Genomic DNA, 44,589 nt, shown 5'->3' on the forward strand with positions numbered 1-44,589 from the left:
GGCAATTTTGCCCCACTAGCCAGAAAAGCCGCAATGCTATCAGTTGTCCCAGCACACACCAAACAATCACGCCGTAAACCGAATTTAGAGGCAATTTCTGGACGTAATTCGCCAATGGGAGTACCCGGTGCTAAAACCTGCGGTAACTGAATCGGAATTTGCAATTTTTCCAGCCATTGTGGATATTGGAACTTTTCCACGTCATAGCCTAGCTTTAAAGCGTTGTGATAATCGCTTATGCCTAATTTTCCATGCAACATAAAAGCCAGCCAATCGGCTTGATGTAGTAAATATCTAGCTTGGCGAAAAGAAGGTAATTGCTGCATCCACAAAAGTTTGGCGAGACTGGAAGTTGCACTCAATACGGTATGGTTGGGTGGTGCAATGCTGGTCAAATTCTTTAACACCATTGATCCTCGTCCATCGTTGTACAACAATGGCGCATCTACAGGCTGACCAGTGGCATCTGTGAGCAAGATTGTCGAAGAAGTACCGTTGATAGCGATCGCCCCAATTTGTCGCCCCAATTCCCCTGGAATTGCTGCTAACAACCTCCATAAAGCTTTTTCCCAACAAGTTACCCAGTCAGCATCAATCGCCATTTCCCAGGGATGACGCATCTGGGACAAAATCCTAGCTTCATCATCAATCACCACGCCCCGTGCGCCAGAAGTACCAAAGTCAATACCCAAGTACAAAACCATAAATTCACCTGTTTACGAGTTCATGAAGTAGAAGCAGGGGGCAGGGTGCAGGGTGCAGTAGATAATTATTTCTCCGCGTCACCGCGTCACCCCAACTCCCCATCTCCCCATCATGGTTTTTGTTGCATCTTGTAACAAGATATTCCCCAATCTTGGCAAAACAGTGAAAAGTAGTAAACGAAGTGTTAATCATCTAGTTTGACTTTAGGAGGGTTTCCACCATGCCTATATCTGATACTCAAGTGTACATCGCTCTAGCTGTGGCTCTAATTCCAGGCATTCTGGCTTGGCGTTTAGCTACTGAACTTTACAAATAAAGCCCAGATGTGACACGTTCACAAGACTAATCACCCTGGCAGTAGAGGGTACATTTTCCAAAAGCTTGGGGCTTTAAGCTGTGAGTTATGTTGGCGAAATGTACCTGTATACGCCAGGTAATTTTTGTTTAATCATGTAACACTGTAGAAATTTTCAAAAAATGGAGTAATATGGCAGCTAAATCAAGCCGCAATTAGCGCCAGTTTGCTTTTGACGGTGCTTCCCTTCAACCAGCGAGGCTCTTTTTAGCATCATGAACGCGTTTCAACCATCCAGACCTCCGCTACACCCAGTAGAACCACGTCGTCGATCTTTACCTCGACCAAAAAAACATCTTCGCCAACGTTCTTACCAGGTGATGGCGCTGGAAACCACAGCCAAGATAACTGTTAACTTGGTCATTGCTACAGCAGCAGTATCTGCCTTGGTACAACTTTTGCCTTATCACTGGTTACAGCAAGACAAGTTGCGAGAAATTCGCACAGAAGTCAAGCTGGTAGAAGGACGTGTCAATACTTTACGAGCGGAATTTAGCCGTAACTTTGATCCCCAGCAAGCTAAGAGTATTAGGCAAGAACAATCATACCGATTTGATCCCAGTCAGCGACAAATAGTGCTGATTAATCCAGATCGAAAAGATGCTGAACAATCAGATTCCACACCTTAAAGTAATTTGAGGTGGTTTGTTCTTTTAGTTCAGCATAAAACACACAAAAAATTATCAATATTAACTGCGAATAGTTAATAATTAATTATTAAAGAGTTCTCAGCAATTAAAGGGTTTAATACCCTGATGGGGGAACTCTAAGGACATACGTTTACAGACAGCTTATGTTTTAGTCGAGGTCTAAATCCTTGACTGAAACTGTCTTTAATTTTGTTGGCATAGCTTGCCGTAGACTTTATTCTGAATGTTGAATTGTTATGATCTATTAGCAAATCAGCCCCACAGGTCTGCTATTGACCAATTCAAAGTTAAAAAATTATTTTTTAGGAATTTTAAACACTGTGTTACAGAGCTACTCATCAGTTGACGTAAGGATTCAGCAACTCGTTTAACCAGTTTTCCAGTTGTAACCGTAGGCGGTAAGCAGAAATATCCTGACTGGTATCGAGGGAGGTTAGATGTGTCAGGGAACGGTAATAATCAGCGATCGCACAATTCCAGTCACCCCAAAGATGATAAGTTCTACCGCGTTCAGCCCAAATATGACCTTGTAGCTGACCAAACAGCAGTACAGTCTCAAAATTATCAATTGCCTCCGCGTACTGCCCCAAATCACGCAAAGTAATGCCACGGTTAATCCAAGCGCGAACATGACGAGGATTCAAATCTAGGGCTTGATCGTAGTCAGCTAGTGCCGCTACTAACTCCCCACCAGCAGCATAGTAATTAGCTCGGTTATTATAAGCACTAGCTAACTTGGGATTCATTTGCATTGCTGTGTTGTAGTCGTGTAGGGCTTTTTGAGAATCACCACTTTGAAAATAAATCAGCCCTCGGTTGTTGTAATTAACTGCATTGTCAGGATGACTATCAATGAGTTGGCTTAACAAAGCGATCGCTTCAATATAATTTCCTTGTTGAGCTAACTTCAAAGCACAAGACCGTAAGTAAGTATCCTCTGTATCTAATTCTTTGTTACTTTTTGCTTCAGTAATTTGAGTATATAAAGTTTTTGTATTAACACGCTGGCAACGTTGATTTTGTTGACTACCAGAAGCTAGAAAGGAGTGATGATCCATATTTTCCTGCTTGAGCTATTTGCTCGGTGAAATAAAATTATAGTTTTTCGCCTATGAGTGGGTTTGCAACTGTGTCACTTTTTCAGTAGTCTTTTTTTTGTTGAAAGGACTGAATTGAACCTAGTCTGAAAAATTTCTGAGTGCTTTAGATAACTGGAAAGCAGTTTCCCAGAGGTTGTGCTGAGTAAAAAATGCCAGTTCCTAGTCTTTAGCCCTTAATTCCTTTTTCATCGGTTCTGGTGTACCCAGTTGATAATGGCTACTTAAAACTAGTTAGCCATAAACCCAATAATATATACTTCACCCCCAAGTCCAATTCCCGAAAGAATTACCATCAATCTCGAAGACTAGTCAAGTAGTCAGAGTAACAACTTGGTAGAATGCCAACAAGACAGAAATTGGGTGATTGGTGTTGGCGGTAGCCTGCCGTATGACTCCTACGTCGTCACGCAAGCTATAGGCATATGGTGACAGCGAATAGGGGGCAGAAGGCAGAAGGCAGAAGGCAGGGTGCAGGGTGCAGGGGGCAGGGAGAAAGAGGGTTTTAATCTACTTAATTGCTGATCAAACAAACTCTCCGCGTCACCGCGTCTCCTACTCCCCTCATCACCCCATCCCCGCGTCCCCAACTCCCCAACTCCCCAGTACCTAAATTTAAATTTTGAGTAAATTTGACGATGACAACAGCAATTTCTTATTCCAATGCGAACGATCTCACAACCGATGATTACATTGTGATCGGCTTGGCAACTTGCTTTTACAAAGATGATGGAGAAGTGCATCAAATTGAGGTTATGGAGCCTATTCCCTCAGCCGCATTAGAAGCGATATTAAAAGGGATTCCTACGTCCTACAAGCTTGCCTATGCAACAACTTTAGGATCTATATTGGACGGTGATACACTGGTTATGCCTCATGGAATGCCAGAGTCAGCACAGTTCGGAGATGAATTTGTGCTAAGGGCATTTTCCGCTGCTCGTACCTACAAGCGTCGTCAATCAGCCCAATTATTCATCCCCGTAGGCGCAACCAAAACCGATTTTAATTATTCTACGGAACGGAAACGAGTACTAAATGCTGCCAGAGTTGTCAGCAAAGAAGACAATGTTAAACAACATTCCCACACTCACAAAGTACTTTGATTTTAGGTAATTATGTTGAAACTTTACGGTGGCGCTTTTAGTCGTGCATCAATCATCAAGTGGTATTTAGAGGAACTAGAAATTCCTTATGAATTTGTGATGCTAGATATGAAAGCTGGTGAACATCTACAGCCTGAATACTTAGCAATTAATCCCGTAGGTAAAGTTCCTGCAATTGTTGATGGCGATTTTAAACTGTGGGAATCTGGGGCAATTTTGTTGTATCTTTCTGAAAAATATGGAAAAACTGCATTTTCACTAGAGGAACGCGCCATATTTTCCCAGTGGGTATTATTTGCCAATTCCACCTTGGCTACAGGTATTTTTATCGAAGCCAATCGAGAAAAGGAAATGCCCCGCTTATTGACTCCCCTGAATGAAATTTTTGGACAGCAACCTTTTGTGCTGGGTAATGAATTCACTGTTGCCGATGTAGCTGTGGGATCTATACTCGGTTATATTCCCATCATGCTGAAGCTAGACTTGAGCGCTTACCCAGCCGTTTTGAACTATATTAAACAAGTTTCTGAACGTCCGGCGTTTCAAAAAAGTATCGGTGCAGGACGCGGTTAGAGGCAGGGGGGCAGGGGGCAGGGTGCAGGGTGCAGGGGGCAGGGGCAGTAGATAATTATTTCTCCCCATCACCGCGTCTCCCCATCACCGCGTCCCCGCGTCCCCGCGTCACCCCAGTCAAGAGTTCCTAACGATAGTTTGTAAATTGCAAAGCCACAGGAAAGTCTTCTTGTTTCAGACGCTGGATCACAGTTTGCAAATCGTCTTTGGCTTTGGCAGTTACTCGCACCGCATCACCTTGAATTGACGCTTGTACCTTTTTGAATTCGTCACGAATCAATTTAGAGATTTGTTTGGCAATTTCTTGGCTGATGCCTTTTTTGAGGGTGATTTCTTGACGGACGCGGTTCCCACTGGCAGATTCAACTTTGCCAAAATCAAATATTTTTTGAGAGAGGTTGCGTTTGGCAGCTTTTTCGCGCAGTATGCCGTGTACAGCCTCTAAAGTCATATCACTGTCGGTACTAATGGTAATTTTGTCTTCACCTAGCTCAACAGTAGTTTGAGTATCTTTGAGATCGTAACGGCTTTTGATGTCGCGCACCACTTGATCAATAGCATTGACTAATTCTTGGCGGTCAAAGTCGCTCACAATGTCAAAAGAAAAAGTAGAAGCCATAAATGTTAAATGTGAGATGTTGAATTTGGTAATGGGTAATGAGTAATGGGTAATGGTTTTTTCGTATCCCCAATTACCTATTCCCGAATCACCTCTGTTGCATGATACTCAAGTAGAAGAGGGTCGCAGAGCTAAAAGAGGCAACACCATACATGAGCGATCGCAAAAGGGGTATATTCACAATATAAAAAGTAGAGTATAGCAACCGAGCGGGGATAAATGCGATCGCTGCCGTTGCTGCCATAGAAGAATTCACCCCTGTGACATAGGCCATTAGTGCTGCGGCGGCAAAAATCATAAACGCCTCAAAGGAGTTTTGGTGCGCCCAGGTGGCTCTTTGGGCATAAGGTGGCAATTTATCAAACATGGCGCGAGGAGCAGAAAGATCATACCCAATTCTCGCCCTTGCATAAGCTACCAACAAATACGGCACATAGATGAGAACAGCGGCAGCCGCAATAGAGTACAAAAAAATAGCAGGGGTGGGCAGTTGCAATAGAGACATCAACTGAATAAATAGTGTTAGTAGTTTCTGTTTGGTAAGCGTGAAGGAATACTGGGTAATTTAGAAAAATCATTACCCAGTAACCTTTGGTAATTTCCCATCTCTATCATTAGCTATGTGGAGACTACGTTGCACTTTAGTCAAAGTAGAACAGTGTCACCACTTTTCTTTGTTCTTCTGCCTCTCCACAAGTTTGCAGTAGGGTACGACTGTCGTGAAAAGCAAAACAAATCAGTTGCTGACAACGGGAGACAATTTCTTTATTGCATAGGTAACTTGCCTCAGCCAAAGACAGATTGTCATTACTGGGATTTTCTACCAAATGCATTACCTGCTCTAGTTGTTGGCGAGATTCATGGGGCTGGCGTTCCAAACTTTGGGGTAGAATTACCGTCAATAAGTTTGGGTCAGCCCTTGTTGCTCCGCGAATGGCAGCTGAATTACTGCCTGTAGCACCAGAGGTGATGATGCGATTGCCCGATAAAACTAGGGCATATGTCATCATTTCAATGAGATTTTGATGAGTAATTGGCACATGACGAGAACCCAACAAGGCAATTCGCTTAGAACCCGTTTGCTGGATTGTCGCCAGTTCTTGCGCTAACGTATCAAGGTTGATGAGGTTTGTTGACTGGCTCAAAGATAGACATAATCAGATTAAACGACCCAGATATTCTACCAAAGAGCGTGTAGGTGCGAAGCCAACTAGAGTTACAGATTGCTACGTTTTCCAGATTATTTTGCTAGTAACTAACTCTTTTTCGATAGCTGCGTGTCAAATCAGGTAAAAATACGCAGTCGCCTAAGAGATCATACCAATTTGAAACCTGATGGCGAGAGAGGGAATACCCAAAACCTTATTTAGTAAGCCTTTGACGATCCCAAATCGCAAATCCAAAATCCCAAATGGTATGAGTTGATTGCTCATGATGAGATGAAAGGTAGGACTTACGCTGTAGATTCACTAGTAATTTTAGTAACTTAATCAGACTATGACAAAGCCGCTGCTGGGTTTAATCCTAGTTGAGACAACAAACGATCAATGTCAAAATGTTCGGACATTAATTGACGAATGCACTCTACTTTCAGAGGTTCATGGACACGAACTTGACCAAACGTGCGGTCAACAATTTCCACTGTGGTGAGAGTGTCGAGGTCAACAGACAAAATCGGGATTTCTAATTCTTCAGCGCGATTGAGAATAAAGGCGGGAGGTGGTAATTTTCCGGTGAGGATGAGGCATTGAGTAGAAGTTTCTAAAGCAGCTTGCTGGATTTCCACGCGATCGCCTCCGGTGACTACGGCCTTATTCCGGCGTTTGCGGAAATATTTGACTGCCGAATTGACATTCATCGCCCCAATTGCCAGAGTTTCCACCAATAAATCTAAGCGATCGCCACGACAGAGAACTTCAGCATTTAACTGTTTTACCAGTTCGCCGACGCTGACGCTGCGAAGCAAGTCGCTTTTCGGCAACATTGCTAGTACAGGAATCCCCTGCTGTTCCAAAAATGGGCGTAAAACATTATTCCCCACTTCTAATTGTTCGGCAGGAACTTCATTGATGACAACACCAATCAAGCGGTCGCCTATCAGCTGCTTGGCAGACAACAGAGTTTCAACCGAAAGCAGAGATTTATAACGATGTACCAACAGCACATCAGCATCCAAGACTGCTGCTACTTGCAGCAAAGATAAGCCAAACAAATAGCCTTCTGACAAATCACCAGCACCCTCTAACAGCACCAAATCACCACGGGGTATTTGTAAATATTGCTGCACTAGGGACTGCTGATAATTAGTTGTGTCTTCGCCACGTAAGCGTTTTTGGACACTGACTTCATTCAAAGCTAATAAAGTCTGAGCAACACGGTTTTCCGGCAGTTGGAGGCTTTGAGTAATAAACTGAACATCCTCTTCGAGTATAGTTTCACCAAAAGCATTCAAACAAGTACCTAGGGGTTTGCCGTAGGCTATATCTAGTCCTTTTTGCTTTAACTGATGAGACAAACCTAGAACTGTTGCGGATTTACCACTGTAAGTCTCTACTGATCCAATCAGCAAATATTTAGCAGATGTTGGCACGCCATGCACTCCTAATTTTAAACGTCTGTTGAACCCAGCTAGGTGTTTTCTAATTTTAGTTGCTTCTGATGGCAGGCCGGCGTTATGACTAAATTAGTTTGAGATATTTGTTGAGATTTTAGGGCAGGGAGGGGGGAGTCTGGGAGCAATGCCAAAAATTTTGCTTTTCTTCTGCTTTTTCTCCTGAGATCCATTCACCCTGCCTCCCCTACCTCTTGTCTCCTACCATTTATTCTTCTACACGCAGCAGCTTGCGGTAAAAAGTTTGGGAAAAATCACTAATGCGGTGGCGCTTATAGTTTTCCATCAGTTCAATTAAAAAATTAATAAACTCAAAACTTGCCATCATGACTTCATAACTTAATTCAGCATTGCCATCAAACTGGATTCGGCAACGGGTTAAGTCTGAGGGCAGGGTAGCAACATTCCAGGTAGCTACAAAGGGAACATTATCACTCCCTTCTATTTTGCGGTGTCCCTCCAAAACACCTTTTTGATAAAGACTGATGGCATAGGGCAAGAAAGTGCGCTTGCTACCCTGAATATAAGGTAAATAAACACTAGCTTGTTGCTGAGTCACAGGCTGGAGTTGGTCAATAGACGACATTTTTAAATATTCCTCAAATTAGCTGATAACTGGAGATGTATTCCTTTTCATCATTAGTATTCCCACAAAAATGAGTATTCACACACACTAAGGGTAAATACAAGTAGGTAGGCGTGAATATTTGTCGTTGGGATCAGGCAGGAGGAAAGAGAGTGCCACAAAGAGACGGGGGGACACGAAGCGGAATGTGTTCCAAACTCCGCGTCATCTTTTCAAAATTTGGGAAATACATCCCTTGATGTATATTAAGGACAAATACTGGTTTTTGAATCAAGTAACTATGCCAGCGAATTCCTGGCCCGAAGAGGACTCTTACAACTTAAGCTCTGATCCCCTTAATCCTCTGTTGTCTGACCTATCGGCAGAAGAGGAGTCAGTGGTACAGACAGATGCTGTGTATTTACCATCATCTCAGTTTCCAGGACGTAGACCCAAAGCCGCTCTAGTGTTGACTATCGTCTGGAGTGGCACGATCGCTCTGCATTTAGTTTCCTGGGGTTCCATATTTATACTAGGACTGACAACGGTCTTAGGTATTCATGCCTTGGGTATTATCTTTGCTAGACCCCGTCACCACGCTAAAGAAATACAAGGAGATTTACCTTCTGTATCTGTGTTGGTAGCAGCAAAAAATGAGGAAGCTGTTATTGCTAGATTAGTAAAAAATCTATGTAGTCTAGAATACTCCAATGGAGAATATGAAGTCTGGATTATTGATGATAATAGTACTGACAGCACACCGCAGTTACTAGCAGAACTAACGCAGGAATACAAACAACTTAAGGTTCTCAGGCGTTCTCCCCAAGCCGGTGGCGGTAAGTCGGGAGCCTTGAATCAGGTGCTACCGATGACAAGAGGAGACATTATTGCCGTATTTGATGCAGATGCTCAAGTTAATCCAGATTTACTGCTACAAGTAGTGCCTTTATTTCAAAAAGAACAGGTGGGGGCGGTGCAGGTGCGAAAAGCGATCGCCAACGCTAAAGAAAATTTTTGGACTAAAGGACAAATGGCTGAAATGGCAGTTGATATCTGGTTCCAACAACAACGGACTGCCATTGGTGGACTAGGTGAACTGCGGGGTAATGGTCAATTTGTCCGTCGTCAAGCTTTGGCAAGCTGCGGTGGCTGGAATGAAGAAACCATCACCGATGATTTGGATTTGACCATTCGCCTGAATCTAGATAACTGGGATATTGAATGCTTGTTCTATCCCCCAGTCCAAGAAGAGGGTGTGACAACTGCGATCGCTCTTTGGCATCAGCGCAACCGTTGGGCAGAAGGCGGCTATCAGCGCTATTTAGATTACTGGAATCTGATCCTCAAAAACCGCATGGGTACGCGGAAAACCTGGGATTTGCTGATTTTTCTGCTGATCATGTATATCTTGCCGACAGCAGCAGTACCAGATTTATTAATGGCGATCGTTCGTCATCGTCCACCCATGTTCAGTTCTGTTACTGGCTTGTCTGTAACAATGTCAGTCATAGGAATGTTTGCCGGCTTAAAGCGGATACGTCAAGATCAGGAATTGAATATCTCTACTTATTTTCTGTTTCTACTGCAAACCCTGCGCGGCAGTATTTATATGCTGCACTGGTTAGTAGTAATGAGTAGTACTACTGCTCGGATGTCAGTCCGTCCAAAACGCCTAAAATGGGTAAAAACTGTGCATACAGGCGTTGGAAAAGAATGATTTGACAATCCAATACACTCCTAATCCCCCTTTTAAAGGGGGATATTTTTTTCTCGTTATATCAAACCCGGATCATCACTTCTTATTAAAAACTCTCCGTGTCCCCCCATCCCCGCATCCCCGCTTCGTCCCCAAGGATAAGTCTTAAACCGGACTTGATATTACCGACTTATAACTGAACCTGGGTTATGGATATCTTTTACTACCCGCACCCACAACGCCAATTTTATGGCGATAGGAGAGTTCTGCACCAAACCAGCCAGTAATGCTAGTTAATGTCCCCACAATCAGGGAGAGGATAAGTCCTCCTGGTAATATACTCCCCTCTACATCGCCCCAGCGGAGGATAAAGTTGATGGTTGTGAACACGAGGATAGAAATGTTAAGAATCAAGTGCGCCCAACCTGCGGTGCGTTTGCGAACTCGTTCAATTTGCAAAAAATCGCTCATCCCAATCACTGAAGCGATTATCCCAGTCACTAATCCCAGTCCAATTAACCATAGCGAAGCCCTAGCCCAGAAAAAATCACGAGTTAACCAATAGCCAAAGTCACTGCCTAGGGCGGTGGCTAAGAAGGCAATGGGAAAGATTATACTTAGGGGGTGTAAGGGATGTCCTGCGATAGCTTCGCTCGCCGCAGGCATCGCTACAGTGCTGGGTACGCCGCTATCTCGATATTCACTATCATCGCTTTCAATAATTGGTGGAACATTAGGGAACGGTGTGGAAGTTGTTTCTGTAGTTTCCATTATTTAGCATCCTCATTATTCAGCAGTAGAAATTTTCTCGACATCGGCTTCAGCCGAAAATCTAAAATCTAAAATCCAAAATGGGATTAATTTCCTGTTTGACTATCTTTGAGTCAATCTAGAAGATTCAGCTAAAAAATTTATCTATCTAGTGATTGAGGCGAGATGATCAATTTATATATCTGGCCAAAGAATGATAATAAAATTAAGCATCATTTTTTATTTTCCACCCCAGGTTTACAAAGCTATCACTCAATAGAAAGATGAAAGCTTCCTAATATCTATGTCAACCTATTAATGGTAATCAATACTGTTTTTTTTGAGGAGAACCCAAAATGGTAGCTACTTTAGATGATACCAAGCGTAATGCTATTGCGGTAAAATTGGCAGATATGAAGTTACTTCAACAGTTGCTCATTCAAAATGAGGAACTATTTTTGAGAGAATCGGCTGATCGTGAAATAGCGGATAATATCCGCAAAATGCTGGATGACGACCGCAAAAATCAAGGAATTCTAGAAACTGTAGTTATTCAGTACGGCATCCAAAAAGAAGCGGATACAACAGCACAAGAAATGGTGAATAAGGTTCGCCAGTTAATGCAAGGTAATCGATTGAGCTTTTTTGAAAAAGTATTTCAGCATGAATTGCTGAAGCATCAACAAGTAATGAACGGCTTGACAATTCACAAAGCGGCACAAAGAGTTGGTGCTGATGTGATGGCAGCAATTGGTTCTTTAAATACTATTAACTTTGAGAACCGCGCTCACCAAGAACAACTTAAAGGAATTCTCGAAATTTTGGGTGTGCGGGAACTGACTGGACAAGATGCAGATCAAGGAATTTGGGCGCGTGTACAGGATGCAATCGCTGCAATTAGCGGTGCTGTAGGTAGTGCTGTTACCCAAAATTCTGACAAGCAGGATATGAACATCCAAGATGTTCTGCGTATGGATCACAATAAAGTAAATATCCTGTTTACACAATTGTTACAAAGCAACGATGCACAAAAAATTCAAGAATACTTTGGGCAACTTTATAAGGATATCAGCGTTCATGCTGCTGCCGAAGAGGAAGTTGTCTATCCCAGAGTCAGGCCTTTTTATGGTGATGCTGATACCCAAGAATTATATGATGAACAAGCAAGCTGGCGGATTATCTTGGATCAACTCAAAGCTATTAGCCCCACCACACCTGAATTCAAGGACAGAATCAGAGGTTTGATGGACGATGTTATGGATCATGTGCGCCAAGAAGAAAGCACAATGTTCGCAGCAATTCGCAATAATTTAAGTTCTCAACAGAGTGAGGAATTAGCTACACAATTCAAAGCTGCTAAAAGCCGAATTCAACAAGAAATAGGCGGGAATAAAGCTGGTGCAAGGGTTTAATATAGTGCTGCTGAGTAAGATAATCACGTTTTAAAAAAAAATAAACATTAGATTGCATTACATCAAAGTAATGCAATTTTTTTATTTATATGGAGCAATTTTTACAGCAAATTTCAGGTTGCAGGAGGTACAAAATTTAAGAACAAAGCCTTATGCTAAGAGACTTTCAAAGAGAGTTAAGAGTTCTCTATTCCCTGTTTCCTTGTGTATATAAAACACAAAAATAAAATTCCAATTATTGTAGAGATTTTTCATAAATAATCTCTACAATGTGTTCTTCTGTTGATTGTTATACCTTTCTTAAGATGAAGCTGCATAGAATTAAGAGAGCAAGGACAACTACCGCATATATAGACACCCGTAGGGTGGCTTCTCAAAGAGTACGCAGATCAACACAGATAAATCAATGGATTTCATGATTCTGTGCAGCCTCACATAAAATTGGTATGACCGAATTATCGAGTCTGACGCAAATTATAATCTTGCCTTGATTGTGACACTTGCGTAAGTCTTATTCGCATCAGATAATTTATCCAATTCCTAACATCCGACTAACTTGTGCTGACTGTAATGGTTTGCGTTCTATATTTTGAAAACATTCAACTTTTTGTAGGTATGTAGCGGCAGTTTTAAAATTACTTAGATTCAGTAAAATCATATCTTCATATACTGATTCTTGGGGAATTTTAATATCTAAAACTAATTCTTCTAGTTTATTTTGGTCAATCATAAATTTCAGATATTTTAAAAAGACTTCCCGCTTTTTAGAACGCACAGTTAACAAGTACCAATTATTACTAATAGGTTGTGGTGATGATGATTCTACAGATTCTATTGGTGGCATGGTATAGCTGAAGTTTATGGTGAAATGAAAAGGTTGAAGTTGTTTTTGAGCTTTCCTTGATAAATAGTAGCTAAGAATGAATCTTTTTACTGACTATTAATCAAAACAGTATAGCAATAATTTTCTCTGGCTTTACCTCAGAGGGCGTTAGAGTAAAGCAATAATACAACCTCTCAAACATCACATATTTCTAAATAATTTGTCAATGTATAAAATTAATTAATTTTTATTTAAAAAATTGATTAAATAATGTTACATATGAATAAATATTAATTACTTACTTAAAAAAATTCATATCAGGTGACAATTCATTGTATGGGATAGTTTATTTTTAGTTAAACTTGCTCAAGACAGTGATTGTCCAGATTTTTAGCCACGATTGTAATACGCTTGGTATTACAATCGTGGCTGATTACTACTCAATATTTGTGAAATTCCGGTTGCATCTCTGACAGGAAAAGGCATTTATTTTAGTTGCCAATACTTGTAAGCAGCATATGCTAAAGTCACAACACCGGTAATAATCGCAGACTCATCTACTTCAAATTGAGGATGATGTAAGGGGTGATTAATGATTCTATCTTTGTAGCCGACACCCAAACGAAACATCGAACCGGGGGCGTGTTCCAAATAAACAGAAAAGTCTTCAGCACCAAGAGAGGGTTCAGGTAAGACTTGGACGAATTCGCTACTCCAAGCTTCTTCTGCTGATGATTGTAATAATTGTGTCAGGGCATAATCATTTTGTACACTTGGTACACCCTGACGATAATTAACTTGGTATTTTGCACCGTAAGAATTGCAAAGATTAGAGACAATGCTTTCAATCCAGTTTGGTAATTGGGCGCGGGTTTCTGGGTGGAGCGATCGCACAGTCCCCAACAATTGTACTTTATCAGCAATTATATTCGGCGCTCTGCCACCATTAATCTGTCCAATACTCAACACTACAGGACGTAAAGGATTTTGAGTGCGGCTAATAGCTTGTTGCAGCGCCGTAATCACTTGGGAAGCAATCCAAATTGCATCAACTGCTTCATGGGGACGCGCACCATGTCCCGATTCACCAATAATTATAATCTCTAAATTATCTGCTGCTGCGGTCAAAGCCCCATAACGAATACCAATAGAACCAGCAGGAATAGAAGGGAAAACATGAACCCCTAAGATAGCTGAAACATTATCCATCACTCCGTCTTTTACCATCCAGTTTGCCCCTTGGGCAATTTCCTCTGCTGGCTGAAATAAAAACCTGACGTTACCCTCCAACTCTGTCGCTACTTGGGATAGTACCATTGCCGTACCTAACCCTACCGTAGTGTGTACATCGTGTCCACACGCGTGCATTACACCTTCTATACGAGAAGCATAGTCCAATCCGCTACGCTCTTGAATCGGTAAAGCATCCATATCAGTACGAATTGCCAACACCCGATCATTTTGCTTAGTGCCTTGTAGTTCACCAATGACACCTGTTTTCCCCACGCCCTCTTCTACGTGTAAGCCACTAGAAGACAACACACCAGCAACAAAAGCAGATGTTTGATATTCTTGTCCGCTGAGTTCTGGGTGTAAGTGGATATGGCGGCGAATTTCCACTAAGCGGGGTGCTAAAGTGGTGGCTAAGTCTTTAATTCGGGTCAGCATTGAATCTATTTTAGAGTAGAATCTTTGTTTTCATAATAAAGAAGTGTTATTGAGCAAAATGCTCTAGTCTGACAAGACAGCAAAAAAACCAAACTAAGTAGAAAAATATAAACCAGGGTAAAACCATCTTTCCCCCTGTACTCTGCCTCTTGTATGCCCAGCGACCAAACGTTCTGAGTTTAAGGTAGCGAATATCACAGCACTATATGGAAATGATAGATTATTTTGATATAGTAAGGTCGCAAAGTTTTTCAGCATAAGCATCCGCTACTAGTTATAATTTCCTATAAGTTGAAAAAAACCTTAAGATTAGCGTAACAATTACATTAAAATAAAAATTACGCTTCTATTAAACTGACTGGCTGATACCCAAATTAGGAGGATTATATATGGCGCTTGTACCAATGCGGTTGCTTTTGGATCACGCTGCTGAAAACGGTTACGGCATCCCCGCTTTTAACGTAAACAACTTAGAGCAGATTCAGGCAATTATGAAGGCGGCGGCTGACACAGATAGCCCCGTAATTTTACAAGCTTCTCGCGGCGCTCGTAATTATGCAGGTGAAAACTTCCTGCGCCACCTGATTTTGGCTGCGGTAGAAACCTATCCAGAGATTCCCATTGTCATGCACCAAGATCATGGTAATGCTCCTTCTACCTGCTATTCAGCTATTAAGAACAACTTCACCAGCGTGATGATGGATGGTTCTTTGGAAGCTGATGCTAAGACTCCAGCAAGTTTCGAGTATAACGTTAAAGTTACCAGCGAAGTTGTCAACGTAGCTCACTCTTTGGGTGTGAGTGTTGAAGGTGAACTCGGTTGTTTGGGTTCTCTAGAAACTGGTGCTGGTGAAGCTGAAGATGGTCACGGTTTTGAAGGTACACTAGACCATTCTCAACTGTTAACTGACCCCGATGAAGCTGTTAACTTCGTAGAAGCAACTCAAGTAGATGCTTTGGCTGTGGCTATTGGCACAAGTCATGGTGCTTACAAGTTTACCCGTAAGCCTACTGGTGAAATTTTAGCTATCAGCCGCATTGAAGAAATTCACCGTCGTCTACCTAACACCCACTTGGTAATGCACGGTTCTTCTTCTGTACCTGAAGATTTGATTGCACTGATTAACCAATATGGTGGTGCTATTCCTGAAACCTACGGTGTACCTGTAGAAGAAATCCAAAAAGGTATTAAGAGTGGTGTTCGTAAGGTAAATATCGACACAGATAACCGTTTGGCTATCACTGCGGCTGTGCGTGAAGCTTTGGCTGCTAATCCCAAGGAATTCGATCCTCGTCACTTCCTCAAGCCTTCTATTAAATATATGCAGAAGGTTTGTGCTGACCGTTATGTACAGTTTGGTACTGCTGGTAACGCAAGCAAGATTAAGCAAGTTTCTTTAGAAGATTTTGCTGCTAAGTATGCTAAGGGTGAACTTGTCATGAAGGCTGCTGCTAAAGTTTAATTCTTATCAGCAATAAATAGGGTAAGGCCTTGCTATACCCCTAGATAAATCAGCCGGGTGACGTTAAAGTTGCCCGGTTTTTTGTATTGCTAGAAGGTAAGAATAAAGGCGTTTACGGTTACACCATGATTGTATTTGATTATGCTTAAAATTGATTATTCTAAGTGCAACTCCCCAAAAATTTTCCGGTCATATTGGCTAGAAATCCGAATAATATAACCTGGTTTCAAGGATATGTCTGGCTTCCATTTATAAATTCCATCACTCGCAGTGTGAGGAGAGATCGTTTTAATCAATTTTGTACCATCGTACAATTGAATTGTCACATCTCCATCAAGATTATCCTGCCACAATAGGAGATACGGCTCATTTTTTTCTATATTTACCTTCGTGACAGGCTGACTAACAAAGATGTGTGGTGAAAGCTGTTTTTTGCTTTTTTTACGAAATCCTAGATAGTGCGGTAACTCAGAGAAAGTAGGATTTTCTAGCGAATTTGACAGTTGGGGAAGGACAATGTTTCCTGTTTGAGAATTAGATAAATATGTTGAAGTACCACCATCAACTGTAATGATATCTCCCTTAACTCCTAATTGACGTAGCAAACTGGCTGCTTCATCCAAAGTTGCTTTGTTTACTGTCATAATTAACATTAGTTCATCGCCCTTGATACTATCTTTGTTCAAAGTACCAATGACTTGATACTTGTTAGCTGGATTTTGGGCTAACACTTTTGCTGGATGATCACTGTACTGGTAGGAGACAATGGCATTCTGTACACGCTTTTGATTTAGAGGCGCACCATTAACAGGGTTGTAGTCAGTGATGTATGCTTGTTCATCGTCCCAAACTAAAGCTTTCAGACGAACTTTGCTATAAAACTTATCTTTTGGTTCTCTGATAGGGCCGTAAGGGCTGGTTCCACCACTAATTACTGTACCATTGAGTTTAATTGGGAATGATAACTGTGTACTAGATTGGTACTGCTCAAAAAAAGAGCAATTAATTAGAGAAAAAACATCATTATTATAAAGTTTTTTATATTCTTGGGATACTTGAGAGAACAACTTGTTCTGAAAAAACGGGCTGTAATATCCTCCTTCTCCTTTATAGTATTTTCCTTGACCTAGACCCATGTTATCAACTTCTCCAGTCAGTTGGTCTATGTGCATTTTTGACAAATCGATAACTTGCAAATAAGCTTTATTACCATTGGCTAAATTCTTCTCATACAACCCCGCACCGTTGATAACTTGAAGAGGCTGATAATCAGACAAAGGTTTAAAAGCCTGGGAAGTTGATAAATTGCTAATAAGCAGTATTGAGGAAAGTAAAATTAAAAATATAATTTTATTGAGCATTACAGTTCTGTTGACTAATTATTCAGCCAAGATAAAGTATGTTGAATTTAGATTAAGGAACGAATTGCACAAATTAATTCTTTAACTGCTTGTGGTTGTTTTTGGGGTCGAATATATTAGGCTAATAGTTGCCAATCTAAATCAGGAAACAACTGACTTCTATCACTTTGCTGATACAGCAGATTGCAGATCAATGAGGTACAGAATCTAAATTGAAACCTAGACACCAAGCCAGTTTTACTCCTGACTCCTGACTCCTGACTCCTGAATTCTGCTGTAAGTCTTTTCACGTATACAGCAGATTGCAGATCAATGAGGTACAGAATCTAAATTGAAACCTAGACACCAAGCCAGTTTTACTCCTGACTCCTGAACGGCAGTTGACGGCAGTTGCTACAAGTCGGGGAACCCGCCCAACGCACTGCCTCCTTTATGCCGACGGCAGTTCCTCTTTGGGGAAACCACCAAGACCGGACTGCCTTGGGAACCCGTCCACCGCACTGCCTCCTCCTGACTCCTGAATTCTGCTGTATTATACAGGTTTTGTGGGATAGGCATCTTGCCTGTCCTTAATTATTAGCGGGCTTTTCGGCCCGCATCATAAAGCCTCTGTCAGATCCAGTCTCTAAAACACCCGATGCTGTAAAGATGGCATTTGCCGACGCACTTGTTCAATTCTACTAGGTTTAATTTCTGCGATCGCTACTCCTGGTTTATCTCCGGCATCTGCTAAAATTACACCCCAAGGATCGATAATCATGGCGTGTCCGTGGGTTTGACGACGGGCGTAGTTAGTGCCAGTTTGGGCAGGTGCAATTACATAACAAGTATTTTCAATCGCTCTGGCTTGTAGTAATACTTGCCAATGGTCTTTACCTGTAAAAGCAGTGAAAGCCGCAGGAATAAAGACAACATCGGCTCCCTTGTCTGACAAATGTCGATATAGTTCCGGGAAGCGGACATCATAGCAAATAGAAAGTCCTAGATTACCCAATTCGTCGGAGAAATAGACTGGAGGCAAGGCTTTTCCAGCCATAACAGTACTAGATTCTTGGTAAGTGTTGCCGTCAGGGACATTGACATCAAATAGATGTGCTTTGTGGTAACGGGCGAGTTCTTCACCGTTAGGATTGATTAGTAAAGCCGTGTTGTAGACTTTGCTTGTGCCGTCTACAGGGACGGGAAAGCCGCCGCCAAGGATGGTAATTTGGTGGCGTTGTGCCATCGTTTTCAGAAATTTTGCTGATTCAAATGCGATCGCTTCCCCTTGTGTGAGTTTGTCTTTTTCTTCTCCCATGAAGGAGAAATTTTCTGGTAAACTTACTAATTCCGCACCCTGACGCACAGCCAGATCAATAAATTCTTCTGCCTGTGTCAAGTTTTTCTGTAGATCAGGCACACTGGTCATTTGAATAGCGGCGGCTAAATAAGACTTCATAGATTCAAAAACAAACAGTGAATTTGTACGGGATAGATTTTTAAATATATCTTTATTGGTAGAGGCTAGTACCGCAAGGGGGAATTAAAAATAAAAATAAAAACTTAAAAAAGCTTGTTTGATCAGCTTTTTACCTCTTTTAGATGGTAGCTGGGTTTCCGCCTGTACTAGTCATAATTGCGTGATTTGCGCTTTTTTGACAATTTTCTCCCCTAATCTTCTTCTGGGTAAAAAAGTTGAGGGGATGAAGAAGAATTTAATAATTTTGCTCGCGGTTAATCCAAATCCCCCTGATTCCAGCAGCTTTAGCACCGTGATAATCATCTGTAATGCTGTCACCAATATGCCATGCTTCCTCTGGGGAACAGCTATGGCTTTGCAGGGCTAGTTTAAAAATTTGCGGATCTGGTTTAGCTGCACGTACTTGGGTAGAAATGGTAATGGATTTAAAATAATCTCTGAGTCCCAAGCTTTGTAAAACTGAGTACAGCCGAGAATCGAAATTAGACAATACACCCAATTCTACTCCCAACCGTCGCCAGTTCACCAAAGCTAGGGGAACATCTGGATAAACAAACCAAGGTTCAGCAGTGCCAAAGTGGATATAGAGTTCACTAAAGAAAGCAGAAAAGTCAGAAAATTCTTTGAGAACACCTGCACCTGCAAAGGTATTTAGGGCGATGATTCGCCACCAATCAAATTCCCGTTGGGCAATATCTTTAATATCTGCATCCAGAAATATAGGTGGTGGTGCAGCTTTAAAGCTTTTAAAAAATTGTTTATTCAGGATTTCGGGGGAAACCACAACGCCAAATTCTTGGGCTATTTGACTATAAACTATCCCTACACTGCCTTTGACTCCAAAGAGTGTACCTACAGCATCTACAAAAATAACTTTCGGTTTTTTCATAATAAATAATAATAATACCTAATGCTAATTACTTATAAATCAATAGGGTTCAATTAGGACTGATATAGGAATTATCAATGATATCTGATAGCTTGCGTGGCGTAGCCATAAAATTTTAAGTCTCCTAGGGTGGGAAATGCCAACCGCAGCAATGATTTAGGTGGGCAATGCCCACCCTACGGTTGAATGTATTTACGAATTTTTTTCTTTCCCTACACCCCACACCCAGCCTCAACAGAAGATCGAAAGTGATTTACCGAGAAAGGGTTTCGATAATCGGACGCACTAGCCAGTTAAAGCCTACTTTGAGTTGATGATCTAAAGTTGGTAGCCTATACAAATAAGCTAGACGACGGGCGAGGTATGCTAAAGAACCATCTAGTTTGATGCCTAAACCGGTGAGAGTGGCGTTGTCTACTCCCAAGGCCATCATTTCGCCTAATTGTTGATAGCGGAAGGGAAGTAGGGGACGATTGGTTAAAGAAGCCCAGATGTTCCATGCTGTATAATCGGCTTGTTGAAAGGCAACTTGGGCTGTGGCGGGTACTTGCTTTCCTTCTGCGTCAAGACAGTCTGCTAAGTCTCCTAATGCAAAAATTTCTGGATGTTCAAGTACTTGCAGTTGAGGTGTTGTGGTGATTTGGCCGCGCTGGTTTTGCTTGAGGGGGAGGGTTTTGATCACTGAGGCGACTCTTGTTCCTACTGTCCAGATTACCAAATCTACGGGAATTTCGTCTATTTGATCTTTATACTCTAGGGAGATGGTATCTTCTGCAATTGATACTACTTTGGTTTCTAAGTCAATAAACACGCCTCTGGTTTCTAAGGCTTTTTTGGCGGCTTGGCGGTTAAACTCTGGGGAAGTTCGTAAAATTTGATCGCTGATTTCAATGAGGCGGAAGCGTCCTTTTTCACCAATTCTATCTGCGAGTTTACAGGCTAATTCTACGCCACTGTAACCAGCGCCAACGATGGCGACGCGAATTTTTTCAGTATTTGATTCTTCTAAAATTCGCAGGCGTTCTTCTAAACGATAAACGTCAGTGATGCTACGGAATGGATAGGCGTATTCTGTCGCGCCTGGTACTAAATCTAAGGGTGTTTCGCCACCTAAAGCCAATACTAGCCGGTCGTAGGAAATTCCTGGACTATCTTGTAACTGTACCCGTTGCTTGTCTATGTCAATTCCTGAGACAACTGCTTGATGAAAACGCACTCCTGTACCTTGTAACAGTTCTTGGTAGGGAGGAGCAATTTCCCAGGTTTGGAGTTCGCCGGTGAGGAGTTCGTAGAGTAGGGGAGAGAAGATAAAGCGATCGCTCTGATCTACTAATATAATTTCAGGTTTTGAACTAGATTCCCAAGGTAATTGGCTTAAACGGAGGGCGGTGTAGAGGCCACCAAAGCCGCCACCTAGTATACAAATTCTTGTAGTTGGTTGAGTCATGGTTTTTATAGAAAGCTAAATCCCAGCCAGGCATTTATTTTAGTGTAATGATTTATTGCGGTCTATTGCCATTAGCCAGCAATCCTGATATTTACCCTCGTGCAGTTCATAGGAGGGTAACAGCTTAATTTTTACAAACCCAGATTTTTCATAGCAGCGGATAGCGCGGGGATTTTTTACACTTGGATCAATTACTATTCTAACAGCTTGTAGTTCTGTAAAAATGAACTCTACGGCTGATGAAAGCACTTGTGTCCCAATTCCTAGATTCCAATATTGAGTTTCGCCGATAAATAAGTCAATTCCATAGACATTATCTGTATTTTCTAAACAATACATTTGTCTAATTTCTTCTGGTAGTTGATTGAGACAATAATATTGTAAATAACCAATATCCTGATTTTTATAGGAGAAGATACAGGGAATTACAGGTTCTTCTCCCTGAATTCTCGGTTGATAGGTGGCGATAACTTTTTCTAAGTAATGAGGATCATCTCGTCCTCCATAAAATTTTAATACTTGCTCATCTGTGCGCCATTTTTCCATTAACTCATAATCATAAAGATTATCTTGCATAGGACGAAGTTTAATTTCGTCTTTAATAATTAGCATATTCAATATTTCTATAGAAAAAACGGTCTACATAAATTATAAACCGTCAGCAATGCCACATTGATTTAAAAGATAATTAATTAATTCCCACCAGACGTTACAGATTTATGATGTATAGCAGGATCTTCTGGTTTTCTACGCCAGTTACCTTCGCTATCTGGTTCATATTCATTGTGAACACTATTCCAAGCTACTTCCTTTGCACCTTCTTCTCTCATTCCATCATGTTGTGCAGCATTGAAAGCAGCCACAAAAATCTGTTGTGCGTGTTCTGGTAGTCGTGCTTGGATATCTTGAGGTAATTCATCTATTTTGCTATAAGGCATAAACCGACTCCGATGTTCTCACTTAGGTTTATGTTACTAATTTAGTAATTATTTTTCCTCTTTCGAGAAGTAGAGATTTGCATGACTATACTTTAGATAGAGTTGAGTCGGTTTAATAATCACAGGGAAGTTTAGCATGATTCAGCTATACAGAAAAGTAGTTGTTAGTAGTTAATAAACCAGTAGCCACTGTACCAGTTATACCTGTTAAATTAATTAAAAGGTCGCTACTAGAATTAAAGGCAGCAAGACTATCGTTAACTGATAGGTAAGTGCCTCCATTCCAACCAAAGAATACAGATTGTTTAGCAGCTAAAGATTGTGTTCCCGCAATATTGGGATTAGCATCTTGATAGGCAGCGATCGCAGCAGCACTTAATGTAGAGTAGTTAGCTGTTGAGAAAACACCAGCATTAAAGAGTGCTGTGGGCAGAGAATTAACGACAATGCGATCGCCCTGACTAGGATTAAAATCAATGATGCGATCGAGTGCAGCTAACAGCGAATTTTTCAAATCAGGGTAGACAAAGCGATCTGCACCTAGTCCTCCAGTTAGGTTATCTCCTCCTGCTCCTCCAGAGAGAGTATCATTAGCAGCACCACCATCTAAGAAATCGTTGCCATCTCCTCCAGAGATTGTATCGTTGCCGTCTTCTCCATAGAGAACGTCATTGCCAACTTCTCCTTTAATGGTGTCGTTACCAGTACCGCCAAAAGCCTTGTCATTGCCATTACCAGCGTTGATAATATCATCTCCTGCTAGGCTAAAGAAGACATCATCACCATCAAGACCGTTGAGCGTGTTGTTAGAAGCATTGCCTGTGATGCTATTGTTAAGACTATTCCCAGTGCCATTAATATTCCCTGTACCAATGAGGGTAAGATTTTCTACATTGGCTCCCAAGGTATAGCTGACAGAAGATTGAACTTGATCAATTTCCGTGGCTAGGGTAGATGTTTCTTTCACTACATCACCTATGCTATCAACAACGTAAATATCATCGCCTAAGCCACCATTCATGGTGTCATTACCAAGTCCACCGTCTAAAAAATCGTTGCCAGCCCCACCATCAAGTGTATCGTTGCCGTCTTCTCCATAGAGAACGTCATTGCCAACTTCTCCTTTAATGGTGTCGTTACCAGTACCGCCAAAAGCCTTGTCATCACCATTACCAGCGTGGATAATATCATCTCCTGCTAGACTGAAAAAGACATCATTACCATCTCCACCATTCAGGGTATTATTGGCAGTATTTCCTCTGAGGCTATTGTTAAGAGCGTTTCCTGTACCGTTGATAGCAACAGTGCCTATGAGGGTGAGATTTTCTACGTTGGCTCCCAAGGTATAGCTGATTGATGAATAAACATCATCAATTTCTGCGGCTAGGGTAGATGTTTCTTTCACTACATCACCTATGCTATCAACAACGTAAATATCGTTGCCTAAGCCACCATTCATGGTGTCATTACCAAGTCCACCGTCTAAGTAATCATTGCCACCATTACCAAATAGCTGGTTATTTTGGCTGTCACCAGTAATAGTGTCATTCGCATTTGTACCTTTAACATCATCAAAGTTCACTACTGTAAATGAACCAACACCAGGTACTCCATTGACGGTTAAACTTTGAGTCCCTAGGTTGACATTGATTGATACACCAGCCCCAGCGCTTGAAGTATCAATAGTGTTATTGCCTACGGATGAATTGGCAATAATTTTCTCGATTTTCACCAGTTGATCTGTGCTACCACCACTCTTTTTCAGAATTCCTGTTGGTAAGAGGGTGATACTTTGATTCAAGTTGCTGTAATCAGCCGTATCTGTACCAAGTCCCCCATCTAAAGTATCGTTACCTAAACTGCTTAGGATAGTATCATTACCTTCAAGACCGAATATTTCATCATTAACATCAGTCCCAACGAGAAAGTTATTCGTAGAATCACCAATAATAGCCATGATGTAACCTCTGTTATTTTCTGCTAAATGGTTTACAGTCTCAATTTTCAGTTGTTGTTTGTATTTGCCCTTGCTTATGACACAAAACAGCAGACGTAATTTCAGCTTCAAGCAAGGAGGCCACCATCCAATTGAATATTGAGAATGTATATACCCAGTTTACAAACACATAAATACATTGCTTCCAACTGTGCAGAAATACTCACAACTGTGTATAATATAGGCTAATCTACAGAATATACACGATAAAATCATTACCCAAGAGACACTGTGGATATTGATCACTTCCATACAGCACTTGAAGGACTTACCCGCCAGCAGCGACGAGTGCTAGACAAATTCTTATGTGGTGAGAAAGACCAACAAATCGCTGATGCTCTTGTTATCACTAAAACAACAGTTCGTAAACATATTGAAGCTATCTGTAAAGCCTTTGGATTCGCAAACCTTCCAGGCGAGCGTCTTTCCAAGCGACTGGAATTGATCAGTTTATTTTATAAGTACAAACCAGAGTTAGTTCAAGAGAATATACCCATTGAAACTCAACCAGCAGAGTCAAACCTACCACCGCTAATCAATGAATTTCTTGCTTATGACAGTGCGTGGACGGGACGAAATGATTTAATTTCCGATCTGAGCAAGCGGTTACAAGGCTGTTGTCGCTTGCTCCTTTTGGTTGGACTTACAGGTATTGGCAAGACAGCACTAGCAGAACGTTTGAGCGTGGAATTAGGCAATTGGTTCAATCATGACCCAGAAAAACTTTGCCGAAAAAACTTTGATCACAAACTCACCCCTTCAGACTTCGTGAGTGTATCGGTAAAATGGTTAGAAGATTCTGGTGAAACCTTGTCTCCAGAGGAACGAAAACAACCACAGTCCTTACTGCGTCGGTTAGTCGAATATTTTTGTCACCATCCACAGCTAGTCTTAATTGACTCTTTGGAATTTTTGCTGTTTGGTGATCAAGACATTGGCTGGAGCGATTTTATTGATGAATGGTGGTGTCAATTTTTTGCCAGCTTGTTGTCAGCAGAAACTTGTCAAAGTCGCTTTATTATTACTTCTCAAGAATTACCAAACCAACTGGTACAAGCCGCGTCACGCTATCCCAATTTTTGGCACTGTCAACGAGTTGATGGACTCACAGAAACGGAACAAGTCTCTTTATTTGATAAAGTTGGTTTAGGTTCTACTTTGCAATCTCTGGAAATGAAACTGCTTTTAAGGATAGGCAAGGCATATAAAGGACATCCTTTGGCATTAAGAACCATTTACGGAGAAATTATCAATGATTTTGCGTCCCATGTTTCAGCCTATTGGCAACAGTATGGCCACGAGATTAAAGAAGTGGAAAAAGCTTTAGCTGAAGCTAGTCTGGGGATTGTAACATCACCAAATGATCAATGGAAATTAGATCGGTATTCTGTAGAGTTACGCAGAAAAGTCCAAAGCAGGCTGGAGCAAACATTCAAAAAACTATCAGATCATGCCTATCATGGCTATATTTTGCTTTGCACAGCTTCAGTATATCGTGAACCAGTGCAAAAAGGTTGGTGGTTGAGGCATTTAGAGTATAGGGGATATACCGATGAACAGCAAAAACTCGCACTAGAAACTTTAAAAGATCGTTATTTGATAGAAATTTCATTTGATCAAAATAATGGAATGATCCTGATAGGAATGCACAATTTAGTTCGCAGTGTTGCTATAAACCATCGACAAAAATTATGTACACAAGAGGCATAAAATGGAAATTTCCTTACTACCAGGATCTATCGTACTTGAAAAGATAGGCATTCAACCATCCACTCTTGTACAACAAGTTCCCCTTGAACAATTAGATAATTATATAGCTGTCATCAACTGGCTAACAGATTACCAAACTCAAATCAATGCTACCCACCGCCAAAAGTTGGAGGGATATTTGCAAGCACTTTATCATCTCTGTGATGCTCAAGCTTGGACAAAAGCCAGTGATATATTATCTATGCCTTTAACTCCACCCAGTCAACAGCAATTTCATCAACAATTGGGTATCTGGGGATGCTATGTAGAACTGATTAATTTATATAAGAATCTTATCGGTCATTTAGATCCTGTCACTGAGCTAGCTTATTTATGTGGTTTGGGCAATGTTTATTATAATATGAGTCAATATTCTCACTGTCTTAATTGTTATGAAAAAGGCTTAGAAATAGCTACGAAAATAGCTGATGAATCCATGAAAGCTCAACTCCTAAACAATTTAGGCAGCGTGTATTTAATGCAAAGCAATCATGCTACTGCTATTGAATTCTATGAACAAGGTTTAACTATTGCCCATCAGCTTAGGGATCGCCATCTGCAAAATATTTTGAATACGAGATTGGGTCTTGCTTATATCTATTTAGGACAATATAGTAAAGCTTTGGAGTGCTATCAAAGTGAGTTGGTAAATGTTAGAGAAATTGGTGATCCTGAACAAGAATCTATAGTGTTAACAAGTTTAGGACTTGTTTATATTTGTATGGAGGATTATTTACAAGCACTAGATTACAATAAACAGGGTTTAGCAGTTGCCCAAAAAATTGGTTATAGAACTCAAGAAGCTTGGGGAACTTGTAATATAGGCAAAACTTTGATGCGGATGAATCAGTATCAAGAAGCAGAACAACATTTACAATCAGCTTTAACAACTTTCAGAGAAATGGAATGCCGTCTGGCGGAATCTGAGGTACTCGAAGCCCTATCAGAACTATATCAAAAAATGAACCTTCATAGTTTAGGTTCTCAGTGCTATGAGCAAGCTTTAGCAATTAGTCAAGAGTTGGGTGTTTCTATTATCAATCCTACCAGTACAAAACTACCAGTTCCGAAGGTAGATAGTTTGTGATTATAAGCATTTAACTTGCAAAAATTAATTGCACAGGAAAAATGCCCGTTTTACAAAATTTTGGTTCTTGCATCTCATGTAAAAAATAAATATTGTTCATATTACCAAGTTACACGTTCTTGCCATTTTTCTAAAGTTTTAATACTAATTCCTGGAACTTTTTCTACATCTTGTAAAGATGTAAATTTTTGCTGTTGACGAGCAATAATTATCCTTTCGGCTAATTTCTTACCTACACCTGGGAGAGTTTCTAATTCTTCCTGGGTTGCTGTGTTAAGATTGATTGTTGCATTTTCTAACTTTTCCAATGATGAAGGAGTTTTGATTTGGGGACATTTTTTGACTTCTGCATCAATTTTAGTTTGAATTCTTGGCGGTAAACCTGGTTTGATATTTGTGTAAAGTCGATTAAATTCACGTTCATAATGAGCCGCTACTGTAGGATTTTCAATGACTATTAACGTTTCATCATTACCATGATTAGCTGCTTCTGACCAATTATGTGAACCTGTAATTACAGTTTGGTTGTCAACGATAGCAAATTTATGATGTAAAAAATCTCCTTTGGGTAAAATTGGAACTCCAACTGTAGAAATAGGATTTTTCCAAAGACGGTTATCAATTTCATATTTACAGTTATCACTGACAGCAATTCCCATCATATCTAAAGCTTCACTATAGAAACGATAGGCAAATTGTGGTTCAATTAAAGCCCGAATTTGTACATTTTGATCATGACGCTTTTCTAAAATATTAGCTAATAGTTGATCTGAAAATACAAATAATGCCATATCTACAGATTTAGTGGCTGTATCCAAGGTTTTACCAATTAATCCATTGCTAGTATGACTCCAAATTTGAGTTGATGAAGTCGGAGAAAAATGTACGGTAATTTTATTCTTAGCTAAAGTGATTTGTTTGGGTAAACGCAGGGGCTTTTTCACACCAAATATACTATCTGGTTTTCCTCCTGCTCCATCACCCCACATCATGTTAAACTCTTCTGTAAATAAAGTTGCTAATTCGGGACTATCAATTTTTAATAAATTGTTGGCGTTTCCTAAACTGCTGGGATTTGTAAAATCACCGAAAGTATCGCTTAAAGTGAAATTTGCAGAAGTAACAATCACAAAGCGATTATCTATGATTACAAATTTATGGTGCATTAAACTGCTACCTTTAGAACCATCAGCAGTATCATCTATCCAGGGTATTTTGGCATTTTGGATAATTGCTAAAGCATCTCGTTGACTAATTTCTTCAGGTGTGATTTGATCATCTTGGTTGAGATCAACAAATTTACGGAATTCTTGATATCGGTCTTGTTCTCTTTTTGCTAATTTCTGTATTTCTGCTGATGTAAAATTACTCCAAGGACGAGAATAGTTATTCTCTAAAATTAATCGCACTTTTACCCCAGATTTATGTTTAGCAGCTAGGGCTTGAGCAATTGTTGGTAAACGCAATTCTTGTACTGCTATATCTACAGTAGATGTAGCTTGAGAAATAACATCCACAATCTGTGTTTCTAAGTCATCTCCTAAGCGGGTTTGTTGACGGTAAGCTTCCTGATATTCTGAAGATTGGGAATGATTAAAGTAAACTTGAATTAATGGATCTTGGGGTAATGGTGCTAAACGCTGATTTGAAGACTGGACTTTTTGACAACCAAAAAGAGTGAAGATTAATAAAAAAATATAAGATAAATATCTTTGGTGAGGGAAAATAGACACGGTAATCTGAATCAAAGTGAATTAAGGGTTAACGTTTTTATTATTCCCCAAATGGTGTATGTCGAATTATATAGAAAACCCACTGCGTCAAAATGGAATAGATCCGCATTTAGGACTAACTCAGTAATACGGAGATGGGGAAATTATTGTTTGATAAATAAATAGGCGAACCGGGTATAACTCAATTATTGATTTTATGCAAATATATCTAGATTACAGTGCAACTACTCCTACTCGTCCAGAAGCGATCGCAATCATGCAAGCAGTTCTCTCCCAAGAGTGGGGTAATCCTTCCAGTTTACATGAATGGGGCAACCGTTCAGCGTTGGTTCTGGAACAGGCGAGAATGCAAGTTGCAGGATTAATTAACGCCATTCCTGAATCAATTATCTTTACTTCTGGGGGAACGGAAGCAGACAATTTAGCAATGATGGGGGTAGCCCGATGTTACACTGTCCCCCAACATATTATTATTTCTAGTGTGGAACATTCTGCCATTTCTGAACCAGCACGAATGTTAGAAAGTTGGGGTTGGGATGTAACCCGGTTGGGTGTTGATCATCAAGGTAGAGTCAATCCCCTAGATTTAAAAGCAGCTTTGCGTCATAACACGGTTTTAGTCTCCGTGATTTACGGACAAAGTGAAGTCGGGACGGTACAACCGATTGCTGAATTAGGTAAAATTGCTAAAATACATGGTGCTTTATTTCACACAGACGCAGTCCAAGTTGCCGGACGTTTACCTATAGATGTGCAGACTTTACCTGTAGATTTACTAAGTCTATCTAGTCATAAACTATATGGTGCTTTGGGTGCAGGGGCGTTGTATGTGCGTCCCGGTGTGGATTTAATGCCTTTGGTGGGGGGGGGTGGACAAGAAAGAGGACTGCGTTCGGGTACGCAAGCAACACCCGCTATTGCGAGTTTTGGGGTAGCTGCGGAATTAGCGGCGCAAGAATTGGTGGGGGAAAGGTTAAGATTGATCGAATTGCGCGATCGCTTATTTTCTCTTTTAGCAGATGTTCCCGGTTTAGTTCCTACGGGTGATTTAATCCACCGTCTTCCTCATCATCTCAGTTTTTATTTAAAATACGCCGATGGGGAAAAAATCAGCGGTAAAACATTGGTACGTCAGCTAAACTTGGCGGGGATTGGTATTAGTGCCGGTGCTGCTTGTCATAGTGGTAAATTAAGCCCTAGTCCGATTTTATTAGCAATGGGTTATTCTGAAAAAGCGGCTTTGTCAGGAATTCGGTTAACCTTGGGGAAACAGACGACAGCAGCAGATATTGATTGGACAGCGATGGTGTTGAAACAAGTTTTGCAGAGATTGATGCCGGATTTATCTTTAGCAAAATATTAAATCAGGTGTTGTTTCACGCAGAGGCGCAGAGGCACAGAGAGTAAGAGAATTTTATACATGAATTCACCAACCTCTAAGATCAAGCCCGGTTAAATACTGTTTATATACCTACATATCTTGACACCCCACCCCCAACCCCTCCCCGCTTGCGGGGAGGGGAGACAAAGTACAGCTTTGTCGGGGAGGGGTTGTTTGAAAAGTATTGGCTGAAAGCTGAACGTCTAGCCGCCAAACTGAGAGAATTGAATATTGATCAAGAGACTTTATCCAATATCTAAATTATGCCAGAACTACCCAAAACCTTAGAAGATGCGATCGCCCAATCCCGTGAAGCTGTAAAATCTGCTTTAGCTGATGGCATGACTCGCATTCAAGTTGATTTTCTGTTTCCCGAACTCAAATTTATGCCAGTTGCAGCACAATTTCTGCCTGTGTTGGCTGAATATGAATCCCGTCTCAAAGTCTTTTTTGCTGATGCGGGTGCAGCTGCTTTAGCCCGTCGAGATTGGCAAGATGTACCATTTAAAATTGAGGATATTGGTACAGGTAGGGCTGCTTCTTTGCAAACCAAAATTCAGCCAGAAGATGAAATTTTCCTCTTTATCGCCCCAACTTCCGTAGAAGTACCGCAATTAGAAAAGCTATGTGAAGTAATTGGTACGCGCCCCTTCATCATGTTAAATCCTCGTCTCGAAGATTCGGGTGTCGTCGGTATTGGTTACGCTGCTAGAGAAACCCGTCGCCGTTTCATCAGCACCATTGAATCTTGCTATTACCTCCGCCCTGTTGATGAAGAAAGCGCCGTTTTTCGTAGCTATCCTGGACAGTGGGAAGTATGGTTAGAAATTGAAGGCGAATATCAAAAAATTGCCGAACTACCAAAAAGACCGGCAGGTGATGAGTTAGATATGATTCTCATGAAGGGACAACCGGTAAACTCCACAGATGGAACACCTGCAAAAAAACCCAGTGTGTTTAAGAGTTTGCAACGGTTTATCAAGGCTTTGAGTAGTTAAAGGGCGGAAAATGTAGAGATGTTTCTTGAAACGTCTCTACAATATAGCAATCCTAATTACAAATTACGTTGGCGTAGCCTGCCGGAGGCACTATTACGAATTACGTATCCCTAGCGGGACCGTAGGCACTATTACGAATTACGAATTATTCTAATTCCCTTGTAATGGGGCGTTTAAGGTTTTATCGATGCGATCGCGTGTTTCTAATAGGAAAGCTTTGGTATATTCATCTTCAGAATTCACTCCTCTAAGTTTGCTATTCAACTGTTGGAGTTTATACCAAGCTAAAGTCCGAGCATCTTCTGGTACGGCTTCTTTCCGCAACACCATAGCCATCAACAAATTCAGATATTCCCGTTGTAAACCTCGCCGCAAACTAGAAATTTTTAATTTGCCTTTGGGTTGTAAAATTTCCGTCCAAATCCCATTTTGCAAAGTATCGAATAACTCAGGTAAAGTTAATGATTGCCCAGCTTTACTTTTCAATTCAATATCCTTGAGACGAGAAAGGCGATTGCCTGAAAGTAAATCCCCTAACACCGCACTCTGAACAAACAACACCAAATCATGAATTGGATAATCTAAACGTCCCGTCTTGGGAGTAATACCCCAATGTCGCCACCGTGAAGGTGCTAATTTATTCAGCAATTCTGGGGAAAAATTCAGCGCATCCTCAGCAAATACATACTTTTGCAGAGTTGCTAATGCCTGCCTTTGTTGTTCTACTGGAACTGCTACAAACGGCAATTTTCCTTTCCCTTCACTGGGATGAACTCGATAAAAAGACTGTCCACCAATGTATTTACTCGTATAGAATAACTGCTGTAAATAATTACCTAATACAGTTTCAAAGCGATCGCTTAAATCACTATAACTTTCTCCAGCCATTGGATAACCCTGATTTAAACGTTGCCACATCAGACGGGAATTATCCAACTGCCATTGAGAATAAACCAGCACATTGCCGCTATTATCCCAAGCAGCCGAAGTCGGATCAATATCAGATGTATCCTCATCAGGAGAATAACTCAACTCTGGTTTTGCTGATTGTTCAGCAATTTTATCTAAAAATGGTTTTTCCCCAATAGGAGTTTTAGCTTCAGAAGGAGAGTAGCCATACTGAATTGCCCAGTCATCATAAGTTCCCACCATACTGGGGAAATAATCTCCCTGCTGCGTACCCTGGGGGGCAATATTGGGGGGAATGTAATCCATTACCGATGATGTCAAACCTTTGCTACGGCTAATTTCTAGATTATTCATCTCCTCTGGTGGTAAGAGGGTACTACCACGAAAATTGTGCCGCAAACCTAAAGTATGACCAACTTCATGAGCAATAATTAAACGTAAATATTGATGAATATAATCTTGCACCTGCTCTTTGGTCGGAGTAATATTTGGCAACAGTGACATCGCCAGCGAACCAAAAGCAAATTGGTTAGCAGCTTCGATTCCGTAGCATAAATCATACTCTCCTGCTAGTTTGGATAAATTGCCTAATAATCCTTTAGCCGTTTTATCACCTTTGTTACAAAGCAGACGATTTTGCATCAATGCTGATAAGGAAGTACGAGTTTGTGTTTGGTTGGGTAAAACAATTTGACGATAATCCTTTTTTAATACCCGGACAAAACTTGCATCTACGAGAATATCTGCATCTAAAATTTCTCCAGTCAAAGGATTACTACGAGATGGCCCCATCGCAAAATATCCATCTACAGTATTAATCCAGCGGATTGTATTGTAACGAATATCGGCTGCGTCCCATGTGGCATTATCTGGCATTTGTCGGACTTCGATTGCATCCTTAAATCCCGCTTTTAAAAAGGCTTGATTCCACATCAATACACCTTCTTTAATTGCACTGCGGTACTCCAAAGGTACAGCGTTATCAATCCAGAAAACTATCGGCTTTTTGGGTGGAGAAATTTCTGCTTGGGGATCTTGTTTTTCTAAATTCCAGCGATTAATGTAACGCACAAAAGGATCATTCCGATCATCTGTGGATAAATCTTGATAAGCAGTGAGGAAATAACCCACTCTATCGTCTGCTAACCGGGGTTGATAATTATTTTTAGGTAATTCGGAAAGGCTGTAATGAACTCGCAGAGTAAAGCCCCGACTATCAGGTAGCACATTAAAATTCTGGTTTTGATTATTGCTACTTTTACCACTGCTAGAGAAATTGAAAACCGATTCAATTTCTACATTTCCTGGAAAAACTTTAGCATTTCCAAAGTAGTTTTGCTCAGGACTAGCAGCCAATTCTAAACCCGCAGATAATCCAGCTAAATCTGTCAGCAGCAATTCACCTAAATCAATGAGAATAGTTTTGCGTTCTGGATTAATACTTTTAATTGGGATAGTATAGAGAATAGAATCACTAAAAGACCGGGCCAGCGATCGCGCTTGGGGGTCTCCTTCACGGGTACGAAAATTAACATTACGGACAACAAATTGTAAGTTATTATCTACTCGTTGGAAATAAAATAAAAAATCTTGCAATGGCATTCCACTGTAAATACCTCTTTCACCAATACCCGATTCCAAGGTAGCTGTAGCTAAGAAGTTTTTCTGTAGTTGCTCTGGTTTAATCTCTAAATATATTTTATTTTTCTCTTTTTGACGATAAAGAGTAAACATCCCTTCTAGCTTTTCAGCATCTTTCACTACTTCGTTAAATTGCTCTAATTCATCCGGTTTAGAGGGTTTAGTGCTAGGATTAGGCTTTGTTTTGGGCTGATTAGGAGTTTTAGCAATTTGTAAAAATGGTTGCTGTCTGGCTTTATATGGATCTTGCACTACCCACATAAAAGGTTGTTTGTGTACTTGTTTGTTTTGATCAATCACCCATATTTTTGATGTTGGTAATGTGTTCTCAGCCACTTTTACCCCTGCTTCAGTTCCTAGTTTGAGTCGATTGATTTGTAGTGACTTAGCGCCAGCAGTTCCCATTCCTAAAAACAAAGTGTGTAACAAAACGATATAAAAAGTTAATTTGTTCATTCTTTGCCACCCTAATAAGTCAGTATTCCTGGTTAACTTGCTATTGTCCCAAAATTAAGGCAGTTTTCACTTATACCATTTCTTTGTGAGCCTGCGCCAAATTTTTTGATCTTTTATTTCTTTCTTCGCGTCCTTCGCGCCTTCGCGGTTCGTTTCCTATCTAATTTGGCGCATCTTCATAGAGAATTGGTATTAGGGACTTCCAATTAAAAAAATCCCCAATTTGTAGGGTGGGTTAGCGCAGCGTAACCCACCATTACTATCCCCTAAATTTATGGTGGGTTACGGACTACCTAACCCACCCTACGATTTTTGGGTAATTTATTTTTTGGTGTTCCCTTAGCCAATAGTTGAATTTCCGAATACTGGTTATACATCAGTTTAATATACACTCAAAAATACAACAGAAAATAAATAAAAACCCTAATACTCATATACAATAATATTTAAATAAGCACCTACTTTAGAAAAATTGCCTAGCCAAAATCCCAATTTTCATGAGCAACGATACTCAACTTAGCCTTTTTAACGAATCAAGCTTTAACCAAAAAGATCTAATTCCCACAGATTCTAAAATTCCCATTCCTGCCGATACTTATCCCACAATAGACGATTTGGCACAGCATTGTTGTATCTGTCAACGTTGTGAATTGGGGAAAACTCGCACTCATGCTGTAGTTGGACGTGGCAACTTGCAAGCTACAATCATGATTATTGGGGAAGCACCAGGGCAACAAGAAGATGAAATCGGTTTACCATTTGTGGGTAAATCAGGGCAATTACTAGATAAAATTTTGGCATCAGTAGAATTAAATCCAGATAACGACGTATATATTTGTAATATTGTCAAATGCCGTCCACCAGAAAATCGAGTTCCCACTCCCGATGAAATGGCGGCTTGTAAGCCTTATTTATTAGAACAAATTCGTCTAGTTAATCCGAAAATTATTTTATTAACAGGTGCAACTGCTGTCAAAGCTGTAACTGGCGATAAGCGGCCAATTACGAAAATTCGCGGACAATGGTTAGAGTGGTCAGGGCGTTTATGTATGCCGATTTTCCATCCTTCCTACTTGTTACGTAATCCGGCTAAAGAAAAAGGTAAGCCTAAATGGTTGATGTGGCAGGATATACAGGCAGTGCGGGCGAAGTTTGATGAAATTCGGAATCATGGCTGATGGAACTGAAGTCTAGACTGAGACTTCTTTTTGCTGGTTAATCTGGTAAACATCACCAAAACAGGGAAACTATGTCATTCCTTATGGGTTTAACGGTTGTTGTCTTTTTAGTAAGTTTAGCTGTCATGGGTTTGGTAGTAGCTTATTCCACTAGTAGCAATTCCAGTGGTAGAAAAAATTCTGGCTCCGGCGACTATTCTAGCAGCAGCGATGCTTGGTTCGTTGGAGATGGTGGGAGTTATGACAGTGGTAGCAGCAACGATTCCAGTAGTTGCGACAGTGGGGGATTTGACAGTGGTGGTAGTTGTGATTAAGCGCCCCAGTTATCTTGATACTGTGAGATGATTTCCTGAACTTGTCACCAATGAATTGAATTTTGTCCGAGTACTTATTTCCAACTATCGCCTTCGCACAGTTCCGGCTTGACAATCGTGTAACCAAAGTTTAACACCTTGAGCGATCGCACCATTACTACTATCTCTTGCTGGTGCAATAGTTGATTGGGCTGGATAAGCAGCAGTTTGAGTCAACATCATGACCACATTCCAACCATTTTTAGTTTTCGTTAAAAACAGTCTGTGAAATTGTTGTAACTCTATCGCTTTTTTATTTATATACTTTCGTTCCAAGGTAGTAAAGAAAACCTGTTCAACTCCCTCTGATTCATACTTGACGGCATTAATACCGGGATTTAAAGGTAAAGATTGAAACTCCGGTTTACCTGCTGCCAAAATATAAGGGAAAATATCCACACTTCGTCCCAGACGACGGGCGCGTTGGGTGGTACGGTTGGCGTAACTCGGTAAATCACGCAATAGCTGAGTAGTTATTGTTTCTAAACTTTGCTCAGAACAAGAAAAACCGGTTTTTTCATTTTCTCCCTGCCTGCTATCCTGGGGAGTGAGAGTTTTGGAAAATGCAGGGTAATGAAGGCTATTAGAAATTAAAAGCCAGCAGCTAGAAGTTACAAGCCAGCTGATTCTTGCTTTCATGAGACTGTGTTAATTTCTTCAACAATCTGATTCCAAGCTAATTCAGGGTCAGCCGCAGCAGTAATGGGACGACCAATAACTAGATAATCTGCACCTGCAAGTATAGCTTGAGAGGGGGAGAGCGATCGCTTTTGATCTCCTTTCTCAGCCCAAGTTGGACGTACTCCTGGACAAACTAGTAAAAAATCATTTCCACAACTTTCCCGCAATTGTCCCACTTCTTGGGGTGAACAAACCGCCCCATCTAAACCAGATTCTTGAGCTAAAAGCGCCATTTGTAAAGCAAATTCCGGCAATTCTAAAGGAATTTTCAAATCAAACGCCAACTGTCTTGTAGAAATGCTGGTTAACAAAGTAATAGCGATTAACTTTGGTGGTTTAGTCCCCGCTTTTTCCGCCCCAATTTGCACCGCTTCCACCGCAGCTTTCAGGGCATCTTTACCATTAGTAGCATGAATTGTCAATAAATCCACGCCATAACTAGCCGCAGCCCGACAAGCACCGGCGACAGTGTTGGGGATATCGTGAAATTTCAAATCTAGAAAAATCCGCTTTTGGCGAGATTTGAGAATTTCCAGAATAGTCGGACCAGTGCTGGTAAACAACTCCAAACCAACCTTCCAGAAAGTGACTTGGGGAAGTTTATCAACAAGAGCGATCGCACTATCTAAATCTGGTACATCTAAAGGAACGATAATTTTGTCGGTAGTCATTGGTCAAGGAATAGGGAATAGGGAATAGGGGACAGTGAACAGTAAACAGCGATATAGCGGTATGCACTCTTTGTGAGATACAGTCATTAAATCGCAAAACCTGTAGGGGCGGGGTTTCCCCGCCCTTGATTGTATTGCATCCAACCGATAACCGCTATAACTGATAATTGACCCCAGTCACTCTACTAAACGGACAAAATTCTTTTTACCAACTTGTAGAACCTTACCGTATAAATCCCCAGGTTCGGCAAAAGTCGTATCCACATCAGTCACCTTATCACCATCTAACCTCACACCACCCTCTTGAATTTTCCGTTTACCTTCTGCGGTACTTTTACACAAACCAGTAACACCGAGAAGATAAGATAACTTTGCTGGAAATTGTACCTTCTTATCAGCTAACTGAAATTCAGGAAGTGTACCCTCTTCTCCACAAGTTGTTGCTGCTTTTTCAGCTTCATTCGCAACCTCTTCACCATGATATTGTTTGACAATTTCCTTAGCCAGATATTTTTGACAGTCGCGCGGGTTTTCTGGCAGACTATCCAGAGGTAAATCTGTCAGCAATTCAAAATACTGTGACAGTAAATTATCTGGCACACATTGCAACTTCTGATACTTTTGGGAAGGATGTTCTCCCAAAGCGACATAATTACCTAAAGACTTAGACATCTTTTGTACACCATCAGTACCAATCAAAATTGGCAGAAGTAGCCCAAACTGAGGCTTTAGACCAAAATGGCGTTGTAAATCTCGCCCCACAGCAATGTTAAACTTTTGGTCAGTTCCGCCCAACTCCACGTCAGCATCAACAGCCACAGAATCATAACCCTGCATTAATGGATACAGGAACTCATGGAGGAAAATCGGATTCTCCTTTTTATAACGTTCCGAAAAACCTTCCTTGGCTAACATCTGCCCAACAGTCATAGTCGAGAGCAACTCCAAAATTTTCCCCAAATCTAGACGGGAAAGCCATTCCGAGTTATAACGCACCTCCAACCTGCCGGGTGTGTCAAAATCTAAAATAGGACGCACTTGGTCAAGATAAGTTTGGGCATTTTGTGTTACATCGGCTTCAGTCAGTTGACGACGTACATCAGATTTGCCAGTAGGATCACCAATACGTGCGGTAAAATCACCAATAATCAGAACCGCTGTATGACCAGCATCCTGAAAAGCCCGTAGTTTGCGTACTGGTATACTATGACCAAGATGAATATCCGCACCCGTAGGATCAATACCCAGCTTGACTCTTAAAGGACGATTCGCATTTGCTAAACGCTGTTCTAGACTTTCAGTTTCACTATCATGATGGGGTTCCGGAAAAATTTCTGCCACACCACGATGCAGCCAAGAGAAATCTTGAGCCATACTAGGGGATTCACTATTAACTACACTTTGCACTTTAGAAATTAGGTTAGTTATGTTCACTGGCAAATTATCCGTTTTCTGCGCTGCCAAACTACTATAATTGCAAAAAATTAACCGTCTGATTTCATTGAATGAATTACATTTAAATTTACAAGTGAGGAAGTGAGATCGCCGTGTCGTCTAGGACTTTTGAAGACAAACAGCCACCAGAGCAGGCTTCATCTGGTTTTGAGTTTTTCAAAGGAGTAGGTCAGGTAACTGGCGGTACTCTGTTATCTATCACGTTGCTGGCAAGCTCTATTGTAGCCGGAGGACTAGTTGGACTAGCCATTAGTTTCCGCAACTTGCCAGATGTCAGACAACTACGTAACTTTTCTCCTTCAGAAACTACATACATATATGACATTAAAGGTAAGCTCTTAACAAGTGTTCACGGGGAAGCAAACCGAGAAGTTGTACCCCTAGATAAAATTTCCCCCAATCTCAAACGAGCCGTATTAGCCAGTGAAGATGCTAACTTCTACACCCACCACGGTATTAACCCTACTGGTATTGGGCGGGCTGTGGTAGTCAACTTGGTAGCAGGGGGTGTGAAAGAAGGTGGTTCTACCATCACCATGCAGTTGGTGAAAAACCTGTTTTTATCTCAAAAGCGTGCTTTTACCCGAAAGTTAGCAGAGGCAGTTTTAGCAATTCGACTAGAGCAAATTCTCACCAAAGACCAAATTTTAGAAATGTACCTCAATCAAGTTTATTGGGGTCATAACAACTACGGTGTACAAACAGCTGCACGCAGTTACTTTAACAAGTCATCAGAAACTTTAACTTTGGCTGAGTCAGCAATGATTGCGGGTTTAATCCCAGCCCCAGAAGAATTCAGCCCATTTGCCAGTATGAAGCTGGCAAAACAGAAACAAAAAGAAGTTCTGGGGCGGATGCTGGAATTGACTTGGATTACCCAAAAGGAATACGACGACGCTCTCAAGCAAGAAATTAAACTTGGTAGAATTAGGTCATTTCAAGGCAGTGCTTCACCTTATATCACCAATACCGTAGCCCAAGAATTGGCGAAAAAGTTTGGGCGGGAAGCGCTGCTAAAAGGCGGAATGCGGGTTCAAACCACAGTTGATGCCAAATTTCAAGAAATGGCTGAGGCAACGGTCAGCAAGTGGCATAAAACTTTACTGGGACAAGGGTTATACAAGAATCAAATTGCCCTTGTGGCAGTTGATCCCCGGACACATTTTGTCAAAGCCCTAGTCGGTGGTGTAGATCCTAAAGCCAGTGAATTCAACCGCGCCACCCAAGCTCTACGCCAGCCAGGATCTTCTTTTAAACCCTTTGTCTATTATGCAGCCTTTGCCACTGGCAAATATGGCCCAGATAGCACAGTAGTAGATTCTCCAGTCAGCTACCGAGATGGGAATGGTTGGTACTATCCGAGAAACTATGATGGCGGCTTTAGCGGAGCCATGTCAATTCGCACTGCTCTGGCCCAGTCTCGCAATATCCCCGTGATTAAGCTGGGTAAAGCTGTGGGCATGAATAGAGTAATTGAAATCTGCCGCACTTTGGGCATTATGAGTCCAATGGAACCTGTAACTTCTTTGCCTTTGGGTGCAATTGGTATGACACCTCTAGAAATGGCTAGTGCCTATGCTACCTTTGCCAATTATGGCTGGCAGTCGCCACCAACTGTAATTGTGCGAGTCACAGATAGCAGTGGGAATGTGTTACTCGACAACACACCCAAGCCGCAGCGAGTCCTTGATCCTTGGGCATCGGCAGCAATTATTGATGTCATGCAATCTGTAGTCACAAGTGGTACAGGTAAAGGCGCTGCTATAGATAGACCCGTTGCAGGTAAGACGGGAACAACTTCCTCTGAAAAAGATATTTGGTTTGTGGGTACAGTACCACAACTCACAACTGCTGTCTGGGTAGGGAGGGACGATAACCGTCAATTGTCCAGTGGTGCAACAGGTGGTGGTATGGTGGCTCCCATCTGGCGTGATTTTATGGTGAAAGCTCTCAAGGATTCACCTGTAGAAAAGTTCAAGTCACCCTCCCAGTTTACTCGTCCTAAATCAAATTAGTGTTTCTGGAGGCAGGGGGCAGGGTGCAGGGTGCAGGGGGCAGAGGGCAGGGTGCAGGGGGCAGGGGGCAGTAGGTAATTATTTCACCCCATCTCCGCGTCACCCCATCTCCCCAACTCCCCATCTCCCTATCTCCCTATCTCCCCAGTCTCTAGTCATAATTGTTTTTCTAGCTCTGTTTTCATCCTTTGTAGGGTGACATTCATTTGCTCAAACATTTGTTGCGGAGTGACACCAAACTGACCCATCTGAGTTTTAAGCTGCTGCATGGTCATTTGCGCCATGAAGTCTTCTGATAGCTCGAACCGTTTCATAAAGACGCGATATCGATCCATCATTGCTTCCATTTGCTCAATAAATAGCTTTTTGCCCTCGCGGTCAAATTTGCCGTAGTTGTTGCCAAGTTGAATCAGCGCTTGATAATCTTCAAACAGCTGTTTGGCTTCTTGCTGAACTATTTCAGAATCAAAGAATCCCATTTTGCTTCTATTCAACCGAGTGTTATTACTCAGTAACTTCAAATTTTGCCTCTATTTCTATTTTAGTCTAGGGGACAAATCAATTCAAAATTCAAAATATAGCAGGAGTCAGGAGTCAGGAGTCAGGAGTCAGGAGTCAGGAGTCAGGAGTCAGGAGTCAGGAGTCAGCACTTCGACTACGCTCAGTGACCGGAGTCAGGAGTAAAACCCTCTTGTAGTGGGAGTTTCATTATCAATTGATGTCCTAACAACCCTGTCCACGGCTATAGTGCTGACAGCAGGCCACTTTTACAAAATTCCATAGAACTGCTGAGAGGGAATTGCCAACTACGAAATTTTACGTAATTTTATTTGTATTTTTTTACTTAGTGTGAGGGCTTAAGAATCTTTTTCTTTTTTAGATAAAAATCGATTTAATAAGGCGGCAATACCCAAAGCTTTGGCGACTGATTTAGGATTACCGTTTTCAGTAGGTTGAATGTTCAGTTGAGCAGCGTATTTCAAAGCTAGGGGTTGCTTGGGGTTCAGTTTTAATGCTTGACGTATGTAAACCTTAGCCATTCCCAGGAATTTCTGTTGGAGATGTACTACCCCCAGTAAAGCATAATAATCACTGTTATTTGGTTCTAGCTTGATAGCATCGCGCAGTTCTTGTACTGCTAGATCCCATTTTCCTTGTTCTCCATACTGAACAGCCCGCTCATAGTTACGTCGAGCATAGTTGATCGGAACGGGGGTAAGATTTTTGTCTTGAGGTAATTTCAGTTCGACTGGTTTGATTTCTGGTCGGGGGATGATGGACTTCGATGAAGTTGTCCACTGTTCTGTGTTTAAAGCATTATTTTTGTGTAAGGATAAATAAACTAAATTCAGTTTACTGATTTGTTTAGTAACTTGATGTGATTGCGGGAGTGACTTATATTGGGCAGATGCATAAGAAGTGATGGCTTTTTCATAGAAAAACTCAGCCTCATTGGGAGACATGGACATGATATCGACATTGAGTCCAGTTTGAAGAACTGAAACTGCCTGTTTGTCTAAGTCTGTCGCTTTTGAGCGCAACATCCCTACTAGGTTAATCCGTTTTTTTGCCTGTTTCAATTGCTGGTAAGCTGGGTTAATTAAACGAGTCAATATAACTCTGCCTAATTCAGCATCTCGATTATTAGTATTGATATAGTTATCAGGATGTAGTTGCTTTGCTAAGGCATGATAACGTTTAAGAAGTTGATGATCATCCGCATTTACAGAAACTCCCAAAACAGCATAAGGGTCAATGAGTAGTTCAAGTACTTCTGGTGGCAGGGAGTTCTGTGACATTTTAGTAAAATTTGCATATAAAAGCTTTAAGGTGGCAGCAAAGCTAAGTGCAGACTCAGAAATTTTGAATTAGGTGAATTAATGCCAAGGGTTTGTGATGATATATAGCAGTTATATGTGATTTTTGTGTATACCTGACGGGAGTGTATGGCTAAGGCCACCCAAGCTAGAGCTAAAGTGGTCTGCGTTCTGACTGGGTTTAAACAACTCAGCACCCGGATTTCCCTTCTTTTCTGTTAAGAGTTAAGAGTTAAGCAGAAGCTTAGAAAGTTAAGATGTTGTTTGCTTTTTTCCCACAATTAAACAGGAATTGTACATAGCTTAGTTGTTTGAATTTACTTAACTTGTCAGGAGTAACCGATAGCTATTGACTAAATCCATAAAATAGATTTAGATATGCATTTTTTGTTTCATACTTCACCATGCTGAATTAATCTAAGTGGATTAGCGATGATGGCTGTTTTGTCTTAGGAGTTGTGGTATTTGGAGATTGATGGATATGATTTTACACAAACGGAAAAGCCGAAGCATTGCTGCTATTCTAGCCTTTTCTGGCACAATGACAATTTCAGGATTACATAAATTTTACTTAGGACAACCACTATGGGGAATTGTATATGTTTTGTTGTCTTGGACACCAATCCCTAAGGTGGCTAGTGCTATAGAGGGAGTTTGGTATTTAGCCCAAGATGAAGAGGCTTTTGACCGGAATTTTAATTTCGGTAAGTCAGCAGCTAAAGTTTCTCTTCAGGTCAGTAATCAAGTAGAATCAGTAGCTAGTGCTGTACGTGAGTTAGATGCTCTGCGCCAAGATGGTTTAATTTCGGAGTATGAATTTGAGCAAAAGCGTCGCCATCTCCTAGACCAGATTTCTTAAGGTAATCACAAACGATGAACAACTGGCTACCTTTAAATCTGAAATTGCAAAAACTCCGCGCCAAGCTGGTGAACGATCCTTACTATCGTCTCCAATCTGGGGAAGAAATTCAGATGGCGGCACAACTGGGTATGCGTATTGATGCTAATCAAGCAACTGTTGATGATTGGCTGCGTTTACCTGGTTTGTCTATTCATCAAGGGCGATCGCTTGTGGAACTTTCCCGCTCTGGTGTTAAATTTTATTGTATTGAGGATATTGCTGCGGCTTTGAGTGTGCCTGTACAGCGGCTAGAACCACTGAAACCTCTACTTAATTTTAGTTACTATGATGACGAATCTTTAGATAAACCTACTTACTTGCTGAACCCGAATACAGCAACATTAGAGAGTTTGGCAAAAATTCCCTTTATAGATTTACCCCTAGCCCAAGCAGTAGTGCAGAATCGTGTCACTGCTGGGCCTTATCGTAATCTGGTTGATTTTCAGCAACGCCTAGAATTATCTGGTGAAGCGATCGCTCAGTTAATGTATTATCTGCGGTTTTAGGAAGAAGGTGACAGGTGACAGGTGACAGGTGACAGAAAGAAAGCAGAGGAGGCAGGGGGAGATTAACTAATGACCAATGACTAATGACTAATGACTAATGATTAAATTACCCCAAGACGGTCTAAAGGCCAGAAGCGAAAGGTAGCGCGACCGATGAGGTTTTTTCGTGGTAAAAAGCCCCAGTAGCGAGAGTCATTGCTATCGTTGCGGTTGTCTCCCATCACAAAAAATTCATTTTCTGGAACTGTTACGGCTGGGAATGGCTGATTTGGGGGTTCGGCGATGTAGTCTTCTGGTAAGGGTTGACCATTGAGGTAAACTTTGCCCTTATTAACACTAATTACCTCTCCGGGCATACCAATTACCCGTTTGATAAAGGCTTGATTTTTTTGATATCCCCGACGTTGCAATTCTGGTGGTGAGGAAAAAACGACTATATCGCCAGTTTTGGGAGGGTGAAAACGATAGGATACTTTTTCTACTACCAAGCGATCGCCTGTGTGTAAGGTGGGGTACATTGATGCTGATGGGATTAACCGAGGTTCAGCGATAAATGTTCTGATTAGGAGTGCTAAACATAAAGCGATCGCAATTAAAGTCAGATTTTCTTGCCAACCATGCCATGTTTTTGAGGATGTGGAAGTTTCTTTAATATTACTTTTGTCAGGATTCATAGGATTTTTCAGCAAGTTTAAATTTGGAACTACCTTGACTATTGTGACTCTAAATGTATATTTATTAGTACTTTTGGTTCTGTGCGAACCCTTACAAATACAGCAGAATTCAGGAGTCAGGAGTCAGGAGTCAGGAGTCAGGAGTCAGGAGTCAGGAGTCAGGAGTCAGGAGTCAGGAGTCAGGAGTCAGGAGTCAGGAGTCAG

General features: G+C 41.1%; 41 protein-coding genes (1 of these 41 running past the window's edge). 16 read left to right on the top strand and 25 right to left on the bottom strand.

Going from position 1 to position 44,589, the window contains the following annotated elements:
* On the bottom strand, positions 1 to 704 hold the 5' portion of the coding sequence (locus tag H6G68_RS07505; RefSeq protein ID WP_190906066.1) for an FGGY-family carbohydrate kinase. Its footprint begins 571 nt before the window's first position; only the first 704 of its 1,275 coding nucleotides appear in the window; its start codon is at positions 702 to 704; its stop codon lies beyond the left edge, outside the window.
* 221 nt (positions 705 to 925) lie between these two features.
* Here H6G68_RS07505 and psaM point away from each other — a divergent pair, with 221 nt between their 5' ends.
* Together psaM and H6G68_RS07515 are read left to right on the top strand one after the other, a co-directional pair.
* Positions 926 to 1,021, top strand: coding sequence for a photosystem I reaction center subunit XII (psaM, locus tag H6G68_RS07510; protein WP_006196319.1), 96 nt, complete (start codon positions 926 to 928; stop codon positions 1,019 to 1,021).
* Positions 1,022 to 1,275: 254 nt separating this feature from the next.
* Positions 1,276 to 1,689, top strand: a complete 414-nt coding sequence (locus tag H6G68_RS07515) for a slr1601 family putative cell division protein (RefSeq protein WP_190906067.1) — start codon at positions 1,276 to 1,278, stop codon at positions 1,687 to 1,689.
* A 359-nt stretch (positions 1,690 to 2,048) separates the two neighbouring features.
* Here H6G68_RS07515 and H6G68_RS07520 read toward each other — a convergent pair whose 3' ends face one another.
* On the bottom strand, positions 2,049 to 2,768 hold the full coding sequence (locus tag H6G68_RS07520) for a tetratricopeptide repeat protein (protein ID WP_190906068.1): 720 nt from the start codon (positions 2,766 to 2,768) through the stop codon (positions 2,049 to 2,051).
* Between the two features lie 677 nt (positions 2,769 to 3,445).
* Here H6G68_RS07520 and H6G68_RS07525 point away from each other — a divergent pair.
* Together H6G68_RS07525 and H6G68_RS07530 are read left to right on the top strand one after the other, a co-directional pair.
* Positions 3,446 to 3,910: a hypothetical protein gene (locus H6G68_RS07525; RefSeq protein ID WP_190906069.1), complete on the top strand. Its 465-nt coding sequence runs from the start codon at positions 3,446 to 3,448 to the stop codon at positions 3,908 to 3,910.
* A gap of 12 nt (positions 3,911 to 3,922) precedes the next feature.
* Positions 3,923 to 4,483, top strand: coding sequence for a glutathione S-transferase family protein (locus tag H6G68_RS07530; protein ID WP_190906070.1), 561 nt, complete (start codon positions 3,923 to 3,925; stop codon positions 4,481 to 4,483).
* Between the two features lie 127 nt (positions 4,484 to 4,610).
* On the opposite strand, the gene H6G68_RS07535 is transcribed toward H6G68_RS07530, so the two are convergent.
* The 5 genes from H6G68_RS07535 to ebsA all read right to left on the bottom strand — a co-directional run bounded on the left by H6G68_RS07535 (position 4,611) and on the right by ebsA (position 8,299).
* Positions 4,611 to 5,102: a YajQ family cyclic di-GMP-binding protein gene (locus tag H6G68_RS07535; protein WP_127056277.1), complete on the bottom strand. Its 492-nt coding sequence runs from the start codon at positions 5,100 to 5,102 to the stop codon at positions 4,611 to 4,613.
* Positions 5,103 to 5,190: 88 nt separating this feature from the next.
* Entirely contained in the window at positions 5,191 to 5,607 is a 417-nt protein-coding gene (locus H6G68_RS07540; protein WP_190906071.1) for an MAPEG family protein, read from the bottom strand.
* Positions 5,608 to 5,743: 136 nt separating this feature from the next.
* Positions 5,744 to 6,247, bottom strand: coding sequence for a DNA recombination-mediator protein A (locus H6G68_RS07545; protein WP_127056275.1), 504 nt, complete (start codon positions 6,245 to 6,247; stop codon positions 5,744 to 5,746).
* Between the two features lie 350 nt (positions 6,248 to 6,597).
* Complete coding sequence (locus H6G68_RS07550) at positions 6,598 to 7,692, bottom strand: DRTGG domain-containing protein (protein ID WP_190906072.1); 1,095 nt, start codon at positions 7,690 to 7,692, stop codon at positions 6,598 to 6,600.
* 229 nt (positions 7,693 to 7,921) lie between these two features.
* Positions 7,922 to 8,299, bottom strand: coding sequence for a type IV pilus biogenesis protein EbsA (ebsA, locus tag H6G68_RS07555; RefSeq protein ID WP_127056273.1), 378 nt, complete (start codon positions 8,297 to 8,299; stop codon positions 7,922 to 7,924).
* A gap of 280 nt (positions 8,300 to 8,579) precedes the next feature.
* Between ebsA and H6G68_RS07560 the strand changes: the two genes are divergently transcribed.
* Entirely contained in the window at positions 8,580 to 9,995 is a 1,416-nt protein-coding gene (locus H6G68_RS07560; protein ID WP_190906073.1) for a glycosyltransferase family 2 protein, read from the top strand.
* A gap of 186 nt (positions 9,996 to 10,181) precedes the next feature.
* Here H6G68_RS07560 and H6G68_RS07565 read toward each other — a convergent pair whose 3' ends face one another.
* The gene (locus H6G68_RS07565) at positions 10,182 to 10,745 is read right to left on the bottom strand and encodes a DUF2231 domain-containing protein (RefSeq protein ID WP_190906074.1); all 564 of its coding nucleotides are present in this window, start codon (positions 10,743 to 10,745) and stop codon (positions 10,182 to 10,184) included.
* A gap of 335 nt (positions 10,746 to 11,080) precedes the next feature.
* On the opposite strand from H6G68_RS07565, the gene H6G68_RS07570 reads away from it, so the two are divergent.
* Positions 11,081 to 12,136, top strand: a complete 1,056-nt coding sequence (locus H6G68_RS07570; protein WP_190906075.1) for a hemerythrin domain-containing protein — start codon at positions 11,081 to 11,083, stop codon at positions 12,134 to 12,136.
* Between the two features lie 529 nt (positions 12,137 to 12,665).
* Here H6G68_RS07570 and H6G68_RS07575 read toward each other — a convergent pair.
* Both H6G68_RS07575 and H6G68_RS07580 read right to left on the bottom strand, forming a co-directional pair.
* Positions 12,666 to 12,980: a chromosome segregation ATPase gene (locus H6G68_RS07575; protein ID WP_127056269.1), complete on the bottom strand. Its 315-nt coding sequence runs from the start codon at positions 12,978 to 12,980 to the stop codon at positions 12,666 to 12,668.
* Between the two features lie 465 nt (positions 12,981 to 13,445).
* On the bottom strand, positions 13,446 to 14,627 hold the full coding sequence (locus H6G68_RS07580) for a M20 family metallopeptidase (RefSeq protein WP_190906076.1): 1,182 nt from the start codon (positions 14,625 to 14,627) through the stop codon (positions 13,446 to 13,448).
* A gap of 389 nt (positions 14,628 to 15,016) precedes the next feature.
* Between H6G68_RS07580 and fba the strand changes: the two genes are divergently transcribed.
* Entirely contained in the window at positions 15,017 to 16,090 is a 1,074-nt protein-coding gene (gene fba / locus H6G68_RS07585; protein ID WP_190906077.1) for a class II fructose-bisphosphate aldolase, read from the top strand.
* Positions 16,091 to 16,245: 155 nt separating this feature from the next.
* Here fba and H6G68_RS07590 read toward each other — a convergent pair whose 3' ends face one another.
* From H6G68_RS07590 to H6G68_RS27575, 7 genes are all read right to left on the bottom strand, one after another.
* Positions 16,246 to 17,451 carry a hypothetical protein gene (locus H6G68_RS07590; RefSeq protein ID WP_190906078.1) on the bottom strand — a complete coding sequence of 402 codons (1,206 nt, stop codon included), beginning with the start codon at positions 17,449 to 17,451 and terminating at the stop codon, positions 16,246 to 16,248.
* 625 nt (positions 17,452 to 18,076) lie between these two features.
* On the bottom strand, positions 18,077 to 18,889 hold the full coding sequence (locus H6G68_RS07595) for a carbon-nitrogen hydrolase family protein (protein ID WP_190906079.1): 813 nt from the start codon (positions 18,887 to 18,889) through the stop codon (positions 18,077 to 18,079).
* 256 nt (positions 18,890 to 19,145) lie between these two features.
* Positions 19,146 to 19,799 (bottom strand): HAD-IA family hydrolase, encoded by a 654-nt coding sequence (locus H6G68_RS07600; protein ID WP_190906080.1) that lies wholly within the window; start codon positions 19,797 to 19,799, stop codon positions 19,146 to 19,148.
* A 253-nt stretch (positions 19,800 to 20,052) separates the two neighbouring features.
* Positions 20,053 to 21,246 carry an NAD(P)/FAD-dependent oxidoreductase gene (locus tag H6G68_RS07605; protein WP_190906081.1) on the bottom strand — a complete coding sequence of 398 codons (1,194 nt, stop codon included), beginning with the start codon at positions 21,244 to 21,246 and terminating at the stop codon, positions 20,053 to 20,055.
* A gap of 39 nt (positions 21,247 to 21,285) precedes the next feature.
* On the bottom strand, positions 21,286 to 21,858 hold the full coding sequence (locus tag H6G68_RS07610; RefSeq protein WP_190906082.1) for a GNAT family N-acetyltransferase: 573 nt from the start codon (positions 21,856 to 21,858) through the stop codon (positions 21,286 to 21,288).
* Positions 21,859 to 21,938: 80 nt separating this feature from the next.
* Positions 21,939 to 22,184 carry a ChaB family protein gene (locus H6G68_RS07615; protein ID WP_190906083.1) on the bottom strand — a complete coding sequence of 82 codons (246 nt, stop codon included), beginning with the start codon at positions 22,182 to 22,184 and terminating at the stop codon, positions 21,939 to 21,941.
* A gap of 145 nt (positions 22,185 to 22,329) precedes the next feature.
* Complete coding sequence (locus H6G68_RS27575) at positions 22,330 to 24,141, bottom strand: calcium-binding protein (protein WP_190906084.1); 1,812 nt, start codon at positions 24,139 to 24,141, stop codon at positions 22,330 to 22,332.
* A gap of 270 nt (positions 24,142 to 24,411) precedes the next feature.
* On the opposite strand from H6G68_RS27575, the gene H6G68_RS07625 reads away from it, so the two are divergent.
* Together H6G68_RS07625 and H6G68_RS07630 are read left to right on the top strand one after the other, a co-directional pair.
* The gene (locus tag H6G68_RS07625; protein WP_190906085.1) at positions 24,412 to 25,890 is read left to right on the top strand and encodes a LuxR C-terminal-related transcriptional regulator; all 1,479 of its coding nucleotides are present in this window, start codon (positions 24,412 to 24,414) and stop codon (positions 25,888 to 25,890) included.
* 1 nt (position 25,891) lies between these two features.
* Positions 25,892 to 27,016 (top strand): tetratricopeptide repeat protein, encoded by a 1,125-nt coding sequence (locus H6G68_RS07630; protein WP_242045172.1) that lies wholly within the window; start codon positions 25,892 to 25,894, stop codon positions 27,014 to 27,016.
* Positions 27,017 to 27,117: 101 nt separating this feature from the next.
* On the opposite strand, the gene H6G68_RS07635 is transcribed toward H6G68_RS07630, so the two are convergent.
* Positions 27,118 to 28,749, bottom strand: coding sequence for a DUF655 domain-containing protein (locus tag H6G68_RS07635; protein WP_190906086.1), 1,632 nt, complete (start codon positions 28,747 to 28,749; stop codon positions 27,118 to 27,120).
* A gap of 196 nt (positions 28,750 to 28,945) precedes the next feature.
* Here H6G68_RS07635 and H6G68_RS07640 point away from each other — a divergent pair, with 196 nt between their 5' ends.
* Positions 28,946 to 30,112, top strand: coding sequence for a cysteine desulfurase family protein (locus tag H6G68_RS07640; RefSeq protein ID WP_190906087.1), 1,167 nt, complete (start codon positions 28,946 to 28,948; stop codon positions 30,110 to 30,112).
* Positions 30,113 to 30,393: 281 nt separating this feature from the next.
* On the top strand, positions 30,394 to 31,128 hold the full coding sequence (locus H6G68_RS07645; RefSeq protein WP_190906088.1) for a DUF1995 family protein: 735 nt from the start codon (positions 30,394 to 30,396) through the stop codon (positions 31,126 to 31,128).
* 150 nt (positions 31,129 to 31,278) lie between these two features.
* Here the strand turns inward: H6G68_RS07645 and H6G68_RS07650 are convergent, their stop codons facing one another.
* Positions 31,279 to 34,134, bottom strand: a complete 2,856-nt coding sequence (locus tag H6G68_RS07650; RefSeq protein ID WP_190906089.1) for a zinc-dependent metalloprotease — start codon at positions 34,132 to 34,134, stop codon at positions 31,279 to 31,281.
* A gap of 497 nt (positions 34,135 to 34,631) precedes the next feature.
* On the opposite strand from H6G68_RS07650, the gene H6G68_RS07655 reads away from it, so the two are divergent.
* Together H6G68_RS07655 and H6G68_RS07660 are read left to right on the top strand one after the other, a co-directional pair.
* Positions 34,632 to 35,312, top strand: coding sequence for a uracil-DNA glycosylase (locus H6G68_RS07655; RefSeq protein WP_190906090.1), 681 nt, complete (start codon positions 34,632 to 34,634; stop codon positions 35,310 to 35,312).
* 71 nt (positions 35,313 to 35,383) lie between these two features.
* Positions 35,384 to 35,626, top strand: a complete 243-nt coding sequence (locus H6G68_RS07660; protein WP_190906091.1) for a hypothetical protein — start codon at positions 35,384 to 35,386, stop codon at positions 35,624 to 35,626.
* Between the two features lie 84 nt (positions 35,627 to 35,710).
* Here the strand turns inward: H6G68_RS07660 and H6G68_RS07665 are convergent, their stop codons facing one another.
* The 3 genes from H6G68_RS07665 to tyrS all read right to left on the bottom strand — a co-directional run bounded on the left by H6G68_RS07665 (position 35,711) and on the right by tyrS (position 38,391).
* Positions 35,711 to 36,304 (bottom strand): hypothetical protein, encoded by a 594-nt coding sequence (locus H6G68_RS07665; protein WP_190906092.1) that lies wholly within the window; start codon positions 36,302 to 36,304, stop codon positions 35,711 to 35,713.
* Positions 36,301 to 37,017 (bottom strand): orotidine-5'-phosphate decarboxylase, encoded by a 717-nt coding sequence (pyrF, locus tag H6G68_RS07670; protein WP_190906093.1) that lies wholly within the window; start codon positions 37,015 to 37,017, stop codon positions 36,301 to 36,303. Before pyrF ends, H6G68_RS07665 begins: the two co-directional genes overlap by 4 nt.
* A gap of 177 nt (positions 37,018 to 37,194) precedes the next feature.
* Positions 37,195 to 38,391 (bottom strand): tyrosine--tRNA ligase, encoded by a 1,197-nt coding sequence (gene tyrS, locus H6G68_RS07675; RefSeq protein WP_199332529.1) that lies wholly within the window; start codon positions 38,389 to 38,391, stop codon positions 37,195 to 37,197.
* Positions 38,392 to 38,564: 173 nt separating this feature from the next.
* Between tyrS and H6G68_RS07680 the strand changes: the two genes are divergently transcribed.
* Complete coding sequence (locus tag H6G68_RS07680; RefSeq protein ID WP_190906095.1) at positions 38,565 to 40,487, top strand: PBP1A family penicillin-binding protein; 1,923 nt, start codon at positions 38,565 to 38,567, stop codon at positions 40,485 to 40,487.
* Between the two features lie 155 nt (positions 40,488 to 40,642).
* On the opposite strand, the gene H6G68_RS07685 is transcribed toward H6G68_RS07680, so the two are convergent.
* Positions 40,643 to 40,966, bottom strand: a complete 324-nt coding sequence (locus H6G68_RS07685) for a DUF1825 family protein (RefSeq protein ID WP_071190669.1) — start codon at positions 40,964 to 40,966, stop codon at positions 40,643 to 40,645.
* 378 nt (positions 40,967 to 41,344) lie between these two features.
* Positions 41,345 to 42,286 (bottom strand): J domain-containing protein, encoded by a 942-nt coding sequence (locus H6G68_RS07690; RefSeq protein WP_190906096.1) that lies wholly within the window; start codon positions 42,284 to 42,286, stop codon positions 41,345 to 41,347.
* A gap of 502 nt (positions 42,287 to 42,788) precedes the next feature.
* Here H6G68_RS07690 and H6G68_RS07695 point away from each other — a divergent pair.
* Both H6G68_RS07695 and H6G68_RS07700 read left to right on the top strand, forming a co-directional pair.
* Positions 42,789 to 43,163, top strand: a complete 375-nt coding sequence (locus tag H6G68_RS07695) for an NINE protein (RefSeq protein ID WP_190906104.1) — start codon at positions 42,789 to 42,791, stop codon at positions 43,161 to 43,163.
* A 14-nt stretch (positions 43,164 to 43,177) separates the two neighbouring features.
* Positions 43,178 to 43,711: a ComEA family DNA-binding protein gene (locus H6G68_RS07700; protein ID WP_190906097.1), complete on the top strand. Its 534-nt coding sequence runs from the start codon at positions 43,178 to 43,180 to the stop codon at positions 43,709 to 43,711.
* 101 nt (positions 43,712 to 43,812) lie between these two features.
* Here the strand turns inward: H6G68_RS07700 and lepB are convergent, their stop codons facing one another.
* Positions 43,813 to 44,385: a signal peptidase I gene (gene lepB / locus H6G68_RS07705; protein ID WP_190906098.1), complete on the bottom strand. Its 573-nt coding sequence runs from the start codon at positions 44,383 to 44,385 to the stop codon at positions 43,813 to 43,815.
* Positions 44,386 to 44,589: the final 204 nt, after the last annotated feature.

Origin of the sequence: Anabaena catenula FACHB-362 (assembly GCF_014698735.1) — a bacterium.
Classification (GTDB): domain Bacteria; phylum Cyanobacteriota; class Cyanobacteriia; order Cyanobacteriales; family Nostocaceae; genus Anabaena; species Anabaena variabilis_A.

Excerpts from the sequence above, each read along its gene's own strand:
- H6G68_RS07640 (WP_190906087.1), top strand. The coding sequence starts at position 28,946 with ATGCAAATATATCTAGATTACAGTGCAACTACTCCTACTCGTCCAGAA.
- H6G68_RS07570 (WP_190906075.1), top strand. The coding sequence starts at position 11,081 with ATGGTAGCTACTTTAGATGATACCAAGCGTAATGCTATTGCGGTAAAA.
- H6G68_RS07525 (WP_190906069.1), top strand. The coding sequence starts at position 3,446 with ATGACAACAGCAATTTCTTATTCCAATGCGAACGATCTCACAACCGAT.
- H6G68_RS07575 (WP_127056269.1), bottom strand. The coding sequence starts at position 12,980 with ATGCCACCAATAGAATCTGTAGAATCATCATCACCACAACCTATTAGT.
- H6G68_RS07565 (WP_190906074.1), bottom strand. The coding sequence starts at position 10,745 with ATGGAAACTACAGAAACAACTTCCACACCGTTCCCTAATGTTCCACCA.
- H6G68_RS07605 (WP_190906081.1), bottom strand. The coding sequence starts at position 21,246 with ATGACTCAACCAACTACAAGAATTTGTATACTAGGTGGCGGCTTTGGT.
- ebsA (WP_127056273.1), bottom strand. The coding sequence starts at position 8,299 with ATGTCGTCTATTGACCAACTCCAGCCTGTGACTCAGCAACAAGCTAGT.
- H6G68_RS07685 (WP_071190669.1), bottom strand. The coding sequence starts at position 40,966 with ATGGGATTCTTTGATTCTGAAATAGTTCAGCAAGAAGCCAAACAGCTG.
- H6G68_RS27575 (WP_190906084.1), bottom strand. The coding sequence starts at position 24,141 with ATGGCTATTATTGGTGATTCTACGAATAACTTTCTCGTTGGGACTGAT.
- H6G68_RS07560 (WP_190906073.1), top strand. The coding sequence starts at position 8,580 with ATGCCAGCGAATTCCTGGCCCGAAGAGGACTCTTACAACTTAAGCTCT.
- H6G68_RS07595 (WP_190906079.1), bottom strand. The coding sequence starts at position 18,889 with ATGAAGTCTTATTTAGCCGCCGCTATTCAAATGACCAGTGTGCCTGAT.
- H6G68_RS07700 (WP_190906097.1), top strand. The coding sequence starts at position 43,178 with ATGAACAACTGGCTACCTTTAAATCTGAAATTGCAAAAACTCCGCGCC.
- lepB (WP_190906098.1), bottom strand. The coding sequence starts at position 44,385 with ATGAATCCTGACAAAAGTAATATTAAAGAAACTTCCACATCCTCAAAA.
- H6G68_RS07630 (WP_242045172.1), top strand. The coding sequence starts at position 25,892 with ATGGAAATTTCCTTACTACCAGGATCTATCGTACTTGAAAAGATAGGC.
- H6G68_RS07655 (WP_190906090.1), top strand. The coding sequence starts at position 34,632 with ATGAGCAACGATACTCAACTTAGCCTTTTTAACGAATCAAGCTTTAAC.
- H6G68_RS07615 (WP_190906083.1), bottom strand. The coding sequence starts at position 22,184 with ATGCCTTATAGCAAAATAGATGAATTACCTCAAGATATCCAAGCACGA.
- tyrS (WP_199332529.1), bottom strand. The coding sequence starts at position 38,391 with ATGGCTCAAGATTTCTCTTGGCTGCATCGTGGTGTGGCAGAAATTTTT.
- H6G68_RS07650 (WP_190906089.1), bottom strand. The coding sequence starts at position 34,134 with ATGAACAAATTAACTTTTTATATCGTTTTGTTACACACTTTGTTTTTA.
- H6G68_RS07540 (WP_190906071.1), bottom strand. The coding sequence starts at position 5,607 with ATGTCTCTATTGCAACTGCCCACCCCTGCTATTTTTTTGTACTCTATT.
- H6G68_RS07690 (WP_190906096.1), bottom strand. The coding sequence starts at position 42,286 with ATGTCACAGAACTCCCTGCCACCAGAAGTACTTGAACTACTCATTGAC.
- pyrF (WP_190906093.1), bottom strand. The coding sequence starts at position 37,017 with ATGACTACCGACAAAATTATCGTTCCTTTAGATGTACCAGATTTAGAT.
- H6G68_RS07520 (WP_190906068.1), bottom strand. The coding sequence starts at position 2,768 with ATGGATCATCACTCCTTTCTAGCTTCTGGTAGTCAACAAAATCAACGT.
- H6G68_RS07530 (WP_190906070.1), top strand. The coding sequence starts at position 3,923 with ATGTTGAAACTTTACGGTGGCGCTTTTAGTCGTGCATCAATCATCAAG.
- H6G68_RS07610 (WP_190906082.1), bottom strand. The coding sequence starts at position 21,858 with ATGCTAATTATTAAAGACGAAATTAAACTTCGTCCTATGCAAGATAAT.
- H6G68_RS07660 (WP_190906091.1), top strand. The coding sequence starts at position 35,384 with ATGTCATTCCTTATGGGTTTAACGGTTGTTGTCTTTTTAGTAAGTTTA.
- H6G68_RS07600 (WP_190906080.1), bottom strand. The coding sequence starts at position 19,799 with ATGAAAAAACCGAAAGTTATTTTTGTAGATGCTGTAGGTACACTCTTT.
- fba (WP_190906077.1), top strand. The coding sequence starts at position 15,017 with ATGGCGCTTGTACCAATGCGGTTGCTTTTGGATCACGCTGCTGAAAAC.
- H6G68_RS07665 (WP_190906092.1), bottom strand. The coding sequence starts at position 36,304 with ATGAAAGCAAGAATCAGCTGGCTTGTAACTTCTAGCTGCTGGCTTTTA.
- psaM (WP_006196319.1), top strand. The coding sequence starts at position 926 with ATGCCTATATCTGATACTCAAGTGTACATCGCTCTAGCTGTGGCTCTA.
- H6G68_RS07580 (WP_190906076.1), bottom strand. The coding sequence starts at position 14,627 with ATGCTGACCCGAATTAAAGACTTAGCCACCACTTTAGCACCCCGCTTA.
- H6G68_RS07535 (WP_127056277.1), bottom strand. The coding sequence starts at position 5,102 with ATGGCTTCTACTTTTTCTTTTGACATTGTGAGCGACTTTGACCGCCAA.
- H6G68_RS07590 (WP_190906078.1), bottom strand. The coding sequence starts at position 17,451 with ATGCTCAATAAAATTATATTTTTAATTTTACTTTCCTCAATACTGCTT.
- H6G68_RS07645 (WP_190906088.1), top strand. The coding sequence starts at position 30,394 with ATGCCAGAACTACCCAAAACCTTAGAAGATGCGATCGCCCAATCCCGT.
- H6G68_RS07515 (WP_190906067.1), top strand. The coding sequence starts at position 1,276 with ATGAACGCGTTTCAACCATCCAGACCTCCGCTACACCCAGTAGAACCA.